The 55,447-nt window shown below is 67.4% G+C and carries 56 protein-coding genes (2 of these 56 only partly in view); 35 read left to right on the forward strand and 21 right to left on the reverse strand.

Annotation, left to right across the window (positions count from 1 at the left end):
• The 4 genes from OU994_RS14630 to bla form a co-directional block, all read left to right on the forward strand.
• On the forward strand, positions 1–171 hold the end of the coding sequence (locus OU994_RS14630; RefSeq protein ID WP_281611351.1) for an efflux transporter outer membrane subunit. Its footprint begins 1,332 nt before the window's first position; only the last 171 of its 1,503 coding nucleotides appear in the window; its start codon lies off the left edge, out of view; it ends in the stop codon at positions 169–171.
• A gap of 341 nt (positions 172–512) precedes the next feature.
• Positions 513–1,169: a polyphenol oxidase family protein gene (locus OU994_RS14635; RefSeq protein ID WP_281611352.1), complete on the forward strand. Its 657-nt coding sequence runs from the start codon at positions 513–515 to the stop codon at positions 1,167–1,169.
• 293 nt (positions 1,170–1,462) lie between these two features.
• Positions 1,463–1,672, forward strand: coding sequence for a hypothetical protein (locus tag OU994_RS14640; protein ID WP_281611353.1), 210 nt, complete (start codon positions 1,463–1,465; stop codon positions 1,670–1,672).
• Between the two features lie 138 nt (positions 1,673–1,810).
• Entirely contained in the window at positions 1,811–2,662 is an 852-nt protein-coding gene (gene bla, locus OU994_RS14645) for a subclass B3 metallo-beta-lactamase (RefSeq protein ID WP_281611354.1), read from the forward strand.
• 260 nt (positions 2,663–2,922) lie between these two features.
• Here bla and OU994_RS14650 read toward each other — a convergent pair whose 3' ends face one another.
• Complete coding sequence (locus OU994_RS14650) at positions 2,923–3,294, reverse strand: hypothetical protein (protein ID WP_281611355.1); 372 nt, start codon at positions 3,292–3,294, stop codon at positions 2,923–2,925.
• 191 nt (positions 3,295–3,485) lie between these two features.
• Between OU994_RS14650 and ligD the strand changes: the two genes are divergently transcribed.
• Positions 3,486–6,176 carry a DNA ligase D gene (gene ligD / locus OU994_RS14655; protein ID WP_281611356.1) on the forward strand — a complete coding sequence of 897 codons (2,691 nt, stop codon included), beginning with the start codon at positions 3,486–3,488 and terminating at the stop codon, positions 6,174–6,176.
• Here ligD and OU994_RS14660 read toward each other — a convergent pair.
• Positions 6,161–7,033 (reverse strand): isocitrate lyase/phosphoenolpyruvate mutase family protein, encoded by an 873-nt coding sequence (locus tag OU994_RS14660; RefSeq protein WP_281611357.1) that lies wholly within the window; start codon positions 7,031–7,033, stop codon positions 6,161–6,163. The genes ligD and OU994_RS14660 overlap by 16 nt on opposite strands.
• Before the next feature lie 91 nt (positions 7,034–7,124).
• On the opposite strand from OU994_RS14660, the gene OU994_RS14665 reads away from it, so the two are divergent.
• Positions 7,125–8,027 (forward strand): LysR family transcriptional regulator, encoded by a 903-nt coding sequence (locus OU994_RS14665; protein ID WP_281611358.1) that lies wholly within the window; start codon positions 7,125–7,127, stop codon positions 8,025–8,027.
• On the opposite strand, the gene OU994_RS14670 is transcribed toward OU994_RS14665, so the two are convergent.
• Both OU994_RS14670 and OU994_RS14675 read right to left on the reverse strand, forming a co-directional pair.
• Positions 8,024–9,433, reverse strand: coding sequence for an HD domain-containing phosphohydrolase (locus OU994_RS14670; RefSeq protein WP_281611359.1), 1,410 nt, complete (start codon positions 9,431–9,433; stop codon positions 8,024–8,026). The genes OU994_RS14665 and OU994_RS14670 overlap by 4 nt on opposite strands.
• 69 nt (positions 9,434–9,502) lie before the next feature.
• Positions 9,503–9,964 (reverse strand): carboxymuconolactone decarboxylase family protein, encoded by a 462-nt coding sequence (locus tag OU994_RS14675; protein ID WP_281611360.1) that lies wholly within the window; start codon positions 9,962–9,964, stop codon positions 9,503–9,505.
• Positions 9,965–10,320: 356 nt separating this feature from the next.
• Between OU994_RS14675 and OU994_RS14680 the strand changes: the two genes are divergently transcribed.
• Entirely contained in the window at positions 10,321–10,995 is a 675-nt protein-coding gene (locus tag OU994_RS14680) for a hypothetical protein (RefSeq protein WP_281611361.1), read from the forward strand.
• Positions 10,996–11,079: 84 nt separating this feature from the next.
• Here the strand turns inward: OU994_RS14680 and OU994_RS14685 are convergent, their stop codons facing one another.
• Together OU994_RS14685 and OU994_RS14690 are read right to left on the reverse strand one after the other, a co-directional pair.
• Positions 11,080–12,141: a Ku protein gene (locus OU994_RS14685; protein ID WP_281611362.1), complete on the reverse strand. Its 1,062-nt coding sequence runs from the start codon at positions 12,139–12,141 to the stop codon at positions 11,080–11,082.
• Between the two features lie 10 nt (positions 12,142–12,151).
• Positions 12,152–13,144 carry an SDR family oxidoreductase gene (locus OU994_RS14690; protein WP_281611363.1) on the reverse strand — a complete coding sequence of 331 codons (993 nt, stop codon included), beginning with the start codon at positions 13,142–13,144 and terminating at the stop codon, positions 12,152–12,154.
• A 333-nt stretch (positions 13,145–13,477) separates the two neighbouring features.
• Here OU994_RS14690 and OU994_RS14695 point away from each other — a divergent pair, with 333 nt between their 5' ends.
• The 12 genes from OU994_RS14695 (at position 13,478) to OU994_RS14745 (ending at position 23,221) form a co-directional block, all read left to right on the forward strand.
• Positions 13,478–15,121, forward strand: a complete 1,644-nt coding sequence (locus OU994_RS14695; protein ID WP_281611364.1) for a SulP family inorganic anion transporter — start codon at positions 13,478–13,480, stop codon at positions 15,119–15,121.
• Positions 15,118–16,920, forward strand: a complete 1,803-nt coding sequence (locus OU994_RS14700) for a DUF885 family protein (protein WP_281611365.1) — start codon at positions 15,118–15,120, stop codon at positions 16,918–16,920. Before OU994_RS14695 ends, OU994_RS14700 begins: the two co-directional genes overlap by 4 nt.
• A gap of 206 nt (positions 16,921–17,126) precedes the next feature.
• Positions 17,127–17,357: a hypothetical protein gene (locus OU994_RS14705; RefSeq protein WP_131146250.1), complete on the forward strand. Its 231-nt coding sequence runs from the start codon at positions 17,127–17,129 to the stop codon at positions 17,355–17,357.
• 200 nt (positions 17,358–17,557) lie between these two features.
• Positions 17,558–18,208, forward strand: coding sequence for an urease accessory protein UreD (locus OU994_RS14710; RefSeq protein WP_373922596.1), 651 nt, complete (start codon positions 17,558–17,560; stop codon positions 18,206–18,208).
• The gene (locus OU994_RS31745; protein ID WP_373922597.1) at positions 18,205–18,342 is read left to right on the forward strand and encodes a hypothetical protein; all 138 of its coding nucleotides are present in this window, start codon (positions 18,205–18,207) and stop codon (positions 18,340–18,342) included. The genes OU994_RS14710 and OU994_RS31745 overlap by 4 nt, the downstream gene beginning before the upstream one ends.
• Before the next feature lie 23 nt (positions 18,343–18,365).
• Positions 18,366–18,668 (forward strand): urease subunit gamma, encoded by a 303-nt coding sequence (locus OU994_RS14715; protein ID WP_130190058.1) that lies wholly within the window; start codon positions 18,366–18,368, stop codon positions 18,666–18,668.
• A gap of 8 nt (positions 18,669–18,676) precedes the next feature.
• Positions 18,677–19,015, forward strand: coding sequence for an urease subunit beta (locus OU994_RS14720; RefSeq protein ID WP_131146248.1), 339 nt, complete (start codon positions 18,677–18,679; stop codon positions 19,013–19,015).
• A gap of 17 nt (positions 19,016–19,032) precedes the next feature.
• A complete protein-coding gene (gene ureC, locus OU994_RS14725) occupies positions 19,033–20,745 on the forward strand; it encodes an urease subunit alpha (protein WP_281611366.1) in 1,713 nt (570 codons plus the stop codon).
• A gap of 14 nt (positions 20,746–20,759) precedes the next feature.
• Positions 20,760–21,290, forward strand: coding sequence for an urease accessory protein UreE (gene ureE, locus OU994_RS14730; RefSeq protein WP_281611367.1), 531 nt, complete (start codon positions 20,760–20,762; stop codon positions 21,288–21,290).
• Entirely contained in the window at positions 21,290–21,970 is a 681-nt protein-coding gene (locus OU994_RS14735) for an urease accessory protein UreF (protein ID WP_281611644.1), read from the forward strand. The genes ureE and OU994_RS14735 overlap by 1 nt, the downstream gene beginning before the upstream one ends.
• Positions 21,971–22,000: 30 nt before the next feature.
• A complete protein-coding gene (ureG, locus tag OU994_RS14740; protein ID WP_281611368.1) occupies positions 22,001–22,636 on the forward strand; it encodes an urease accessory protein UreG in 636 nt (211 codons plus the stop codon).
• 15 nt (positions 22,637–22,651) lie between these two features.
• Positions 22,652–23,221, forward strand: a complete 570-nt coding sequence (locus OU994_RS14745; protein WP_281611369.1) for a HupE/UreJ family protein — start codon at positions 22,652–22,654, stop codon at positions 23,219–23,221.
• Positions 23,222–23,382: 161 nt separating this feature from the next.
• Here the strand turns inward: OU994_RS14745 and OU994_RS14750 are convergent, their stop codons facing one another.
• Entirely contained in the window at positions 23,383–24,132 is a 750-nt protein-coding gene (locus OU994_RS14750; RefSeq protein WP_281611370.1) for a 1-acyl-sn-glycerol-3-phosphate acyltransferase, read from the reverse strand.
• Positions 24,133–24,490: 358 nt separating this feature from the next.
• Here OU994_RS14750 and OU994_RS14755 point away from each other — a divergent pair, with 358 nt between their 5' ends.
• The 7 genes from OU994_RS14755 (at position 24,491) to OU994_RS14785 (ending at position 32,735) form a co-directional block, all read left to right on the forward strand.
• A complete protein-coding gene (locus OU994_RS14755; protein WP_281611371.1) occupies positions 24,491–25,837 on the forward strand; it encodes a sigma-54 dependent transcriptional regulator in 1,347 nt (448 codons plus the stop codon).
• A gap of 529 nt (positions 25,838–26,366) precedes the next feature.
• The gene (locus tag OU994_RS14760; protein ID WP_281611372.1) at positions 26,367–28,265 is read left to right on the forward strand and encodes a hypothetical protein; all 1,899 of its coding nucleotides are present in this window, start codon (positions 26,367–26,369) and stop codon (positions 28,263–28,265) included.
• 68 nt (positions 28,266–28,333) lie between these two features.
• Complete coding sequence (locus tag OU994_RS14765; RefSeq protein ID WP_281611373.1) at positions 28,334–28,825, forward strand: hypothetical protein; 492 nt, start codon at positions 28,334–28,336, stop codon at positions 28,823–28,825.
• A gap of 86 nt (positions 28,826–28,911) precedes the next feature.
• Positions 28,912–29,589: a C39 family peptidase gene (locus OU994_RS14770; RefSeq protein WP_281611374.1), complete on the forward strand. Its 678-nt coding sequence runs from the start codon at positions 28,912–28,914 to the stop codon at positions 29,587–29,589.
• Positions 29,590–29,680: 91 nt separating this feature from the next.
• Positions 29,681–30,181: a hypothetical protein gene (locus OU994_RS14775; RefSeq protein ID WP_281611375.1), complete on the forward strand. Its 501-nt coding sequence runs from the start codon at positions 29,681–29,683 to the stop codon at positions 30,179–30,181.
• Between the two features lie 49 nt (positions 30,182–30,230).
• Positions 30,231–31,709, forward strand: coding sequence for an acetate kinase (locus tag OU994_RS14780; protein ID WP_281611376.1), 1,479 nt, complete (start codon positions 30,231–30,233; stop codon positions 31,707–31,709).
• A 78-nt stretch (positions 31,710–31,787) separates the two neighbouring features.
• Positions 31,788–32,735 carry an MBL fold metallo-hydrolase gene (locus OU994_RS14785; protein ID WP_281611377.1) on the forward strand — a complete coding sequence of 316 codons (948 nt, stop codon included), beginning with the start codon at positions 31,788–31,790 and terminating at the stop codon, positions 32,733–32,735.
• Positions 32,736–33,114: 379 nt separating this feature from the next.
• On the opposite strand, the gene OU994_RS14790 is transcribed toward OU994_RS14785, so the two are convergent.
• Both OU994_RS14790 and OU994_RS14795 read right to left on the reverse strand, forming a co-directional pair.
• On the reverse strand, positions 33,115–34,170 hold the full coding sequence (locus OU994_RS14790; protein ID WP_281611378.1) for an alkene reductase: 1,056 nt from the start codon (positions 34,168–34,170) through the stop codon (positions 33,115–33,117).
• A 41-nt stretch (positions 34,171–34,211) separates the two neighbouring features.
• Entirely contained in the window at positions 34,212–34,517 is a 306-nt protein-coding gene (locus OU994_RS14795) for a helix-turn-helix transcriptional regulator (RefSeq protein ID WP_281611379.1), read from the reverse strand.
• Between the two features lie 258 nt (positions 34,518–34,775).
• On the opposite strand from OU994_RS14795, the gene sugE reads away from it, so the two are divergent.
• Positions 34,776–35,096 carry a quaternary ammonium compound efflux SMR transporter SugE gene (gene sugE, locus OU994_RS14800; RefSeq protein WP_131146236.1) on the forward strand — a complete coding sequence of 107 codons (321 nt, stop codon included), beginning with the start codon at positions 34,776–34,778 and terminating at the stop codon, positions 35,094–35,096.
• 36 nt (positions 35,097–35,132) lie between these two features.
• On the opposite strand, the gene OU994_RS14805 is transcribed toward sugE, so the two are convergent.
• Positions 35,133–36,086, reverse strand: a complete 954-nt coding sequence (locus OU994_RS14805) for a succinylglutamate desuccinylase/aspartoacylase family protein (RefSeq protein WP_281611380.1) — start codon at positions 36,084–36,086, stop codon at positions 35,133–35,135.
• A gap of 70 nt (positions 36,087–36,156) precedes the next feature.
• Here OU994_RS14805 and OU994_RS14810 point away from each other — a divergent pair, with 70 nt between their 5' ends.
• Positions 36,157–37,284 (forward strand): acyltransferase, encoded by a 1,128-nt coding sequence (locus tag OU994_RS14810; RefSeq protein ID WP_281611381.1) that lies wholly within the window; start codon positions 36,157–36,159, stop codon positions 37,282–37,284.
• A gap of 14 nt (positions 37,285–37,298) precedes the next feature.
• On the opposite strand, the gene OU994_RS14815 is transcribed toward OU994_RS14810, so the two are convergent.
• From OU994_RS14815 to OU994_RS14825, 3 genes are all read right to left on the reverse strand, one after another.
• Entirely contained in the window at positions 37,299–37,763 is a 465-nt protein-coding gene (locus OU994_RS14815) for a hypothetical protein (RefSeq protein ID WP_281611382.1), read from the reverse strand.
• Between the two features lie 159 nt (positions 37,764–37,922).
• Positions 37,923–38,807: a pirin family protein gene (locus tag OU994_RS14820; RefSeq protein ID WP_281611383.1), complete on the reverse strand. Its 885-nt coding sequence runs from the start codon at positions 38,805–38,807 to the stop codon at positions 37,923–37,925.
• A 28-nt stretch (positions 38,808–38,835) separates the two neighbouring features.
• A complete protein-coding gene (locus OU994_RS14825) occupies positions 38,836–39,432 on the reverse strand; it encodes an FMN-dependent NADH-azoreductase (protein ID WP_281611384.1) in 597 nt (198 codons plus the stop codon).
• A gap of 122 nt (positions 39,433–39,554) precedes the next feature.
• On the opposite strand from OU994_RS14825, the gene OU994_RS14830 reads away from it, so the two are divergent.
• Positions 39,555–40,451, forward strand: coding sequence for a LysR family transcriptional regulator (locus tag OU994_RS14830; RefSeq protein ID WP_281611385.1), 897 nt, complete (start codon positions 39,555–39,557; stop codon positions 40,449–40,451).
• A gap of 272 nt (positions 40,452–40,723) precedes the next feature.
• On the opposite strand, the gene asd is transcribed toward OU994_RS14830, so the two are convergent.
• Complete coding sequence (gene asd / locus OU994_RS14835; protein ID WP_131146229.1) at positions 40,724–41,572, reverse strand: archaetidylserine decarboxylase; 849 nt, start codon at positions 41,570–41,572, stop codon at positions 40,724–40,726.
• Positions 41,573–41,776: 204 nt separating this feature from the next.
• On the opposite strand from asd, the gene OU994_RS14840 reads away from it, so the two are divergent.
• Positions 41,777–43,996, forward strand: a complete 2,220-nt coding sequence (locus OU994_RS14840) for a TonB-dependent siderophore receptor (protein WP_281611386.1) — start codon at positions 41,777–41,779, stop codon at positions 43,994–43,996.
• Between the two features lie 47 nt (positions 43,997–44,043).
• Here OU994_RS14840 and OU994_RS14845 read toward each other — a convergent pair whose 3' ends face one another.
• A complete protein-coding gene (locus OU994_RS14845; protein ID WP_281611387.1) occupies positions 44,044–44,514 on the reverse strand; it encodes a cupin domain-containing protein in 471 nt (156 codons plus the stop codon).
• Positions 44,515–44,968: 454 nt separating this feature from the next.
• Between OU994_RS14845 and OU994_RS14850 the strand changes: the two genes are divergently transcribed.
• On the forward strand, positions 44,969–45,265 hold the full coding sequence (locus OU994_RS14850; RefSeq protein ID WP_131146226.1) for an H-NS family nucleoid-associated regulatory protein: 297 nt from the start codon (positions 44,969–44,971) through the stop codon (positions 45,263–45,265).
• 834 nt (positions 45,266–46,099) lie between these two features.
• Here the strand turns inward: OU994_RS14850 and OU994_RS14855 are convergent.
• Entirely contained in the window at positions 46,100–46,486 is a 387-nt protein-coding gene (locus OU994_RS14855; protein WP_281611388.1) for a VOC family protein, read from the reverse strand.
• Positions 46,487–46,681: 195 nt separating this feature from the next.
• On the opposite strand from OU994_RS14855, the gene OU994_RS14860 reads away from it, so the two are divergent.
• On the forward strand, positions 46,682–47,290 hold the full coding sequence (locus OU994_RS14860; protein WP_281611389.1) for an LON peptidase substrate-binding domain-containing protein: 609 nt from the start codon (positions 46,682–46,684) through the stop codon (positions 47,288–47,290).
• Positions 47,291–47,423: 133 nt separating this feature from the next.
• Positions 47,424–48,050 (forward strand): FMN-binding negative transcriptional regulator, encoded by a 627-nt coding sequence (locus OU994_RS14865; protein ID WP_281611390.1) that lies wholly within the window; start codon positions 47,424–47,426, stop codon positions 48,048–48,050.
• Here the strand turns inward: OU994_RS14865 and OU994_RS14870 are convergent, their stop codons facing one another.
• Entirely contained in the window at positions 48,051–49,004 is a 954-nt protein-coding gene (locus OU994_RS14870; RefSeq protein WP_281611391.1) for a DMT family transporter, read from the reverse strand.
• 89 nt (positions 49,005–49,093) lie between these two features.
• Between OU994_RS14870 and OU994_RS14875 the strand changes: the two genes are divergently transcribed.
• The gene (locus OU994_RS14875) at positions 49,094–50,446 is read left to right on the forward strand and encodes an erythromycin esterase family protein (protein ID WP_281611392.1); all 1,353 of its coding nucleotides are present in this window, start codon (positions 49,094–49,096) and stop codon (positions 50,444–50,446) included.
• 219 nt (positions 50,447–50,665) lie between these two features.
• Here the strand turns inward: OU994_RS14875 and OU994_RS14880 are convergent, their stop codons facing one another.
• The 3 genes from OU994_RS14880 to OU994_RS14890 form a co-directional block, all read right to left on the reverse strand.
• The gene (locus OU994_RS14880) at positions 50,666–50,965 is read right to left on the reverse strand and encodes a DUF1294 domain-containing protein (RefSeq protein ID WP_307731924.1); all 300 of its coding nucleotides are present in this window, start codon (positions 50,963–50,965) and stop codon (positions 50,666–50,668) included.
• Between the two features lie 10 nt (positions 50,966–50,975).
• The gene (gene trpS, locus OU994_RS14885) at positions 50,976–52,052 is read right to left on the reverse strand and encodes a tryptophan--tRNA ligase (protein WP_131146220.1); all 1,077 of its coding nucleotides are present in this window, start codon (positions 52,050–52,052) and stop codon (positions 50,976–50,978) included.
• 217 nt (positions 52,053–52,269) lie between these two features.
• The gene (locus OU994_RS14890) at positions 52,270–52,728 is read right to left on the reverse strand and encodes a YXWGXW repeat-containing protein (RefSeq protein WP_281611393.1); all 459 of its coding nucleotides are present in this window, start codon (positions 52,726–52,728) and stop codon (positions 52,270–52,272) included.
• A gap of 151 nt (positions 52,729–52,879) precedes the next feature.
• Between OU994_RS14890 and OU994_RS14895 the strand changes: the two genes are divergently transcribed.
• Positions 52,880–54,823, forward strand: a complete 1,944-nt coding sequence (locus OU994_RS14895) for a CocE/NonD family hydrolase (RefSeq protein ID WP_281611394.1) — start codon at positions 52,880–52,882, stop codon at positions 54,821–54,823.
• Here OU994_RS14895 and OU994_RS14900 read toward each other — a convergent pair.
• Positions 54,810–55,447, reverse strand: the 3' portion of a protein-coding gene (locus OU994_RS14900; protein ID WP_131146217.1) for an AraC family transcriptional regulator. Its footprint extends 307 nt past the window's final position; 638 of the gene's 945 nt are visible here — the last part of the coding sequence; the start codon falls outside the window, past its right edge; its stop codon occupies positions 54,810–54,812. The genes OU994_RS14895 and OU994_RS14900 overlap by 14 nt on opposite strands.

Raw genomic sequence — 55,447 nt, forward strand, 5'->3', positions numbered from 1 at the left:
GCCGGCCGTTCCAGCTACCTCGAACTGCTGGACGCGCAGCGCAACCTCGCCGCCGTCGAACGCACCGCGGTGCAACTGCGCGGCGACCGGGCCATCACCACCGTCGCGCTGATCCGCTCGCTCGGCGGCGGCTGGGACGCCCCTGTCAGCACCGCCCAGGCCAGCAACTGAACGTGCCATCGAGAAGCAACTGAGTAACCCCGCGTAGTCCCTTGCGGCGGCTCCCCCCGGAGCCGCCGTTTTTTTTGTACAGCCCAGCTGGTCTCAAAACCACACCAGGGACAGTCCCCCAGACGGGGGACAGTCCCCACGGGAGGGACAGTCCCCATGTTTTTTATTTTTTGTACAGCCCAGCTGGTCTCAAAACCACACCAGGGACAGACGGGGGACAGTCCCCACGGGAGGGACAGTCCCCATGTTTTTTACAACACTTTCGTAAAATCCGGTACTGCGCCTGTATTGCCGAAATATTTCTTCGCTATCATGCGGCCGTCGATATCCAGGGGAAGCTCGTGATTACCAGCGCATTGCTCAGCAGTATTCCAAATGTCATCCATGGCTTCGGGACGGAGGCCGAACTGGTGCCGCACGTGCTGCAGACCGTGTGGGAAGCGCGGCCGCAGAAGACGCAGGTGCACGGCACGCGGGCCGTGCGGATCGAGGTGGAACGCCAGCGGGTAGGGGAGGCCGATGCTTTCCACACGCAGCGGCGGGGCATCCCGGTCTCCATCATCACCGCCGATTGCGTGCCACTGCTGCTGGCGCGGCGCGATGGCGCGTACGTGGCGGCGGTGCACGCGGGGTGGCGCGGCCTGGCCGATGGCATCATCCCCGGCGTGCTGGCCGAGGTGGGAGGCGGGACGGACTGGGTCGCGGCGATCGGGCCGACGATCTGCGCGGCGTGCTATGAAGTCAGCGAAGAGCTGGCGCAGCAGTTCGCGCGGCGCTTCGTGAGCATACCCCCGGCCGAGCTGTTGCCGCGCCCGCGCCACCTGAACCTGCGTGCCGTCGCGCATGAGCAGCTGCGCCAGGCTGGCGTGGCGGCGATCGATCATGTCGGCGGCTGCACGTGCTGTGCGCGCGACGCGGCGGGCAACAGGCTGTTTCGCAGCTACCGGCGCGGCGACCGGAATTCGCAGCAGCATGCCGGCTTGTACATCGCAAGTTGAATGGCTCCGGCGGCGCCCGCGTTCGGCTTTCCGGGTCGTGCATGGCCCGGTCCGTGCCGGTGCGTTGTGTGGATGTTTCAACGGCCGTCACGCGCTTGAACAAAATCCATCGCCCATGCGAAGATCGACGCACGTGCACCGGCGCAGGCATCGGTCACCAACGTGCCGGTCTGCATGGAAGCGAGGGATGCCCGTCAGGCGAACCAGCGTCTGCCCGGCATCCCGCCCCCTGTCGCCAACCTCGCACCGGAGCCATTAACCAGTTTGCCGGCGCGCCATCGCAAGGAGAACACATGACTCAGCATATGACTTTCGCCGCTCCCGGCAGACGAGCCTGGTGGATCATCGCCGGTGTGATGGGCGGGCTCGCCGGACTGGCCCTCGACTTGTCCGCCGCGGGAGCATTTTCCGGTGAAGCCGCCAGATGGGGCGGCATCGGCGCGCTGTTCGGCGTGACCGTCGGCGTCACGTCGCTGCTGCGCAACGCGTTGCAGCGCGAGTAAGCCTCGGCCGCGGCGGCGCGGCGGCTACCCGATCTTCCATGCGGTGGGATGAAAGGTCCCTTCGATGGGGCCACCGCCGTGGCCATCGGCCCATCCGGTCCCTAGAATGGCATGGTCCATTCAACCCGACCGGAAAACATGAAACACACACTGATCGCCATCGCCTGCCTCGGCATGACAACCCTCGCCCATGGCGGCGACTGGGACGAGCCGCAAGCCCCGTTCACCCTTTACGGCAATACCCACTACGTCGGCCCGAAAGGCGTCGGCGCCGTGCTGGTGACGTCGCCCGCCGGCCATATCCTGATCGATGCGGGCACGACGAAGTCCCCGGACGCCATCGCCGCCAGCATTCGCCAGCTGGGCTTCAAGGTGGAAGACGTCAAGTACATCCTGACGTCGCACGAGCACGGCGACCACGTGGGCGGCGCGGCCCGCTTGCAGGAAATGACGGGGGCCACCGTCATCGGCAGCGCCGTCAGCACGGCGGTCATGAAGACGGGCAAGCCCAACCCTGCCGACCCGCAGTTCGGCAGCCTGTCCGGCATGTCACCCGTCGCGAACACCCGCGCAGTGCGGGATGGCGATACCGTCACCGTCGGTCCGCTGTCGATCACCGCACACTACACGCCGGGTCACACGCCGGGCGGCGTGTCGTGGACGTGGCAATCGACAGAGAACGGCCGCACCGCGAACATGGTCTACGCGGACAGCCTGAACGCCTTCGGCTCGAATGGCTTCCGCTACGGCGGCGATGCGCGCTGGCCGGATGCGCGCCGGCAGCTGGAAGCGTCGATCGCGACGATCGCGGGCTTGAAGTGCGACGTGCTGGTCTCCGCCCACCCGGAATTCGCCGGGCTATGGGAGCGCAAGGCACAGGTGGCGCAGCGCGGCAACGCGGCGTTCATCGATACCGGCGCCTGCCGGCAGTATGCGGAACGGGCCCGCCAGCGCCTGGACAAGCAACTGGCGGAAGAACAGAAACGGTAACGGACTGCGGCAGCGTCCGTCTTCCAGAGAACATTGCAGCAGAATCGGAGCCTGTCACCGGTTTTTCCGGAATCGGAGCCTGTCACCGGTTCTTCCGATGGCGCGCCAGCGAGCAGGGCAAGCGGACACCGCATGCGCCCAGCGAGCGGAACGCACAACGAAAAAAGCCCGTGCGCGAGGCACGGGCAAGGGAGCCGTTGTAGTTTGTGTGGTCCGCTCGTGTTGCCGTTATATGCTCTGAGAGTAGCTACGGTTTACTGTTATTTCGTCTGCGGCGCGTGCGTCAGGTTGGCGTGGGCATCTTCCTTGGCTTCGGCCTTCTCCTTGGCGGTCTTTTCCTGTGCCTTGGCCTTCTTCACCTTGGCATCGGCCTTGGCTTCGGCGACATCCTTGTTCGCCTCGGCCTTTTCCTTGGCGACCTTGGCATCGGCCTTGGCGACTTCCTTGGACTCCTTGGCCTCGGCCTTGGCGACATCCTTCTGCTCTTTCGCCACTTCCTTCGCGTGTGCTGCTTCGGCATGCGCCGCGGCGGCCGGCGCCGTGGCAGGGGCCGTGGACTGGGCGAACGCCGCGCCGGCGAACAGGGTGGCGATCAGGGTGGCGGCTGCTTTGGATACGAGTACTTTTTTCATGGTGAAGTCCTTGTCTGCTGGGTTGTCCTGCTCATCGGTGCAACACGCGTCATCGGTGTCACTGGGCAGAAAACGCCACCCGATTGCACCACGTTGACGGGCTTTACATCTGTTACAAATCCGTACTCTCTACGCCTTTTCTGTTACCTGACGTACCGATTGAGCGGTGCGCGCGGGCCTACAGTATCGCCATGACCGACGCCCTCAAACTCTACAAGGCCAAGCGCAACTTCTCGATCACGCCGGAACCCGCGGAAGGCGGCGAGGAAGGACAGGAAGCGCTGACGTTCGTGATCCAGAAGCACTGGGCCACGCGGCTGCACTACGATTTCCGCCTCGAACTCGACGGCACGATGAAGAGCTGGGCCGTGCCGAAGGGCCCCAGCTACGACAGCCACGACAAGCGCATGGCCGTGCACGTGGAAGACCATCCGATCTCGTACAACGATTTCGAAGGGGTGATCCCCGAAAAGCAGTACGGCGCGGGCAAGGTGATCATCTGGGACAAGGGCACCTGGCATCCCATCGGCGATCCCCGCAAGGGCTACCGCGACGGCAACCTGAAGTTCGAACTGCGCGGCCACAAGATGCATGGCCGCTGGGTGCTGGTGCGCATGCGGCGCTCCGGCGAAAAGCAGGAACCGTGGCTGCTCATCAAGGAAAACGACGAGTACGTGCGGCCCGCCGCCGAGTTCTCCGTCATCGATGAAATGCCCGACAGCGTGAAGGCGCTCGGCATGCCCACCGCGGAACGCCTGACGCCGGAAGCGGAAGAAGCCGAGAGTACCGCCGAGGAGCACCAGGGCAAGCCTGGGCGCAAGCGCGCGGCCGGCAAGACTGCTGCGAAGAAGGCGGTGGCGAAGAAGGCCGAGGCGAAGGCCGCGCCGGCCAAGACCAAGGCAAAGGGCAAGGCCGCCGATCCGCTGGGGACTGTGCAACTGCCGGCCACCCTGTCGCCCGAGCTGGCGACGCTGGTCGATGCGCCGCCAGCCGACCCGGAAAACTGGATCTTCGAACTGAAGTTCGACGGCTACCGGCTGCTGGCCCGCGTCGAGGGGACGTCGATCGAGCTGTGGACCCGCAACGGCAACAACTGGACGCACAAGCTGGAACCGCTGCGCGCCACGCTGGAAAAAATGCGGCTGCCCGATGGCTGGTACGACGGCGAGATCGTGGTGCACGATACCAATGGCCGGCCCAATTTCGGCCTGCTGCAGCAGGCCTTCGATGGCGAGAAGACCAGGAACATCGTGTACTTCATCTTCGATGCACCCTACCTGGATGGCCACGACCTGCGCGACGTGCCGCTGGCCCAGCGCCGCGAGCTGCTGCAGACGGTGCTCGGCGATGCCCAGGGCCAGGTGCGCTTCTCCGCCGAACTGGCCGCGCCGCCCGAGGAAATCGTCGCCGCGGCATGCCGGATGGGCCTGGAGGGCATCATCGGCAAGCGGCGCGACGCACTGTACACGTCGCGCCGCTCGGGCGACTGGATCAAGCTGAAGTGCGCCCAGCGGCAGGAATTCGTGATCGGCGGCTATACCGATCCGAAGGGCTCGCGGGTGGGCATCGGCTCGCTGCTGCTGGGCTACTACGACGACGCCGGCAAGCTGCACTATGCCGGCAATGTCGGCGCCGGCTTCAACGACACCTCGCTGCGCGACATCATCGCCAAACTGAAGAAGGTGGCCAGCGATACCAATCCCTTCGCGCCCACCAAGGCCATCGAAAAGCGGGCGCACTGGGTGAAGCCCACCCTGGTGGCCGAAGTGACGTTCGGCGAATGGACCGGCAGCGGCTCGATTCGCCATTCCGTATTCCACGGCCTGCGCACGGACAAGAAGGCGGCGAGCATTCGCCGCGAGCAGGCCGTCCACGTGGAGGATGTGATGCAAACCCAAGCAGAAAGCAAGACTGGCGCGGGAAGGAAGACCAATGCAAAGCCCGGTGCCAGGGCCAAGCCGGACCCGGTGAGCGAATCGGACGTGGACAGCAAGCTTCCCGCCACGCTGAAGGTGACCAACGCCGACCGCCTGATCGATCCGGTCAGCGGCATGACCAAGATCGGCCTGGTGCGCTACTACGCGCTGGTGTCGGAACTGATGCTGGAGCATCTGAAGGGCCGGCCGCTGGCGCTGGTGCGCGCCCCGGCCGGCGTCGGCGGCGAGCTGTTCTTCCAGAAGCATTCCGAGGTAGGCAAGCTTCCCGGCGTGAAGCAGCTGCCGCAGGAGCTGGACCCGGATCATCCGACGATGCTCGAGGTGCCCAGCGTGCAGGGCCTGCTGTCGTGCGCGCAGTGGAACGTCGTCGAGTTCCACACCCAGAACGCGTTCGCGAAGACCTATGAAAAGCCGAACCGGATGGTGTTCGACCTCGACCCCGGCCAGGGCGTGTCGTGGCAGCAGATCCAGGAAGCGGCGCAGCTGATGCGCGCCTTCCTCGAGCAACTGGGCTTGCCGGCCTTCCTGAAGACCAGCGGCGGCAAGGGCCTGCACGTGGTCGTGCCGCTGAAGCCCCAGCACGGGTGGGATGCGGTGAAGGGCTTTTCCAGCTTCATCGTCGAACACATGTCGCGCACGCTGCCGGACCGTTTCGCCTTCAAGAGCGGGCCGAAGAACCGGGTCGGCAAGATCTTCATCGATTACCTGCGCAACGGCCGCGGCGCCACCACGGCCGCCGCATGGTCGGCCCGCGCGCGGCCCGGCATGGGCATCTCGGTGCCCGTCGCCTGGAGCGAGCTGGAACACCTGAAGAGCGGCGACCAGTGGACCGTGGCCACCGTCCATACCCGCCTGGACCACGGCAACGAGCCGTGGGCCGACTACGCGAAGAGTGCCGTCACGCTGACCAAGGCGATGAAGCAGATGGGCTACAAGCCCGCCTGATCCGGTGCCGGCAGCAGGGCGTTGACGGTGCCGTAGGCCTCTGCTTTGTCCACCAGTGCCTGCGAGCCGCCGTGCGTAGCGAACTCCCGCGCCAGGCGCGCGGCGTGCGCCCACATCGCCTGCGGCAGCCACGAGCCGGTGCTGACGCGCCGCACCCCCAGCGCCGCCAGTTGCGCCACCGGCGGCAGGCCGGGCCAGGCGATCACGTTCAACAGCAGATCGGTGCCCGCGGCCAGCGCCGCGATCTCGGCCGGGTCGGCCACGGCCAGCGGGAACAGCCCGTCCGCGCCGGCTTCGCGGTACAGGCGGGCCCGCTGCAGCGTCTCGCCGACCCGCGCGGCGGCCGGGGCCAGCTGCCGCGCGAACACGTCGCAGCGGATATTGATGTACAGGTCCACGCCGGCGCCCAGCGCGGCGGCGCGCGCCGCGGCGATCTTCCGGCACAGCAGGGCCGGCGGCGCCGAACCATCCTGCAGGTTGATGCCCACCGCGCCCGCATCGACGAAGCGCGCCACCGCGGCGCCCACGGCCGCCGGGTCCTCCGAATAGCCGCTCTCGATGTCGACGCTGAGTGGCACGTCGATCACGCGGCGGATGCGGCGCACGCAGGCCACGTGCTCGTCGAGCGGCAGCAGGTCGCCATCCCGGTAGCCCAGCGACCACGCCACGCCGGCGCTGGTGGTGGCGATGGCCGCCGCGCCCTGGCTGGCGACCAGCCGCGCACTGCCCGCATCCCAGGCGTTGGTGAGCACCAGCGGCCGGGGCTGGCGGTGCAGCGCCCGGAAGCGGGCATCCATCGGCAGCGCGGCGATCTCCGGATCTCCCATCGGCGGCGCATCCATCTTCAGCGTATCCATCGGCTCTCCTTGGCAAAACGCCTATTTTATGGATGGCGCCGCGCAGCGATAATAGCGGGAAATCACATAGATTCATTCCTGGGGAGACGTAATGCAACGGGTGCCCTTCAACCTGGTGGAAGCCTTCAGCGCGGTGGTGGAACAGGGTGGCTTCGCGCGCGCGGCCACGGTATTGGACATGACGCCATCGTCCGTCAGCCGGCTGGTCAAGGCACTGGAAGGGGAGCTTGGGGTGCGCCTGCTGAACCGCACCACCCGCGCCATGTCGCTGACGGAGGCGGGGCAGCGCTTCCATGCCGACAGCGCCGCCGCCCTGGCGCAACTGCACGGCGCCTGCGAACGCGCGGCCCAGCAGGCGGCCGAGCCACAAGGCACGCTGCGCGTGAGTGCACCGGTGGCCTTCGGGCGCAGCCACGTGGTGCCGCACCTGGCGGCGTTCCTGGGCCGCTTTCCGCAGGTGCGCCTGGACCTGCTGATCACCGACCGGCTGGTCGATATCGTGGCCGAGCGCGTCCACGTGGCGATCCGCATCGGCCGGCTGGACGATTCCACGCTGGTGGCCCGCAAGCTGCTGCCGAACCGGCGCATCCTGGCCGCGTCGCCGGACTACCTGGCGCGGCGCGGCACGCCGGCCGGCGTGGCGGAACTGGAAGCGCACGAATGCCTCGTGTCGACCGTCAACCACGACGGCGAAGTGTGGAAGCTGCAGGGCGCCGGCGGCGAACGGGCGGTGCGTCCGCGCGGGCGCGTGCGCTCGGACAACGGCGATGCTGTGCACCGGCTGGCCGTCGATGGCATGGGCATCTGCTTCCGCTCCGCCGTCAGCCTGGAGGAAGACCTGCGCGCCGGCCGCCTCGTGCAGGTGCTGCCCGGATGGACCGGCAAGGAAAGCGGCGTGTACGCGATGGCGCCGTCGCGGCCGATGGGGCCCGCCGCGCGGGCGCTGACGGATTTCCTGGTCGAGCGATGGGTGGCACGCGGGGGCGCGGGCTAGACAAGGCCCAGCGCCAGCGCTTTCAGCATCGCGGCCGGGCGCGATGCACAGCCCAGCGTGCCGTAGATAGTGTCGAGATGCGTGCGCACGGCGCCGGTGCTGATGCGCAGCGCGCGCGCGACGTTCGCGAGGCTGTCACCGGTGCCGAAGCGCCGCAGCACATCCGCTTCGCGTTCGGACAGGGGGCCGGCGCGCCGCGTGGCGGGCAGCCTGGCCGCGGCGGCGATCACCGCTTCGACGGCGCGCCTGTCGAAGCGTCCGGCCTGTGCCGCCAGCAGCGCGGTGGCGGCGGCCGGTTCGTACGGCGCGCGCCAGGGCCGCGGCGCGCGCAGGGCCGTCCACGCGGCCGCGGCGGCCAGCAACCGGTGGGCGGGCGTCAGCGCCTGCGCCGTCAGGCCGCGGAAATAGCCGCTGCCGTCCAGGCGTTCATAGGCATGGGCGGCGAGGTGCGCTTCGTCGGCCAAGGCCGGCACCCGGTCCGCCAAGCGCACGGTCCAGTAGGGCACGCGGCGCACCTGTTCCCGTTCGGCCTTGCGCAGCAGGCCGGGGCGGTTCCACACCATGCAGGGAATGGCCGCGCGGCCGGCGCCGTGGAGCAGTGCGGCGCGCTCCAGGGAACGCTGCTCCGCCGCGGGCAGGCCGGATAGCGCCGCGGCGTCGCGCGCGATGGCGGCCACGCGGCGCGCATGGCCCGCCAGCCACGGCAGCTTCAGTTCCAGCACGTCCGCCACCAGCGCAAGCGATACGTTGCCGTCGACCGGGAACAGTGGTGCGGGGGCATCGACCGAATCGAGCCAGTCGCGCGCATGCGGCGTCATGATTTGTACCAGGTGCGCCGGATATTTGCGGCCGGCCAGCCGGCCGGTCACACGCAAGGCCGCGGGAAGCCCATGCGCGCGGGTCAGGACATCGAGGTCGCCGGCCAGCGCCACGTGGAAGACGGTGGCGGGCACCGCGTCGCCGTGCAGCCGTGCCGGCAGGCCGTTGCCGCTGGCGTGTTCGAACAGGTGCCGCAGCGCTCCCTCGGCGGCGAAGGACAAGCCCAGCGTACGGGCGATGTCGCCTGCCACCTCGCAGTGCACGCGTGCCAGCGGCAGCGCATTGAGGAACGTCAGCCGGTGGCCGGCCGGCAGCATGCGGGCCAGCATCGCGCCGCGGCCGCCCACGTCGTCGCCCAGCAGCGCGGCGAAGCCGGGGGCGGTGGCGGTGCTGCCCGACCAGCGCAGCAGCGCCACCAGCCGTGCCGTCGCGATGGCGTCCGGCGCCGCGCCATCCGCTTCGGCCACGCGTCCGGCCAGCTGCGCCACGCGCACCGAATGACCGGGCGGCTGGCCCATCGCCAGGTCGCCGATCGTGGCCAGCGCCGCCACCGCATCGGCCGCGGTCACCATGTCATGTTGCATCATGGCCGGTACTGTAGCGGCGCCGGGCAAGGCCGGCAAGGGCGGCTGGAACGGCTGGAACGGCCGCCTTGCTTACATGCCCGGCGGCGGGTTGACGGGGATCGGGCTGCGCAGCGACAGGTTGATCACGTTCCAGCCGCGGATCACGGCGATCGCGTAACCCAGTTCGGCGACCTGCGTTTCATTGAAATGCTCGCGCAGCTCGCCGTAGGCGGCATCGGTGTCGTCGCGGTGGGGCAGGGCGTTCAGCGCGTCCGCCCAGCGCAGCGCGGCCCGTTCGCGGGCATCGAAGAACGGCGATTCGCGCCACGCGGCCACGGTGTTCAGGTGGCGCGGATCGGCGCCCTGGCGCACCAGGTCGCGCCAGTGCATGTCGACGCAGACGCCGCAGCCGTTGACCTGCGAGACGCGCAGGTTGACCAGTTCGACGATGCGCTCGCCCAGCGAGCTGGCCTTGGCGGCCTGGGACAGCGCGATCATCGCCTGCAAGCCTTGCGGGGCGAGTGAATAGAAGGGAATACGTGCCTTGGACATGATGGTGATCTCCTGGTTGGCGGCACACGGTGCGCCGCTTTCAGTCATAAGACGGCGCTGCGCCGAGGGTTGTGACAGGCTGGCCGATTTTTTCGCACGCAGGTGACAAGGACATTGACACGCCTTGCGACGCCCGCCCGGACGGCGCCCGATTTCAGGAAGGCAATGCTTCGCCGGCTGCTGGTCGACCAGGGGCCGCCGTGGTAGCATTGCCACAGAGAAAGCCCAAGGCGTGCAATCCTCCGGCAATCCTGTTATATTGCCGAAAAGCACTATCATGGTGCAATCCTTCGGCCCCCACCCCTGCCCGAATCGCGCGACCGCCGGTCGCTGTCCACGTTTTCATTGCTCATTCAATGTCCAACCGATTCGCGCGGCTGTGCGCCGCCATGTCCCTTTTGTTGTTGCCGCCGGCCGTGCAGGCCGGGCGCCCGCTCGTGACCGACGATGCCGCCGTGCTGGCGCCGGGCGATTGTCAGATCGAGGCATCGGCCAGCCGCGGGCCTGGCCAGCGCTGGCTTGCACCGACCTGCAACGTGGCCGAGAACTGGGAGGCCGGCGTCGGTGTCGGCAATGTGCGCAGCGGCGACGCGTACCACCGTGCCATCGTCATCGGTGCGAAGACCGTATTCCGGCCGCTGTCGGACGACGGCGTCGGCGTCGGCGCTTCGCTGTCGGAACAGCGCATCGCCGGGCCGGAAACGTCCAGGGACCAGACCGTCAACCTCATAGTCAGCGTGCCGCTGGCAGCGTGGGCACATGCGCATGTGAATGCCGGCGTCATCCGGCATGGCATGTCGCACCAGCGTGCGGGCACCTGGGCCGCGGCAATCGAAGCCTCGCATGGGCGCGGCGGCTTGTCGGTTGAGACCTTCGGCGAACGGGGAGCGAGCCGCGGCTGGCAGGCGGGCACGCGCTGGACGCTGGTGGACGACGTGCTCGATCTCGATGCCGGCTACGGGGAGCTGCACGATAGCGCCGGCCGCCGCCGGTTCGCGACGGTCGGCCTGACGTACGTGTTCCAGCGCTAGTACGCATTTCAACGTTGGTACGTATTCCAGCGCTGGAACGTGCAGCAGCGCCAGGCCGGCAGGGAACCGGTCACGCCTGGCGGGTCATGCCGCCTTGCGGCGCGGCGCGGCGCCGGACTTCGCCGCCGTTTTCTTCGGTGCCGCCGGCTTCGACGCGGCAGCCTTGGCGGCGCCGGACTTCACCGCCGCCGGTTTCGCCGCCGCGGACTTCGCTGCCGCGCCCGAACGGGCGCTGGACGAACGCGGCGCGGATTTCTTGGCCGGTTTGGCCGGAGCCGCTTCCTCGTCGTCCTGCTCCTCGACAGTGTCGTCCTCGTCGTCGTCGGCCGCCGCGGCCTTGCCCTTGCCGGGCCGGTTGCCCAGCGATTGCTTGAGCAGGGCCACCAGGTCGATGACGTTGGTGGACGGTTTCACTTCGGTTTCCTTCGACGGCATCGTGATCGACTTGGTCTGGCCGGCCTTGACCTTCTTCTCGACCAGCGCCAGCACGTCTTCCTTGTACGTGTCGTGGTACAGGCTGGGGTCCCATTCCTCGCTCATGCCTTCCACCAGCGACAGGGCCATCTTGAGTTCCTTGTCCGAGATGCCCACCCCCTTCAGGCCCTTGGCGGGCAGGTCGAGGCCCTCGGTATCGCGGATCTCGTCGGCATAGCGCAGCGTGTTCATGATGATGCCGTCCTCGCTGGCCACCAGCGCGCACAGGTGCTGCTTGGTGCGGATCACCACCGTGGCGATGCCGATGCGGCCGGCGCGGCGCAAGGTTTCGCGCAGCAGCGCATACACCTTGGCGCCGCCGCGGCCCGGCGCCAGGTAGTAGGGCGTTTCGTAGTACGTCAGCGGTACGTCCTCGGCGTTGACGAAGGCGAGGATGTCGATCGTCTGCGTGGCCTTCACGTTGGCGCGCTTCAGGTCTTCGTCGGACAGCACCACGTATTCGCCGGACGTGTATTCATAGCCCTTGATGATGTTGTCCCACGCGACTTCCTTGTTGTTGCCCTTGTTGTAGCGCTTGAAGCCGATGGGCGAGAAGTCGCGCTTGTCGAGCATGGTCAGGTCCAGCTCGTTCTGCTTCACGGCCGAATACAAGTCGACCGGGATGTGGACCAGGCCGAAGCTGATGGCGCCTTTCCAGAGCGAGCGGGCCATGGCGGTGCTCCTAGCCGACGCTGCCGGTGACCGGCAGCACGATGCCGCTGATGTAGCTGGCGGTGGCTGGCGACGCCAGGAACACGTAGGCGGGCGACAGTTCCTCGGGTTGGGCGGGGCGTTTCATGTCGGTACTGGCGCCGAATTCCTTGATCTTGTCCGGCGTCTGGTCGGCCGGGTTCAGCGGCGTCCACACCGGGCCCGGCGCCACCGCGTTGACGCGGATGCCTTTCTCGATCAGGTTCGACGCCAGCGACATCGTGAAGGCGTGGATCGCACCCTTGGTCGATGAATAGTCGAGCAGCTTGGAGGAACCGCGCAGGCCCACCACGGAGCCGGTGTTGATGATCGACGCGCCTTGCTTCAGGTGCGGCAGCGCCGCCTTGGCCATGTGGAAGTAGCCGTAGATATTGGTCTTCATCGTCAGGTCGAAGCGCTCTTCGGTGATGTCTTCGAGCGAGTCGGCATGTTCCTGGAAGGCGGCATTGTTGACGAGGATATCGAGCTTGCCGAATGCCTTCACGGTCTCTTCCACCGCGCGGCGGCAGAAATCGAATTCGCGCACATCGCCGGGGATCAGCAGCGCGCGCTTGCCTTCGGCCTCGATGTGGCGCTGCGTTTCCTCGGCATCCTGCTGCTCGTCGGGCAGGTAGACCAGCGCCACGTCGGCGCCTTCGCGTGCATACAGCACGGCCACCGCGCGGCCGATGCCCGAATCGCCGCCCGTCACGATCGCGCTCATGCCTTCCAGCTTGCCGCTGCCCTTGTAGCCTGGGGCCAGGAATTGCGGCTTCAGTTCCATCTCGGCTTCGATGCCCGGCTTGTCGAGGTGCTGGTCGGGCAGCGGGGTTTCCGGGAACTCGTGGGTTCCCGCCTGCACCGCCTGTTCTTCCTTCTGTTCGCTGCCGCCCTGCGACTTCGCCGCATCCTTGCTGTCCTGCTGCTGCTGGATCTCGCGCTGCAGGTTGCCGACGTCCTGCGCCTTGTTTTCCGAATTGCTCATTTGACTGTTCTCCCGAAGTTCGAGCGAACAGTATTGGCGCCTCCGGTGCCGCCCTCAGTGCGCTTGCGCACAGATGCGGGCACCGGCATCCTGCGGCGCACCGGAAAAGGCCCCGGAAAAACGGCGACAGTCACCATTTATCCAGCAATGTTTCCGCAAAAACGGTGACTGGCACCGTTTGTTTTGCAATGTTTCCCGAAAAACGGTGACAGGCTCCGATAATTCCGAGATGTTTCCCGAGAGCGCGAGGGGCGCCGGCCGCCTGCCCATGGTGGACACCAGCTCTGCCATGATAGGCTTGCGCCTTTACACGATATGACAGGTTTCCTCGCCATGCTGGACTGGCTCAGACATTACCGCCGTGCGGCGCTGCCCGGGGATATCGGCGCGGGGATCGTCGTGGCCATGATGCTGGTGCCGCAGGGGATGGCGTATGCGCTGGTGGCGGGCCTGCCGCCGGTGGCGGGGCTGTATGCGAGCATCTTGCCGCCGGTGGTCTATGCGCTGTTCGGCAGCAGCATGACGCAATCGGTGGGACCGACGGCGATCGTGTCGCTGATGACGGGCGCCGCGATCGCACCGCTGGCGGGCGGCGCGCCCGGCCTGCATGCGGTGCTGGCGGCGCAGCTGGCGCTGGTGGCCGGCGCGGTCCTGCTGCTGTGCGGCCTGCTGCGGCTGGGCTTTCTCGCCAATTTCTTTTCGCGGCCCGTGATGAGCGGCTTCACGGTCGGCTCGTCGCTGGTGATCGCGTGGGGCCAGGTCAAGCCGCTGCTGGGCGGCCCCATGCAGCACCCGCACGTGCCGAGCGCCATCCTCGGCGTGGCATCGCTGGTGCTCCTGTTACTGGCGCGCAGCCACCTGGCCAGGCTGCTCAAGCGCATCGGCGTGCCGTCCGGCGCGGCGGACGTGCTGTCGAAACTGGCGCCGATGGTGGTGGTGCTGGCCGCCACCGCCGCCGTGGCGGGCTACGGCGCCCATGGCATCCGCCTGACCGGGCCGGTGCCATCGGGCCTGCCGCAGCTCAACCTGGCCGTGTCGCCATCGCACTGGCGCGAGCTGCTGCAGCCGGGACTGCTGATCGGCTTCGTGGTTTTCCTGATGAGCATGAGCGCGGCGCAGACGCTGGCGTTGAAGCGCGGCGAAAAGCTTGTGTCGAACCGCGAGCTGGTGGGCCTCGGCGCCGCCAATGTGGCCGGCATGGTGTCCGGCGCGTTTCCCGTCACGGGCAGCCTGTCGCGCTCCGCCGTCAATTTCGCCGCCGGCGCCAACACACCGCTGGCCAGCGTCATCTCGGCGATCCTGCTGGCCACCGCGCTGATGCTGCCGACCGGGTGGCTGGCGCTGCTGCCGTTGCCCACCCTGGCGGCCACCATCATCGTGGCCGTGCTCGGCCTGCTCGAACTCGATACCCTGAAGACCGCCTGGCATTACGACCGCGGCGATGCGCTGGCCTGGCTGGTCACGTGCGTGGGCGTGCTGGCACTCGGCGTGGAGGCGGGCGTCATCGTCGGCGTGGTGCTGTCGATGGGCACGCTGATATGGCGCGCCAGCCGGCCCCACATCGCCGTGCTGGGGCGCATTCCCGGCACCGAGCATTTCCGCAATGTCGACCGCTACGCCGCGACCCGTTCCGAATCGGTGCTGATCCTGCGCATCGATGCCAACCTGTTTTTCGGCAACGTGGAAGCCGTCAACGAACGGATCGAGGACGAACTGCGCGCCCATCCCGCCACCCGCCACCTGGTGCTGACGATGCTGGCGGTCAGCTCGATCGATACCACGGCGCTGTTCGCGCTGGCCGAACTCAATGCCAGCCTGAAGGCGCGCGGCATCGGCCTGCACCTGGCCGAGGTGAAGGGCCCCGTGATGGACCGGCTGCGCGCCAGCACGCTGCTCGACAACCTGAACGGCAAGCTGTTCCTCAGCACGGCCATGGCCAGCGACCACCTGAATGCAACCGACAAGGACCACCCATGATGAAGCCCGGCGCGGCGCTTGCCGCCTGCCTGTTCGCCACCACGCCCGTGACTTTCGCACAAGCGATCGCCGCAGCATCGACTGCCGCTCCGACTGCTGCACCGACTGCCGCACCATCGACCGCCCCCGCAACGGCCGATGCCCGCCTGCGCGCCATCTATACCGATGAATGGCAATGGCGCCTGCAGCAGCGGCTGGAAAACGAGGAAGACGACACGAGCGGGATCCGTGCCGACCTGCCGAAGGTGGACGCGGCCACGCAGCAGATGCGCCGGGCGCACTGGGAGGGCGTGCTGAAACGGCTCGATGGCGTGGCCGAAGCCAGCCTGTCCGAGGCCGAGCGCGTGAACCATGCCGTGTACCGCGCGCAGGTCGCGGCGCTGGTGGCGAACGTGCGCTTCCGCGAATATGAAAAGCCGCTGAACGCGGATTCCTCTTTCTGGTTCAACATGACGTACGAGGCGCGCAAGCCCTTCCGCACGAAGCAGGACTACGTCAACTACGTGGCCCAGCTGGACGACGTGCCGCGCTACTTCCGCGAACAGGTCGCCAACATGCGTGCCGGCCTGGCGCGCGGCTTCACGCCGCCGAAGGTCACGCTGGCCGGGCGCGACGCCACCATCGCGGCCATCGCCCAGGCGCAGCCGGCCGACACGCCGTTCTACCTGCCGTTCAAGGACATGCCGGCCACCATCCCGGCGGCCGAGCAGGCCAGCCTGCGTGCCGCGGCGATGAAAGCTATCACGGAGCGGGTGATCCCGGCCCATGCCGAGCTGCTGGCCTTCATGCGCACCGAGTACCTGCCGCGCGCCACGGAAACGCTGGCGGCCGAGCGCCTGCCGGACGGCAAGGCGTACTACCAGTCGAAGATCGTCGAGTACACCACCACGCAGCTGTCCGCCGACGAGATCCACCGCATCGGCCTGGCCGAGATGGCGAAGATCCGCGCCGAGATGGCCGAGGTGATGAAACAGGTGAATTTCACCGGCGACCTGCCGGCCTTCCTGCAATTCCTGCGCACCGATCCGCGCTTCTATGCGAAGACACCGGAAGAACTGCTGATGCGCGCCGCCTGGATCGCCAAGAAATTCGACGGCAAGGCCGAGCGCTACTTCGGCCGCCTGCCGCGCAGCCGCTTCGCCATCATTCCCGTGCCGCCGGACCAGGCACCGTATTACACGTCCGGCCGCGGCGGTCCGGGCGTGTACCTCGTCAACACGTACGACCTGCCGTCGCGCGCGCTGTACAGCCTGCCGGCGCTGACCCTGCACGAATCGGCACCCGGCCATGCGTTCCAGATGCCGGTGGCGATGGAGCAGGCGGGCCGGCCGCCGTTCCGCAACGCGTACATCTCGGCCTACGGCGAGGGCTGGGCGCTGTACTCGGAGCGGCTCGGCACGGAAATGGGCATCTATGAAACGCCGTACGAAGTGTTCGGCATGCTGAGCTACCAGGCCTGGCGCGCCTCGCGGCTGGTCGTCGATACCGGCATCCATGCGAAAGGCTGGAGCCGCGACCAGGCGCTGAGCTACCTGATGGACAATACCGCGCTGTCCCGGCACGAGGTCGCCACCGAAGTGGACCGCTATATTTCCTGGCCGGGGCAGGCGCTGTCGTATTACCTGGGCCAGATGGCGATCATCGGGGCGCGGCGCAAGGCCGAGGCGGCGCTGGGCGAAAAATTCGACATCCGCGCCTTCCACGACACCGTGCTGGAACTGGGCTCGGTGCCGCTGCCCGTGCTGAAGGACAGGATCGACCGGTTCATCCGGGAGGGTGGCAAGGGGCCGTACGGGTGAGGGCGGCGCAGCGGGCGCCGGGTATGGTCAGCACATACCCGGGGCGCCTTGCCAGGATGCGCCGGGCCATGGAAAGTGGACGGCTGCACCAACACGTTGCATGAATGCTTCGTTAATGAATCTTCGTGCGCAACATTGCCGGATTATCGTCATAATGGTGCAGAATTCTCAACAGCATCTTTCTCAACTTCACTGGAATCCCCGCCATGCCGCTCTACCAGATCTGGTACAACGACGCCGACCAACCGCTGGTCGTGAACACGCCTTACCGCCTGCGCGATATTGAAATCGCCGGCGAAATCATCCGCAACGAACACCGGCAGAACCGCCAGAGCGCCGACCCGGCCGGCCTGACCGTGCGCGAACTGCTGCGCGTGAATGGCTTGCGCAACGTGCGCTACACGCTCGATGAAAGCGAACCGGTCGAGCTTCGGTGACAATTGCCGTGTAAATTGCACCACGGCGGTGCGCTTGCTCTGCCGTGGTGCATCACGGGGCCGCCAGGCCCTGGAAATGCTGGCACGCAACTTGCTGTTAGTGCAGGGTCATCGTTGAACAACGCCTCATGCCCGACTGTACGGAACGCCTGCCTCTCCCGCCTCACCACGCCCACCCTGCGGCGTGGCAGGCCCGGCTCATGCTGGGCTTTACCCGAGATAGCGATACCACCCGCCTGACCCGCCGCGAACACAGCGGCCCGCTGCGGGTGCAGAAACCCCTTTATCCGGAACATCCGTCGGTCTGCCATGCCATCGTCGTGCACCCGCCCGGCGGCGTGGTCGGCGGCGACGAGCTGTCGGTCACCGCCCACCTGAGGCAGGATACCCATGCCTTGCTCACGTCGCCCGGTGCCGCCAAGTGGTACCGCGCCAATGGCCGCGTCTCGCGCCAGCGCATCGAACTGGCGGTGGATGGCGGCGCTTCGCTGGAATGGCTGCCGCAGGAAACCATCTTCTTCAACGATGCCCATGTCGAGCTCGACCACCATGTGGCGCTGGCCGCGGACGCCAGTTATATCGGCTGCGAGATCCTGTGCCTGGGCCGCCGCGCTTCCGGCGAGTCGTTCAGCCAGGGCCGTGTGGCCCAGCGGACGTCGGTGCGCCGCGGCGGACGGCTGCTGTGGTGGGAACAAGGCGCGCTGACGCCCGGCACGCTGGCCAGCCCGCTGGGCCTGCGGGCCACACCGTATCGGCCATGCTGCTGGCGGTGGGCAAGCCGGTCACGGCCGATACCGTGGCCGCGCTGCGCGCGCTGGCCGATCACCCATGCTGGGGCGTCACCCAAATGAAACATGTGCTGTGCGTGCGCTGGCTGGGCCACGACAGCGAAGCCGCGCGGGAACTGATGCTGACCGCCTGGCGCATCGTGCGCCCCGCGGTCCTCGGCCGCGCCGCCATCGACCTGCGCAGCTGGCGCACCTGACCGGCGCACTGACAAGGATACCCATGGACCTGACACCCCGCGAAAAAGACAAGCTGCTCATTTTTACCGCCGGCCTGCTGGCCGAACGCCGCCTGGCACGCGGCCTGAAACTCAATTACCCCGAAGCGGTGGCGCTGATCACGGCAGCCATCATGGAAGGCGCGCGCGACGGCAAAACCGTCGCGCAGCTGATGTCCGAGGGCACACAGATACTGACCCGCGACCAGGTGATGGAAGGCATCCCCGAGATGATCCCCGATATCCAGGTCGAAGCGACTTTCCCGGACGGCAGCAAGCTGGTGACCGTCCACAACCCGATACCGTGAGGTGAAACATGATCCCGGGCGAATACCAATTGCAGGACGGCGAACTGCCGATCAACGATGGCCGCGAGACGGTGACCATCGTCGTGTCCAACGTGGGCGACCGCCCGATCCAGGTCGGCTCCCATTTCCACTTCTTCGAAGCGAACAATGCGCTGTCGTTCGAGCGCTGGAAGGCGTATGGCAAGCGGCTCAACATCGCGGCCGGCACGGCGGTGCGCTTCGAGCCGGGCCAGCAGCGCACCGTGGAACTCGTGGCGGTGGAGGGCAACCGCGAGATCTACGGCTTCGCCGGGCAGGTGATGGGCAAGCTGAAGGACAAGCCGGATGGCGAGCCTGACCCGACATAACAATTAAAGGAGATCCGATGGCGACTCGCACTGCAACCATTTCCCGCCGCGCCTACGCGGAGATGTACGGGCCCACCACGGGCGACCGCATCCGCCTCGCGGACACGGAGCTGTTCATCGAGATCGAGAAGGATTACGCCATCTATGGCGAAGAAGTGAAGTTCGGCGGCGGCAAGGTGATCCGCGACGGCATGGGCCAGTCGCAGCGCGTGCACGCCGACGTGATGGATACCGTGATCACGAACGCCGTGATCGTCGACCACTGGGGCATCGTAAAAGCCGATATCGGCCTGAAGGATGGCCGCATCGCCGGCATCGGCAAGGCCGGCAATCCGGATATCCAGCCGGGCGTGACGCTGGCCATCGGCGGCGCCACCGAGATCATCGCCGGCGAAGGCATGATCGTCACGGCGGGCGGCATCGACAGCCACATCCACTTCATCTGCCCGCAGCAGATCGAGGAAGCGCTGATGAGCGGCGTGACGACCATGCTGGGCGGCGGCACCGGCCCGGCCGTCGGTACCGCCGCCACCACGTGCACGCCGGGGCCCTGGCACATCCACTCGATGCTGCAGGCGGCCGATGCATTCCCGATGAACCTGGGCTTCCTCGGCAAGGGCAACGTGTCGCTGCCGCGCCCCCTGGAAGAGCAGGTGGAAGCGGGCGCCATCGGCATGAAACTGCACGAGGACTGGGGCAGCACGCCGGCGGCGATCGACAATTGCCTGTCGGTGGCGGAGCGCATGGACGTGCAGGTGGCGCTGCACAGCGACACGCTGAACGAGGGCGGCTTCCTGGAACACACGCTGGCCGCGTTCAAGGACCGCACCATCCACACCTTCCACACGGAAGGCGCGGGCGGCGGCCATGCGCCGGACATCATCGCCGCCGTCGGCGAATCGAACGTGCTGCCGTCGTCGACCAATCCGACCCGGCCGTTCACCGTCAACACGCTGGACGAACACCTGGACATGCTGATGGTGTGCCACCACCTCGACCCTGCCATCGCCGAAGACGTGGCGTTCGCCGAATCGCGCATCCGCCGCGAGACCATCGCCGCCGAGGATATCCTGCACGACATCGGTGCGATCTCGATGATGTCGTCCGATTCGCAGGCCATGGGGCGGGTCGGCGAAGTGGTGCTGCGCACCTGGCAGACGGCGCACAAGATGAAGGTGCAGCGCGGTTCGCTGCCGGAGGATTCGTCCCGCAACGACAACTTCCGGGTCAAGCGCTACATCGCCAAGTACACGATCAACCCGGCCATCACGCATGGCGTGTCGCACGTGGTGGGTTCGCTGGAAGTGGGCAAGATCGCCGACATCGTGCTGTGGAAGCCGGCGTTCTTCGGCGTGAAGCCGTCGATGATCCTGAAGGGCGGCATGATCGCGGCGGCCCAGATGGGCGATCCGAACGCCTCGATCCCCACGCCGCAGCCGGTGCACTACCGGATGATGTTCGGCGCCTTCGGCGGCGGCCTGAAGAAGTCGTTCACCTTTGTTTCGCAGGCGGCCTTCGATGCCGGCATCGGCGCGCGGCTGCAGTTGAACAAGCCGCTCATCGCCGTGAAGAACACGCGGAACATCCGCAAGCGCGACATGATCCACAACGGCGCCACGCCGGTGATGGAAGTCGATCCCGAAACCTATGAAGTGCGCGCCGACGGGCGGCTGCTGGTGTGCGAACCGGCGGACATCCTGCCGATGGCGCAGCGTTATTTCCTTTTTTAACCGAAGCCGATCCCATGCTGACACTGCATACGAAACTGAGCCACGCCGGGCGCGTCGACGCAACGCTCGTGCTGCCATACGAACTGCGTGAAAAATGCCGGCTGCGCGCCGCGCTGGACAGCGGCGAGGAAGTCGCCATCTTCACCGTGCGCGGCACCGTGCTGCGCGACGGCGACCTGCTGACGGGCGAGGACGGCCGCGTGGTACGCGTGGTCGCGGCACCGGAAGCGACCTACCGCGTCACGGCGCCCGACGCGCTGGCGCTGCTGCGCTGCGCTTTCCACCTGGGCAACCGGCACACGCAGGCGCAAGTCGCCGACGGCTTCCTGCGCATCCGCGCGGATGCGGTGCTGAAGGACATGCTGCATGGCCTGGGCGCGACGGTGATCGAGGAGCAGGCGCCGTTCGAGCCGGAGTCTGGGGCGTATTCGGCTGGATTCGGTGGCGGCCATCATCACCACGACCACGGCCAGGGCCCGCTGGCGCCGATTCCGCTGCGCCAGAAGATCCATCGGCCGGGCGATCCGAAGGAGGCCGCGTCATGATCGCCGCCGCCCAGCTGCTGCACCTGCTGCAGTTCGCCAGCCCGCAATTGCCGATCGGCGCCTACAGCTATTCGCAAGGCCTGGAAGCGGCGCTGGAGCAGGGCCTCGTCAAGGATGCCGCCGGCGCGCACGGCTGGATCGCGCGCCAGCTGCACGAAGTGGTGGCGCGCTGGGAAGCGCCGATGTGCTGGCGCCTCATGCAGGCGTTCACCCAGCGCGACTCGCAGCGCGTGGCCGAGCTGACGGAACGGGCCATCGCGTCGCGCGATACGGCGGAATTCCGTGCCGAGACCGTGCAGATGGGGTATTCGCTGGCGCGGCTGATCGAGGAGCTGGGCATCGCCGACGAGGGCGCGCTGGCCATGCTGAAGGAGGGCGGCGAAGTGCCGCTGGTCTCGGCCTATGCCTGCGCCGTGGCGGCGCTGGGCATTCCCCATGAAGAGGCGCTGCTGGCGCTGTTGTTCTCGTGGGTCGAGAACCAGGTGCTGGTGTGCGTGAAATCGGTGCCGCTGGGGCAGGTGGCGGGACAGCGGCTGCTGCTGTCGCTGCGCCCGGAAATCGAGGCGGCGGCGCTGTGCGCGCAATCGCTGGCCGAGCATGAACTGTGCAACTGGACACCGGGGCTGTCGCTGCTGTCGATGCGGCACGAGGTGCAGTACAGCCGAGTTTATCGTTCCTGATAGCCGGTCATGAATACATTAGGAGAAGAAATGGTGGTTCAATCCAACCCGCTGCGCGTGGGCATCGGCGGGCCGGTCGGCTCGGGCAAGACCGCGCTGTGCGAGATGCTGTGCAAGGGCATGCGCGACTCGGTCGACATGGCCGTCATCACGAACGATATCTATACCCGTGAAGACATGGAAATCCTGCTGCGCGCCGAGGCCTTGCCGGCGGAGCGCCTGATGGGCGTGGAAACGGGCGGCTGCCCGCATACCGCGATCCGCGAGGATGCGTCGATCAACCTGGAAGCGATCGCGCGGATGCAGGCCGACTTCCCGGACCTCGAACTGATCCTGGTCGAATCGGGCGGCGACAACCTGGCCGCCACGTTCAGCCCGGAGCTGTCCGACCTGACGATCTACGTGATCGACGTGGCCGGCGGCGAAAAGATCCCGCGCAAGGGCGGCCCGGGCATCACGCGCTCGGACCTGCTGATCATCAACAAGACCGACCTGGCGCCGCACGTGGGCGCCAACCTGGACGTGATGGCGGCCGACGCGAAACGCATGCGCGGCAGCCGCCCGTTCGTGTTCACCAACCTGCGCAGCGGGGACGGGGTGGGAAAAGTCATCGCATTCATCCGCGAGCAGGGCCTGCTGGGACAGGCACCGACGCCAGCCCGCTAACCTACAGGAGACTCCATGAAAAAATTGTTCAGCGCCGCCATCCTTCTGGCCGCCAGCGTGCCTGCGCTGGCCCACCCGGGCCATGCCGAGATGGGTATCGTCGACGGCTTGCTGCACCCGCTGACCGGCATCGACCACCTGCTGGCATTGCTGGCGGCCGGCATCTGGAGTGTGCGCCAGGGGCGCAGGGAAGGGCTGAACCTGCGCTCCGGCGGCACGCACCCGCTTATATTGCCGGCCGTGTTCGTGGCGGCGATGGGCGCCGGCGCGGCCGCCGGCATGGCCGGGCTGCACATCCCGGGCCTGGAAAGCGGCATCGCGCTGACGGTCATGCTGACCGGCGTGCTGGTCGCCGCCGCCGTCCGGCTGCCGGCCTGGGCCGGTGCCATGCTGCTGGGCAGCTTCGCCATCCTGCACGGGAATGCGCACGGCCTGGAGTTGCCGCACGCGGCCAGCGCCGCCGGCTATCTCGGCATGAGCGCGCTGCTGCTGGGCGCCGGACGCCTGGCGGGCAGGCTGCCGCTGGCCCGCATCGCCGGCGGCGCCATCGCCGCCGCCGGGCTGGGCATGCTGGCTCTCAACTAGTTGCCAAAAAAATGGGGACAGACCCTGTTTTTCAGGAAATATCGTAGCAGCCGACGTTTTCGTCAACCGGCCCGGATCCCGCCACTGTGCGGAATTGCGCTGAAAACAGGGCCCGTCCCTGATTTCAGAAGTTGCCTATAAAACAGGGTCCGTCCCTGTTTTTATGGTTCCTGGCGGGGTTCCTTGCGCCGTTCGCCGAGTTCGATCGGCGCGGCGTTTTCCGGGTGCTTGCCCATGCAGCCGGCGTAGGCGGCGCGGATCGCCGCCAGGTCCTGCTCCCGGTCGCCCGTCAGCCACAGGTGCTGCGTGAAGTCGAGCACCTTGTTCGGGTAATCGAGGCTGACCAGCACGAGCGGTACCCTGGCTTCCAGCGCCAGGTGGTAGAAGCCGCTCTTCCAGTTCGGGCGATAGCCCCGCGTGCCCTCGGGCGTGATGACCAGCCAGTACCAGCTGGCCGCATGCATCCGTTCGGCCTGCGCGCGGATCATGCCCTGCGGCGCGCTGCGGTCCACCGGCTGGCCGCCAAGCCAGCGGAACCAGCTTCCCAGCACCGGCATCCGGAACATCGAGTCCTTGGCCAGCCAGCGGTAGGGCAGGTTCATGGCCCACTTGGCCACCAGGCCGATCACGAAATCCCAGTTTGACGTGTGCGGATACACGACGACGATGCCGCGCGGACCGGGCAACGGCCGGAAGTGCATTTGCCAGCCGAAGAAATGCAGAACTCGCAAGGCCAGGCGCTGTCCAACCGTTGGCAGCCGGGCGGGGTCGAGCCGGTAGTCGGGTGCCGCGCTGGTATTGGCGGTGCCGGCGGCGCCGGTGGCGCTGGTGGTGGAGTCGGTGGTGCTTGAGGACGAGCCACCGCCGTCCGCGTCGCCGCGGTTCGTATCGCCACGGTTAGCGTCGCGCATGTTCGCGTCCCCACGGTTCGTATCGCCATGGCTCGCGTCCCCACGATTCGTATCGCCGCGGTTGGTGTCGTTTCGATTCGTATCGCCGCGGTTCGTGTCGCCACGGTTCGCGTCGCCACGGTTCGTGTCCCTGCTGTTCGTGTCCATGCAATGAATACCTTGTCCTGACATTGGCGGTGGCCCGACATCCGCCGGAGCTGGCGATTTTTCACTTCATGAAACCGCGGACGGCATTCTATCCGCGCCCACCCGGCGCGGCAAGGCGGCCGTGGGGCGGTAGCCACGCCAGCCGAAACGCAGGATGCATGCGCCTCGCGCCGGGGCAGCCGCTTGTCCTCATGAAAATGACGATATAACAATGCTAACAAAACAATTGCTGTGCGTTCCCGCCCCCGACCCGGACACGGCGGCCATCCTGGTTGCCGCCGCCCCCGGATTCGCGATTCGCCATGCACACGACGCGGCCGGGGCACATGCGCTGCTGCGTGCGCACCCGCTGCCGGTCGGTCTTGCCATGCTCGCCATGCCATCCGCCGCCGGGCCGCTCGAGCAACTGCTGCGCGAACATTGCCGCACGCGGTGGATCGCGCTGTGCACCGACGCCGCGCTGGACGATGCCGCGTGCCGCAGGCTGGTCGCCGGCCACTGCCTCGATTTTCACACGCTCCCGGTGGACGTGGCGCGGCTGAGGCAAACCCTCGGCCACGCCTTCGGCATGGCGAAACTGGATGTGGCGCCGGGCCAGGCGCCGCACGCCGCGGAATCGCCTGCTTCGCGCCTGACCGGCAGCAGCGAGGCGATCGCACGCCTGCGCCGGCAACTGCGCAAGGTGGCGGCGGCCGATGCGCCGGTCCTGATCTGGGGCGAGAGCGGCACCGGCAAGGAACTGGCGGCGCGCGCCGTCCATGAAGGGTCGGCGCGCGCCGCCGGGCCATTCGTGCCGATCAATTGCGGCGCGATCCCGGCCAGCCTGGTGCAGTCCGAGCTGTTCGGCCACGAGCGGGGCGCCTTCACCGGCGCGGGCCGGGCGCGTGCCGGCCTGATCGAATCGGCCGCCGGCGGCTCGGTGTTCCTCGACGAGATCGGCGACCTGCCGCTCGACATGCAGGTCAACCTGCTGCGCTTCCTCCAGGAAAAGACCATCTACCGGCTGGGCGCCACGCGGTCGCAGCCGGTGGACGTGCGCGTGATCGCGGCGTCGCACGTCCGGCTGGACGACGCGGTGGCCCGCGGCACATTCCGCGAAGACCTCTACTACCGCCTCAACGTGCTGACGCTGGACATGCCGCCCCTGCGCGAGCGCCGCGAGGATGTGCCCGCGCTGGCGGAAACCTTCTTCCGCGACCATGCGCGTGAGCGCCCTGCGCACGTGCGCGGCTTTTCCCACGGTGCGCTGGAGGCGATGCACGCGCACCACTGGCCTGGCAACGTGCGCGAACTGCATAACCGCGTGCGCCGCGCGGCCGTGATGGCGGAAGGCCGGCTCATCATGCCGCATGACCTGGGCCTCGATACCACCGGGATGCCCGCGCTGGCGCTGCACGGCGCCCGGGTGCAGGCCGAACGGCGCGCCATCGAAGCCGGCCTGGGTGCCGGCAAGAGCATCACGCTCGTGGCGCGGGAACTGGGCGTATCGCGCATGACGGTCTACCGGCTGATGGCCAAGCACAGTATCGCGCCCCCGGCACGCAAGCGCGAACCGTGAGATGGGCGGGCTGCGCCGGCGCCCAGGCAGCCCCGAGGCTTGCAGGCTTGCAGCCGCGTTCGCCGCACCGTCCGCTGTCACACACATGTGACAGCGCCTGCCTCGCGGTACTGCAGGGTGACCCCAGCAGGAATGGCCGCCGGAGAGCCCGGTCCGCTTGTTACGCCCGAGTGACACCGGTCGCCCCGGACCGCCTTGCCGCGGTGTGTAATTCCAGCGATTTCAATCACTTGGCGTCTTCGCGACGGCATGGCACCAAGCTTGCGACAAGTCGTTGGCGCGGGAGCCGTCCATGCGGCCGGCGCCTGCCCGGCGAGCGCCATAAGCAAAAGCCGGAGCAAAAGCCGGAGCAAAAACCGGAGCAAAAACCGGAGCAGAAGCCGGCGCAGAAGCCGGCTTGAAACCCGGCGCAAACCCGGGGCAACCCCTGGCGCACTACCCAGCGAAGTACCCAGCGATGTACCCAGCGATGTACCCAGCGAAATACCAGCGAACTTTATCGCGGCCAACCACCCAGTGAGGAAATCAAATGAAGAGAACATTGCTTGCCACGGCAATCGCACTAGCCTGCAGCGGGGCATACGCCCAGACCACCGAGCCACCGGCGGTCACGCAAAGCGGTGCGGGTGCCCATTCCAACGGCGGTTCCACGGCAACGGTCGACCACAGCGTCAGCGATGCCAGCAATAACAGCGACAACAGCGACAGCAGCGACAACCGCCAGGCGAACAACAACAACAACAGCACGGGCTACGCCGACGCGGCGGCGGTCGGCGCGGCCGCCGCCAACAACGGCGCCACGGCAACGTCGAACCTCGACAATGCATTCAATACCTCGACCGCCACCGCGACCAGCGCGCTGACGGGCACCGTCACCGGCAACTCCGTGAATCACATCGGCAACGTCGCCACCAGTGGCGGCGGGGCCAACGGCGGGACGGGCACCGGCGGCGTGGGCGGCGCCGCCACGGGTGGTGGCTCGGCAGCCACGGCGGGCACCGGCGGCAGTGGCACTGGCGCGGCGGGTGCGGCCGGTGGCATCGGCGGTGTCGCCACCGTCGGCAATGCGAGCGGGGGCGCGGGAGCCGGCGGAACGGGAACCGGTGGGGCGGCTACCAACGGTCCGGTTACGGGCGGCGCCGGCGGCTCTGGCGGTTACGCGTCCGGAGCAACGACGGGTGCCGGCGGTGCCGGCGGCAGCGGGGGCAACGGCGGCGCGGGTGGCGGCAGCTCGGATGGCTATGGCGGCGCCGGCGGCAGCGGCGCGGCGGCCGGCGCAGGCACGGGCGGTGCGGGCGGCCTTGCCGGCCCGGCCACCGGCGGTGCGGGCGGTACCAGCGGCAACACCGGTGGTGCGGCCGGCGGCGGTGGTGGCACGACGGGCGCGGCAACAGGCGGTGCCGGCGGTAGCGGCGCGCTGGGTGGCCTGGGCGGCGCCGGTGGCGCTGGCGGCGGCGGTGCGGCGGGCGGCTATGCCAACTCCGGCGGGGCGGACGTAGGCACCACGGCCACTTCCGGTGCCGGCACCGGTGGCGCGGGCGCTGGCGGCGATGGTACGGCCAGCGCGGGTGCCGGCGGCGCGGGCACCACCGGGGGCGCCACGGCCAGCACCACGAGTGGCACGCCATCCGGCGAGCCGCCGCCCAGCACGGGTGACCAGACGGCCAGCGCCACGAGCGGCGGGGCGGGTGGCGGCGCCGGCGGCGGCGCGGGCGGCACGGGCGGTGCCGGCACGGGTGCCACCGGCAGCGGCGGTGCGGCAACCACTGGCAACAGCAGCGCCAGCGCGGGCACGCAGACCGGCGGCGCGGGCGGCGCCGGTGCCGCGGGTGGCGCAGGTGCCGCTGGCGGCGCTGGCGGTGCCGGCGGTGCCGGTGCGGCGGGCACCAACACGGCGGGCGCCGGCGCGGCTGGCGGGACCAGCACCTCCGGCGGTGGCGGTGCGGGTGCCACGGCCAGCGCGGCCGGCGGCGCCGGCGCGGCAGGCACCGGTGGCGCGGGTGGTGCCGGTGCGTCCGGTGGCAACGGCAGCAGCAATGCCGGCGCCGGGGCAGCCGGTGCGGCTGGCGGCGCCGGTGCGGCCAGCGGTGGCGCATCGAACACGGCGGGTGCGGGCGCGGCCGGCGGTTCGGGTACGGGCGGCACGGCGACGGCGGGTGCCGGCACCGGTGGCGCGGGCACTGGCGGCAGTGCGACCAATGGCAACGCTTCGGCCGGTAGCGGCGGCGCGGGCGGGGCCGGCGCGGGCGGCACGGGTGGCGCCGGCGGGACCAACTCGGTCAATGCCGGCACCTTCAACATGTCCAACACCATGAGCGGCGTGGCGCAGTCGGCGGCGGGCATTTCCGTGATCAGCCAGAACAGCGGCATCAGCTCGCTCGTGCAACAGAGCGTCAACGTGCAGGCCAACCTGAGCCTGGGCAGGTAAGCCATGCGTGCGCGGGCGGCCGGCATGCGCTGGCCGCCCGCGTCTTGATGCGGAACCGTGGAGGCAACATGCGCGATCGAATCACCCGGACGAAGAAAGGGAAGGTGCGCTGGCGTTGCTGCGCACCGGTGGTGGCAGCAACGTTGTTCATGGCCGACGTGCCGGCGGCCGCGCCACCGGGCGCGGAAGCGCTCGCATTGCCGGCATTCGCCGTGGCGGCGGTGCCGGTGCCGCTGCCCGCCGCCGTGCGCGGCTTGCCGGCCGATTGGCCGTTGGCCCCGCAAGACACGGCGCGACCAGCCTCGCCATCGGGCAGCGCGGCAGGTGCGCTCGGGGATGCCAGCCTGGCGGAGCTGCGTGGCGGCACCGAAACGCCGTGGAGCGACATGCGCCTGGGCGGCACCGTCGGCGGCAACAGCGCCAGCCATGTCGTGACCGGGGCGAACCACATCACCGATGGCGCGTTCAGCAATGCATCGGGTTTGCCGATGGTGATCCAGAACTCGGGCGCCAACGTGCTGATCCAGAACGCCACCATCGTCAACGTGCAATTCCGATGAGCCCGGCGAATCGGAGGCCGGCCCGCCCTGGGCTGGCCGCACGGGCGCGGGGTTGGCCACCCATATCCCTGCCGGAGCGCCGTGCCGTGCCGGCATTGCTGCTGGCCTTGCTGTCGTGCCTGGCTTTCGCCGCGCCGGCATCGGCCGTCGACCTGCCATTCGCCGGCGGCGGTCCCGTTTCCGTGCAGGTCACGAGCCTGAAGGAAGCGCGCTACCGGTCCACCGTGCGCCAGCAATTCGATTTCAGTTGCGGCTCGGCGGCGCTGGCCACGCTGCTGACGCACCACTATGGCTATCCCGTCAGCGAACAGCAGGCGTTTGCGGACATGTTCAGCGGCGGCGACCAGCAGCGTATCCGCCGGGAAGGTTTTTCGCTGCTGGACATGAAGCGCTTCCTCGCGGCGCATGGCTTCACCGCGGACGGCTTCCAGCAACCGCTGGACAGCCTCGCCAGGGCGGGCTTTCCCGCCATCGTGCTGGTGGCCGAGCACGGCTACCGGCATTTCGTCGTCGTCAAGGGCGTGCGCGACGGGCGGGTGCTGTTCGGCGATCCGTCCGGCGGCACGCGCGCGATGTCGCGCGCCGCGTTCGAGGCCATCTGGCTGAACCAACTCTTGTTCGTGATCCATGACCAGGCCGCCAAACCGCGCTTCAATGAAAGATCCGATTGGGCCGTGGTGCCGCGCATGTCCCCCGGCGATGCGCTGGGCCGCGACGGCCTGGGCCGTGTGACGCTGCCGAAGCTCGACGCCGGCGATTTCTGACAGGAGGATCACGATGAAAACGCCATGCTTGCCACTGTGCCGTGGGGTCACCATGAAAAGCCCACGCTTGCCACTGCGCCGTGGGATAAAAATGAAAAGCCGTGCACTGCTCGCTACCGTGAGCCTCGCTATGCTGGTCTCGGCTGGCGGGACCGCAGGCACCGCGGCCGCAGACACAGGCGCCGCGGATGCGACCAGCGGCTGGGTGCCGGTTCCCAGCCACGTGCTGGCCGATGCCCGCGGCGGCTTCGAGACCGGCGGCGGCTTGCTGGTGTCGCTGTCCGTCGACCGGGTGCTGAGCCTGAACGGCAACGTCATCGCCAGCGGCCAGCTGTCGCTCGATGCGCCCGCGCTGGCTGCGGGCATCTCCCCGCTGTCGACGTTCCAGATTGCCCGCGTCGGTGAGGGCAGCGCGCTGGTGGGCGCCGCGCAGCCGCTGGCCGGGCTGGTGCTGCAAAACAGCGCCAACGACCAGCTGATCCGCAGCCAGACCACGATCGACGCCACCGTCAACAGCCTGACGATGCTGAAGCAGGCGCACTTCGGCGACAGCCTGCGCGAGTCGCTGTCCACCGCCATCCTGCCGCGCTGAGCGGCATTCCCGTCCGTTCACGGACTTCCACTCGACCAAGGAGTCACGCATGCGGTTCGCCCAGACCCTGCGCGCCGGTTCGGCCGGCCTGTCCCTGTTCATGCTGAGCGCGCTGGCGCAGGGCGAACCGCCACCCTCGGTCCCCGTCGCGGGGCCGACGAACGCCGAGCTTTCCGCCGAGCTGCAGCGCTTGCGCCAGGAAGTGGCCGCGCAGCGCGCGCTGCTGCAGGAATTGCGCGAGGCGTTGGCGGTGCGGCACGGCCCTGCCGCCGGCACGGCGCCGCCGGATCCCGACATCGACGGATGGGAGCAGGCATCGGCGGCAGCGGGCGCCATGCCGGCGCCGCATCCGCTGCATCCCGCCGTGCTGGGCGCGATGCGCGGGGCAGGGCCGGCTGCGCAGTCGCAGCCGCAGCCGGCGCTGCCGCCACCGGGCGCAACCGGAGCGGCAGCGCCCCGGCCCGACATGTCGATGTCGCCGGCACCGGCACAGGCGGCGGCCAGCGCCCCACCAGGACCGGCGGGGGCGCCGGCACGCACGGTAGGCCAGGCGCCCGCACGGGATACCCGCCCGCCCGAGGTGGCACCGCTGTTCGAGGCGCCCGGCGTGCTGACGGCGCGCGGCCGCACCGTGCTGGAGCCGTCGTTCCAGTTCGGCTATTCGTCCAGCAACCGCGTGGCACTGGTCGGCTACACGATCATTCCGGCGCTGCTGATCGGCTTGATCGATGTGCGCGAAGTGAAGCGCAACACTTTCACGGCGGCGCTGGCGGCGCGGCGCGGCTTGACCAATCGCACCGAGCTCGAAGTGCGGGTGCCGTACGTGTACCGCTCGGATTCCACCGTCAGCCGCGAGCTGTTTACCGGCAGCGCCGTCGAACGCGTGTTCGAGACGAGCGGCCGCGCCATCGGCGACATCGAAGTGTCGATGCGCCACCAGTTGAACGACGGCGGCATCGACCGGCCGTACTACGTTGCCGGCCTGCGGGTCAAGACGCGTATCGGCCGCGACCCGTTCGAGGTCGTCACCGATTGCACCAGGCGCTGCCTGGGCGAGAATGCCACCGGCACCGGGCTGCCGCTGGACTTGCCCACGGGGTCCGGCTTCTACGGCGTCCAGCCGAGCATCACGTGGCTGTTCCCCAGCGATCCGGCGATTTTCTTCGGCAACATCAGCTACCTGCACACGCTCAAGCGCGGCAACGTATCGCGCCGCGTGCTCAACGGCGAAACCGAAGTGCTGGGCGAAGTGGCGCCCGGCGCGGTGATCGGCTTCAACTTCGGCATCGGCCTGGCGCTGAACGACAAGGCGTCGCTCAGCCTGGGCTACGACCACAGCTCGATGGGGCGCACGAAGCAGAACGGGCAAAACGTGCCGGGATCGGTGCGCACGCAGCTGGGGACGCTGCTGACGGGTTTTTCCTACCGCCTGAACAGCCGGCGTACCGTGAACGTGACGGTGGGCGCCGGGCTGACGCGGGATACGCCGGATGTGTCGCTGTCGGTGCGCGTGCCGTTCAATTTGTGACGCGGCCAGCGGCGGTTCCCGGCAGACTGGTCGTGTTTCGGTTAATCTGGCAATCCCGCAACATTCGACAAGATAGCCATGACTATTTTCACCCGCACCCTGGCCGCCACGGCGCTGCTTGGCATTGCCAGTTCCGCTTTCGCCGCCGCACCGATGGCCAAGAGCCAGGCGCCCGGTTTCTACCGCATGACCGTCGGCGACTTCGAAGTGACTGCGCTGTCCGACGGTACCGCCGACCTGCCGATGGACAAGCTGCTGCATGAAAAGCCGGCCAGGCTGCAGGGCGCGCTGTCGAAGCACTTCCTGAAGGCGCCGGTGGAGACGTCGTTCAATGCGTTCCTGGTCAATACCGGCAGCAAGCTGGTACTGGTGGACACGGGCGCCGGCAGCCTGTTCGGCCCAACGCTGGGCCGGCTGGTGGCTAGCCTGCAGGCCGCCGGCTACCAGCCCGAGCAGGTCGATGAAATCTACATCACGCACCTGCATCCGGACCACGTGGGCGGGCTGGGCAGCGCCGAGAAAGCCGCATTCCCGCAAGCCGTAGTGCGCGCGGACAAGCACGATGCGGACTTCTGGCTGAGCAAGGAAAAACAGGCCGCGGCGCCGGAACAGGCCAAGGGCTTCTTCGACGGCGCGCGCGCATCGCTGGCGCCGTATTCGGGCAGCAACCGGTTCAAGCCCTTCGATGGCGATACGGAACTGGTGCCGGGCATTCGCGCCACGTCCAGCTATGGCCATACGCCGGGCCACACCAGCTATGTCATCGAAAGCCGCGGCGAGAAGCTGGTGCTGATCGGCGACCTGATGCACGCGCACTTCATCCAGTTCGATGACCCGTCGGTCACGATCGATTTCGACAGCGACAAGAAAGCGGCGCTGGCGGCGCGCAAGGCGGCGTTCGCGAATGCCGCGAAAGGCGGCTACCTGATCGGTGCCGCCCACCTGCCGTTCCCGGGCGTGGGGCACCTGCGCAGCAATGGCAAGGGTTACCAGTTCGTGCCGGTCACCTATAGCGTGCCGCGGTAAGGGAAGGAAGGGGGCCGGCGCCGGCCTCGACGGGAGGTGGCGCCGGGCATGAAGTTTCAGTACCGGTATGGCGCGGCGTCCGATTAGGGCTGCGGTGCCGGGGAGGACCGGTGTCCGACAGTAATGCCGCATAGATAAGCCCACCCCAAGTGCAGATTCCGGGGTCAGACCCGGCGGGTCTGACCCCAGCCCTTCGCTGTTGGGGTGAATGTATGCGCCTCCAATGCGCCGGGTAACGCTTAACTAAGCGGCATTAGTGCCAGACAGCCATTTCCGGCGGAATGGCGTCCGAGCCAGGCCGCGGTGGATACAAGAACCGGCGCCCGTCACCGGGCAAAAGTACCAGGCAGCGGTATCAGGCACCGCTGCCAGGCCAGCCTCAGGCCATGGCCGGGTAATCGATATAACCCTCGGCGCCCGGCGCGTAGAACAGCTCCGGCCGTTGCGGGTTCAGCGGTGCGCCGGCGCGCAGGCGGTCGGGCAAGTCGGGGTTGGCGATGAAGTCCTTGCCCCAGGCGATCGCGTCGGCCGTGCCATTGTTCAGCGCTTCCTGCGCCAACTCCAGGCTGAATTGCTCGTTGGCGATGTACACGCCGCCGAATTCCTTCTTCAGCAGCGGGCCCAGGCTGTCTTCGCCGACGGCTTCGCGGGCGCAGATGAAGGCGATCTTGCGCTTGCCCAGTTCGCGCGCCACGTAGCCGAAGGTGCCGGCCGGGTCGGAGTCGCCCATGTCGTGCGAATCGCGGCGCGGCGCCAGGTGCATGCCCACGCGATCGGCGCCCCACACCTCGATGGCCGCATCGGTCACTTCCAGCAGCAGGCGGGCGCGGTTTTCGATCGGACCGCCGTAGGCATCGGTGCGCTGGTTGGTGCTGTCCTGCAAGAACTGGTCGAGCAGGTAGCCGTTGGCGCCGTGGATTTCCACGCCGTCGAAACCGGCCCGTTTGGCGTTCTCGGCGCCCAGGCGGTAAGCCGCGATCACACCCGGGATTTCCCCGGTGTCCAGGGCGCGCGGCACGGCATACGGGCGCATCGGGCGCAGCAGGCTCACGTGGCCCTTCGCGGCGATCGGGCTCGGTGCCACCGGCGCCGCGCCGTCCAGCAGGCTCGGGTCCGAAATGCGGCCCACGTGCCACAGCTGCAGGAAGATCTTGCCGCCTTTCGCATGCACCGCTTCGGTGACCAGTTTCCAGCCTTCCACCTGCTCGTCCGACCAGATGCCCGGCGTGTTGTCATAACCGACACCCTGCGGGGTGACCGAGGTCGCTTCCGACAGGATCAGTCCGGCACCGGCGCGCTGCGCATAGTACTCGGCCATCAGCGCGTTCGGTACGCGGCCAGGGCCGACGGCACGGGCGCGGGTGAGGGGAGCCATGACGACGCGGTTTTTCAGCGTCAGGTTGCCGATGGAGATGGGATCGAACAGAGTAGTCATCTTGTTTCCTGTAGAGAGTGCGGCCTGCCGGGTGAATGCGCTTACAGGCCGGCGTTGATGTGATCGAGGAAAGCCGCGACGACCTCTTCATTCCGCTTGAACATATTCCACTGTCCAAGGCGCGTCACCGTGACGAGGCCAGCTTTTTGCAGGATCGCCAGGTGGCCCGAGACAGTCGACTGCGACAGGCCGCAGCGCTCGTCGATCTTGCCCGCGCACACGCCCAGGCTGAGCGGGTGCAGCTGATCGGCGAAATAGGCTTCCGGTTCCTTCAGCCAGGCGAGGACGTCGCGCCGGACCGGGTTGGCCAGTGCCTTGTGGATGGCGTCGATGTCGAGTTCGGTCATGAATGAGTGGTCATGAATGATTAGGTCAATCGGTTTTCTTCGATATTAGTATCGCTTGAATCCGATACGCATATCGGGATCATACGATATAAGTTCAACCCCTGCAGGAAGCGCGCCGTTCAGGGTGCTCTACAAATGAAATATTGCAATGATATACTGCGCCCTGCCTGAGGGGACGACCCCTTTCCGCCCGGCGCACCGGCGGCGGCAGGTTTCATTACTGGCGGGGACGACCTTGCCAAGTTCCGGAGAAATTCCATGTCGTGGATCGTCCTGTTCGTGGCCGGCCTGCTCGAAGTGGGCTGGGCCGTCGGCCTCAAATACACCGCCGGCTTCACCCGGCTGGTGCCCAGCGTGCTGACCCTGACGGCGATGGCCGGCAGCGTCGGCCTGCTCGGGCTGGCACTGCGCGACTTGCCGCTCGGTACCGCCTACGCGGTCTGGACCGGCATCGGCACCGTCGGCACCGCCATCTACGGGATCGTCGTGCTGGGCGAGCCGTCCGAAGCGGCGCGCCTGGTCTGTATCGCGCTGATCGTGGCCGGCATCCTGGGGCTCAAGATCCTGTCGCCGCAGTAAGAGAGGGGCGCCGGCCGGTCCGGCGGAACAGCGCCATCAAAAATCGCTGTTTTCCCGCGCCAGGTAATACCATTCGCTGCCGGCCCTGGCGGCGCTGTCCGGGAACAGCATCACCGCATCGGCTGCGGCCAGCACCGGCGTCCCATCGGCCCGGCGGCCGATTTCCTCGCCCTGGCGCACGCGGTCGAAGCTGGTCCATGGCCGGCTGAACGTATCGCCGTCGTTGCGCTTGTCGTGCACCTCGCTCATCGACAGCACTTCCATTTGTTCGCGCGGGATGGGTTCGGGCCGCGGCGCATCGACCAGGCCCAGGTGCGCCAGCGAGTTCAGGATGGCGCGGTGTGCCACGTCCGGCGCCTGCGGGTCGTCGTGCTGGCCGCATTCGAGCGTCAGCGCATAGCCGCCCGTGGTGCGCATGTACTCGGTCGTGCCGACGCCGTAGCGCAGCACCGTCTCCAGCTGGCTATCGTCGCGCAGGCGCCGCTGCACGCCCGCGCCGTAGGTGCGCAGCCAGCCATCGACGAAGCGCCGCACGCCCAGCACCCGCGCCAGCGCCCGTTCTTCCAGTTCGCGGCGGAACGGTTCCAGCGGGCCATCGTTGTCGCGCGGGCCCACCATCACGAACGGTTCGCCCGGCGACAGGAAGGAATGCAGGTCCAGCAGCACGTCGTGCGCCGCCAGCAGCGGGCACAGCCAGTTGGCCACGCGGTCTTCGAAATCCCGCGGGTCGGCCTTGGGGAACAGGTTGCGGTTCAGGTTGCGATCGCCGGCCCGCTGGCCCCGCCCATAGGCGAGGGGATTGACGACCGGCACGAAGGTGACGCTGCCGTTGACGATGGCCAGCTCGCCACTGTCGAGCTGCGCCAACACCCGCTCGATGCCGCGCGTGCCGGCCGTTTCATTGCCGTGCACCGCACCGGTGACGATCAGCCGGGGGCCGGGACCCTGGCCCGCGTAATGAAGCGATCGGAAATGCAGTGTGCGGTCCATGCCGGTCCCTGGAAAATGATGGTGGCCGCCATTTTAGCGCTGGCACGGGCACGGCAGTACAATGCCGGCCATGCAATCCTCCACCCGCCAGCCCGGCCTGGACACGCTGCGCGCCCTCGCGATCGTGCTCGTGTTCGCCAATCACTACATGAGCTTCGTGACGGACGAGCCCACGTTCGGCGTCGCCAGCAAGATCGGCTGGACAGGCGTGGACCTGTTCTTCGCACTGTCCGGCTACCTGATCGGCAACCAGATCCTTGCCGGACTGCGCGCCGGCCACTTCTCGATGGCCCGCTTCGCCGCGCGCCGCCTGCTGCGCACGCTGCCGAACTACTACGTGGTGCTGGCGCTGTATGCGTTCTGGCCACCCTTTATCGATGGCACCCGCCACGCGCCGTGGTGGGAATACCTGACGTTCACGCTCAATCTCGGCCTGGTGCCGGGCACCCGGTTCTCGCATTCCTGGTCGCTGTGCGTGGAAGAACAGTTTTATTTCGTGCTGCCGGCAGTGGCCCTGTTGATCGCGCGCTGCCGCGGCGCGGTGGCGCTGGGCTGGTTCGCGCTGGCGTGCGGGGTGGCGGCGGGCATGCTGTTCCGCGAGATGGGCTGGCAGGCGGCTCGGCCGCCGCAGTGGGGCAATAGCGCGTTCTATACAGAGGTGTACTACGCCACGCTGTGCCGCTTCGACGAGTTGCTGGCCGGCGTGGCGCTGGCGATGATCCGGCAATGCCACGCGCCGCTGTGGGCACGCATCACGTCGTTCGGAAACTGGACGCTGGCGGCCGGCCTCCTGGTCACGGCGCTGGCCATGAAACTGTTCCTCGACGATCACTTCGGCCACGCGGTCACCGTGTTCGGCTATCCGCTGCTGGCGCTGGGCTTTGCCTTGCTGGTGCTGGCGGCGCTGAGCCCCGCCTCGCTGCTGGCGCGGGTATCCGTGCCGGGCGCCGGCAGCGTGGCCGTGTGGTCGTATGCGATCTACCTGACGCACAAGCAGCTGTGCGTGGTGCTGGCCAAGGCCTTGCGCCCGGCGGGCATCGACCCGGGCGGACCGGCCGGCATCGCGATCCTGGCGGTGGCCAGCCTGGCTGCCGGCTGGCTGCTGTACAAGGTGGTGGAAACCCCATTCATGCTGCTGCGCGAGAAGTACGTGCCGGCGGCGACCCGGCAACCGCTGCCGGCCGGCGCATCGGTATGAAGGCAGCGCAATCGTCAGTGCATGTCGATCACGTCGAACGGTGCGTCACGCTGCGCCATGAACTCCAGCACGGCGCGGATGCGCGCCGGTGCCTCATCGTGCACCGTGGCGGCGATCGCGGCCTTCAGCCCCGGCATCGCTTCCACGATATGGGGGCTGCGGTAGGCCTGGATCAGCAGGGCGGCCAGTTGCGCCGCCTCGCGTTCGTGGCGCAGCCGCAGCCGCTGTTCCAGCACGCCGAACAGCGCGCGCTGCATGCGCGGCGTGGGATTGGTGATGTGGGCGAACACCAGCGGCGTGTTGGCAATGGCCTCGCAGATGCGGCGCTCCATGTCGTCGGGCTTGACGTCGGAGGCAATGTCGAAATAGGCCGCGTTCCAGCGCGTGCGCGCGTGGACGTGGCCGGGCGGGAAGGAATCGGCCGTGTCGAGCCCGAGGGCCCGGCTCAGCCGTTTGAACAGGTCGATCAGCGTGGTCATGCCGGCATTCTAGCGCGACGGCGGTGCCATGGGGCAGCGACCGGCGGCTCGGCGACTCGGTGAGCCGCCGAGCCGCCGGCCGCCGAGCGGTCGAGCCAGTATTGCGCCGAGCCGCCGGGTTGCCGGGCCGCTGAGTTGCCGCGCCAGCGAGTCAGTACCTCAGCGGGCGCCGTGCGCTTCCTCGCCCAGCAGGCCGGCGCGGAAGTCCTGCACCGCCTGGTGGATTTCCTGCTGCGTGTTCATCACGAACGGTCCGTACTGGGCGATGGGCTCGTTCAGCGGCCGGCCGGCGATCAGGATGAAGCGCGCCGCCGCGGTCGCCGTGACTGTCACGCCGTCGGCCTCCGCGTCGTTCGCCAGGATCGCCATGCTGCGTTCCGCCACCGCCTTGCCGGCCACCGTCACGCTGCCGCGGTACGGGTACAGGAAGGCATTGTGGCCTGCCGGCAGCCGCTGGCTGAACGTGGTGCCCGCCGGCAGTTCGACATCCAGGTAGAGCGGTTCCGTCACGTCGCGCGTCACGGCGCCGGTCACGCCGTGGCTGGTCCCGGCGATCACGCGCACCGTGGCGCCTTCCGGCGTCGTGAACGCGGGGATCTCGGCCGCCTTGAAGTCCCGGTACCAGGGCTGCATCAGCTTGTCCTTCGCGGGCAGGTTCAGCCACAGCTGGAAGCCTTCCATCAAGCCTGCTTCCTGCTCCGGCATTTCGGAGTGGATCACGCCGCGGCCGGCCGTCATCCACTGCACGCCGCCATTCTCCAGCAAGCCTTCGTTGCCGGCGCTGTCGCGGTGGCGCATGCGGCCTTCCAGCATGTACGTCACCGTCTCGAAGCCGCGGTGCGGGTGGTCGGGGAAGCCGGCCAGGTAGTCGCTGGCTTCTTCCGAGCCGAAATTGTCCAGCATCAGGAACGGGTCCAGGCGGCGCTGCAGCGGCTGCGTCAGCACGCGGTTGATCTTCACGCCGGCGCCATCCATGACGGCCTGGCCCTGGATCACGCGTTCGACGCTGCGTGGACGGCTGACGGTGTCTGCGATCTTGCTCATGGTGTTCTCCTGGTGTCAGTCGGCCGCATTACGCGAGCACGGCGTTGATCTGGTCTTCCGCGTCGGCGCGGGCCCGCGCCACGGCGTCGGCACCGAGGCCATGGCCTTCCGAAAACACGAACTGAACATCGGTCAATCCCACGAAGGCCAGGAAGGTCCTCAGGTGCGGCAGCTGGGTATCCGACGGCGCATCCTTGTGCAGGCCGCCGCGCGTCACCGCCACGTACACCTTCTTGCCCGTCAACAGGCCGACCGGGCCGGTAGGGCCATACTTGAACGTCACGCCGGCGCGGGCGATGGCGTCGAACCAGCTTTTCAGTTGCACGGTGATGCCGAAGTTGTACATCGGCGCGCCGATCACGATCACGTCGGCCGCCTGTGCCTGGGCGATCAGCGCGTCATCCAGCGCCACGCGGGCCGCTTGTGCCGGCGTACGCTGGTCGGCCGGCGTGAACAGCGCCTGCAGCGCGGCTTCGTCCAGTACCGGGTGCGGGTCGGCGGCCAGGTCGCGGCGCACGATGTCGGCGTTGCCTTCGGCCGCCAGCCGGGCGACGATCGCGTCGGCCAGGCGGGTGGATTCGGAACCGTTGCTGCGGGCGCTGGAATTGATTTGCAGGATGTTCATCGTGTGCTCCTTTATTGGGTTGATTGCTGCGATGGGTGAACTTTACGCGTTCCATCCGTGGCGATAAAGCCGGTAAAATGGATAACATTCATCCACCAGTGGAACAATCATGATCGACCTCCATGGACATTGATCCGGGCGACCTGCTGCTGTTCGCGCGCATCGTCGAAACGGGCAGCTTCAGCCAGGCGGCCGAGCGGACCGGCATGCCGAAATCGACCGTGTCGCGCCGGCTGTCGCTGCTGGAAGCGCGCCTGGGCGAACGCCTGCTCCAGCGCACCACGCGCCGGCTCGTGCTGACCGAATTCGGCACGAGCCTGCTCGAGCATGCGCGCAAGGTGGCGGAAGAAACGGCGGCGGCGGGTGCGCTGGCGCAGCACCGGCAGGGTGCGCCGAACGGCTTGCTGAAAGTGTCGATGCCGGCCGACTTCGCCAATGAAGCGATGGGCAGCCTGCTGCCGGCGTTCATGGCGAAGTACCCGGCGATTTCGCTGCAGTTCGATCTGTCGCCCCGGCGCGTCGACCTGGTGGCCGAAGGCTTCGATCTCGCCGTGCGCATGGGCGAGCTGCCGGACGACGCCACCCTGGCCGCCCGGCCCGTGGTGCTCAGCACCTGGTCGCTATACGCGTCGCCGTCGTACACGGTGCTGCGCGGCTTGCCCTCGCATCCGGACGAGCTGTTCCGGCACGACCTGCTGGGGCTGTCGCGCACCGCTTCCGGCATGGCGCTGTGGCGGCTGTTGCGGGGCAAGGCGCAGTGGGAGCGGGAAGTGCCGGTGCGCATGACCGGCAACTCGCCGGAATTGCTGGCCCGGCTGGCCGCGGCCGGCGCCGGCATCGCCAGCTGTACCGACCGCTATGCCGCGCCGCTGGTGGCCGCCGGCGCGCTGGTGAAGGTATTGCCCGAGTGGGCTTTCCCGGCCGTGACGGGCTACGCCGTGTTTCCCGGCCGCCGGCTGATGCCCGCCAAGACCCGTGCCTTCCTCGACATGCTGGAAGCGCACTACGAAAAACGGTGACAGGCACCATTTTCCAGGAAACGTTTCTAAAAAAACGGTGACAGGCACCATTTTTCAGCAAACGCTGCAGGACCGGCCGTTCTGCCACTGCTGCGGCCCGTGACCGCTCTTCCGGAAGAATCGGAGCCTGTCCCCGTTATTGCGGAAACATTTCCAAGAAAATGGTGACTGTCACCGTTTTTGCAGAAACATTTCCGGATAAATGGTGACTGTCACCGTTTTTCGGGGAACGTTGCAGAGGGGGCGGGCCGCCGGAGTGGCGGCCGCGAAAGTCAGGTGGGCAGGGTGGCCATCGGTTCGCCCAGCCGCACGGCGCCGGCCGGTTGCCAGGCGGGGTTGAAGGCCAGGGTGTCCTTGGGGAACAGCATGACGACGGTAGAGCCGAGCAGGAAGCGGCCCAGTTCCGCGCCTTTCCGCAGCAGGATGTGCTGGTCCAGGTAAGTCCATTCGCGGATCTCCGCCTGGCGCGGCGGATTGACGACGCCATGCCACACGGTGGCCATGCTGCCGACGATCGTCGCGCCCACCAGCGTCATCACGAACGGGCCGTGCGCCGTGTCGAACACGCAGACCACGCGCTCGTTGCGGGCGAACAGGCCGGGGATGCCGCGCGCGGTGGTGGGGTTCACGGAGAACAGGCTGCCCGGGATGTAGATCATGCGCGTCAGCTTGCCGTCGCACGGCATGTGGATGCGGTGGTAATCGCGCGGCGACAGGTACAGGTTGGCAAAGCTGCCGTGCTGGAACAGGTCGGCCAGCGCGCGGTCGCCGCCGACCAGCGCCGTGGTGGTGAAACTGTGGCCCTTGGCCTGGAAGATCTGGTCGTCCTCGATCGCGCCGAACTGGCTGATGCGGCCATCGACGGGGCACACGAATGGCGCGTCCGCGATCGGCCGCACACCCGGCTTCAATGCGCGCGTAAAGAATTCATTGAAGCTGTGATAGCTGGCGATATCGGAGTTTTCCGCCTCGGCCATATTCACATCGTATTTACCGACGAACCACCGAATCAGCCGCGTCGTCATCGCGCCGCCTTTCGCACCGGCCACGCGGCCGGCGAAATTGGTCAATGCCCCTTTCGGGAGCAGGTATTGCGGGAGGACGGCGAGGCGGTCGGACACGATATCGATTTCCTGGAATGCGGATGGGATCAGCGCGCATTATAGCCGCGCATGCCCGGGCAATGGCGCGGGAATGATCCGGAAATATTTCTTCCAGGGTAACCCATACGATGGAAACTCCGGCAAAATAGCGCTACCAAAGCGCGATTATGCTCATTCTTTCGTTCATTCGCCCGTTCATTCACCCTACTAAAACGTTTTCCCATGCGTTCGTCCCATTCCCTTCTCCCATTCAGGCTCGCTGCGCTGACGGCGGCCATCCTGGCTTCATTGCCCGCCTTTGCCGATCGTCTGCAGACCTTGCCGGAAGCCGCAGAACAGCGCACGCAAGGCGAAGCGGCCAAGCCGGAAGAGCCCATGCAGAAAGTGGAAATCAAGGGATCCGCGGCGGCTTACGATCCGCGCCGCGACGATACCGCCAGCAAGGTCGTGGTATCCGATGAAGAAATCAAACGCTATGGCGATACGGCCATTACCGATGTCTTCAAGCGCATTCCCGGCGTGACGGTCGGCGGTTCCGGCCGGGGCGGCGGCGATATCCGCATGCGCGGCCTGGGCAGCGGCTATACGCAGATCCTGCTCAACGGCGAACGGGCGCCGGCCGGGTTTTCGATCGACACGCTGTCGCCGGACGTGATCGAGCGGATCGAGATCGTGCGCGCCGCCAGCGCCGAGTTTTCCACCCAGTCGATCGCCGGCACCATCAATATCGTGCTGAAGCGCGCGGTAAAGACGGCCCAGCGCGAGCTCAAGCTCAGCGCGGCGAAAAGCGCGGACCAGAACAGCCCGAGCGGCAGCCTGCAAGTGTCCGACAGGGATGGCGCGCTGTCCTATTCGCTGAGCGGCAACTTCTGGCGCGGCACCTATGACCGCGTGTCGCCGGTGGAGGAGACGCAGGTCGATCCGGCCGGCCAGTTGCGCATGGTGCGCCATACCCGCCAGCAGGATGGCGGCCGCTGGGAAGGCCTGAACCTGGCCCCGCGCCTCAACTGGGCCCTGGGCGGCGGCGACACGCTGACCTCGCAAACCTTCGTCAACTTCAACCGCAACCGCTACCACGGCTACCAGGAAATTGAGACCGAGCTGGGCACGCCACCCCGTTTCGACGTGCGCGACATGTACAACTTCAACCGCAGCCTGTTCGCCCGCACCGACCTGAACTGGGTGAAAAGGCTGGGCGAGGGCGGCAAGCTCGATGCCAAGGCCGGCATCAGCGGCATGCGCTCGGAAGGGGAGTGGCACGAGCTCGACTATCGCGCCGCCGCGCTGGGGCGCGATGCGACCGTGCTCAGCGAGACGACCGAACGGGGCTTTTCCACGCAGGGCAAGTATTCGGCGCCATGGCTGGAAGATCACGCGCTGTCGATGGGCTGGGATGCCGGCGTGACGCTGCGCGACGATACCCGCAACGAGGACGAGGCCGACCTGCCGGGCTATGTCCCGGTCGATTCGGACGAGGGCTACGAGGCGAAAGTCACGCGGCTCGCGCTGTACGCGCAGGATGAATGGAACCTCACGCCGCGCTGGTCGGTCTATGCCGGCCTGCGCTGGGAAGGCATCGAGACCACCAGCGACGGCGACAGTTTCGACACGGTCAGCCAGACCAACAGCGTGTGGAGTCCGCTCGCGCAAACACTGTACAAGCTGCCGGACAGCCGCGACCAGGTGCGCCTGGCGCTGACCCGCACCTACAAGGCGCCGAGCCCGAACAACCTGGTGCCGCGCCGGTTTACGTCCACCAACAATAGCCAGACCGAGCCGGACCGCCGGGGCAATCCGGACCTGCAGCCGGAGCTGGCATCCGGCATCGACGCATCGTACGAGCACTACTGGGGCGACAACGCGCTGCTGTCGGCGGCCGCATCGATGCGGCGCATCAGCGGCTACACGCGGCAGGGCCTGTTCCTGGAAAACGGCCGGTGGATCGCCACGCCCGTCAACGACGGCAACGCCGTCACGCGCAGCATCGAGCTGGAGGCCAAGTTCCCGCTGGCCGCCGTGCTCGACGACGCGCCCGGCGTGGACCTGCGTGCCAGCGTGGCGCGCAACTGGTCGCGGGTGGACGTCGTGCCGGGGCCGGACAACCGCCTCGACCAGCAGACGCCGCTGTCGGCCACGTTCGGCGCCGACTACCGCTCGCGCGACGGCAAGCTGACCACGGGCGCCAGCTTCGCCTTCCGCGATGGCGGGCCGGTGCGCATCGACGTCAACCAGACCGGCTACCAGAGCGTGCGGCGCGACCTCGACGTCTATGCACTGTGGAAGTTCAACCCGCAATACCAGCTGCGCGTGGCCGTTTCAAACGTGCTCGGCCAGGATTCGGTGGGCGATTCGGCTTACCTCGACGACAACGGCACGCTGCGCCGCACCAGTATCTATCCCGGCTATGCGCAGGGCCGGGCAACGCTGGAAATGCGCTTCTGAATCCCGCGGCGGAGTCCGTGGACCGGGCTCCGCTGACGATCGCCGTTTCAATACGGCGAACCATCCTTGTGCGTGAAGCGCCAGTTGCCATGCTCGAATACGGCAGCCACGTCGTCGCGCGGATAAATCGCCGTATCGCCCGCTGAACGGTCGCCGATCTCCAGGAATACCGCCTCGGCCGTTGAACGGTTTTCCAGCCGGTGCGCGCGGCCGCCCGCCTTGAACCCGGCGCACATGCCCGGCGTCAGTACCATTTCCCCTTCATCGGTAACCAGTACCGCTTCGCCGGCGAGCAGATAAATGAATTCATCCTGCGTGGTATGCCGGTGCAGCAGTGCGGAGATACTCCCCGGCGCCAGCGTGCAACGGTTCACGCCGAAATTCCCGAGTCCGAATATATCGCCGAGCGGCTGCTTGACGCGGCCGGCAGTCATTTCAGCGAACGGCGATGGCAGCAATGATGGCCTGGTGCGCGGCGCCGCGTCCGGCGCATTGATAGCCAGTGGAATGGTATTCATGGCAGTGAGTTAAAGTATGTGGTTTTTATTCTCGCGTAAGTTTACACGACATTTAGTGTGCATCAGTGTGAATATATGTGGAAAGCGGCTGCGGTCTTATGGTAAATTGACGGAACATTGAATTCTCACAGATTGTCACGCGCACTTTTGCACGTACTTATGTGCGATCTTATGTGCAGTCTTCGTGTGCACTTGCGTGCGTAGTTGTGTGCGTAGTTGTGTGCGCCCTTATGAACGTGCTTATGTGTGTCCATATCTGCGTCCATATGTGCGTTCATATGTACGGACATAGGTACGGACTTATGTGCGCAGGTTTCACAGGCAATCTCCATGGGGCAATCCCCGTGGGCACTCTTGATGGGCACCCTTGATGTGCACTCTGGATGTGTACTCTGGATGTGTACTCTTACATGCGCGCTCATTCACGCGCATTTTCACTTACAAAGGATTTGAGATGACGACTTACCAGGAATACCAGGCCAAGATCGCTGAATTGCAGAAGCAGGCTGAATTGGCCCGTCGGAACGAGATCTCCGAAGCGAAGGAGCGCATTGCCACGATCATGCGTGAACATAACCTGACGCTGGCCGACCTGGGCCCTGCCGTCAAGACGGCAAAGCCCGTCAAGCCGCGCGCACCGGTGCCGATGAAATACCGTGACGATGCAACCGGCCAGACCTGGACCGGCCGCGGCCGTGCACCGAAATGGCTGGATGGCCGCAAGAAGGAAGATTTCCTGATCAAGCAATAATACCGATGGCGGGGCCGGTCATTCGGTAGTGCCTGCGCGGCTGATGCCGCGGACCGGTGCGCCGATATTCTCCGAGCCCGTAAGCCAGCCCATAAGCGAGCCCGGCGGCAATCAGTGCCCCCGCGGCGCTGTTGCAATGCCCGGTACCGCGCCGGTCCGGGCGGATCGGCTGGCGAGAACCGTTCGGGAATTCGTTGAAGCGCTGATTCGACACTGGTTCAAGAACCGGTTCGGCAACTTGTCGAGTTTGTTGAGGGCAGTCGAACAACCGGTTGCTGAATCGGGCTGGCGAAACGGCCTGGTGAATCGGCCGGGCGAATCAGATTGTCGAATCAGCCTGGCGAACCAGCCCGGCAATGTTTCGTCCACATGCTGATGGCGAGCCCGCAGTTGCCGCGTGCGATGCCGCGCGGCGATAGCCGGAAATAATCCAGCCGGCGTGGCGTATTGTCCTGTCCGCGCCCGTGCGGTACGTTGGCTGGTCTGTACAGGCTGACACGCGCATTCGCCCGCCCGTATCGGCAGCGTTTTCCCCGCCATTTTCGGCGCATTTCGACAAGCTTTTAGTGGCGCAATGCCGACGAAATGCCAACGCAATGCCAACGCAATGCCAACACAATCGCTGCGCAATGCCGGCGCAACCCCTTCATTATTCGAAGCAATGCCTGTTATTGGGCGAGCGCCGCGCGCTCATCATGCGCGCATTGTGTGGCGGACGCCGCCGATCATCGCACGCCGCCAGGGCGCACAAGCGGACCAGGCGCTAAAGCAGGCGGGCGCCGAGATAAAGTGTGGTGAAGCGCGATAAAGCGCGTGGCGGCATGTCGCCCTGATTCAGGTGCCGGCGATACTCAGGATATTACCGTCGGGGTCTTTCAACCACGCGACCTTCATCTGTTCGCCGACATGGATATCCCCCTCCAGTCGCAAGCCGGGCATCTCGTAATGCACGAATGCCACGCCTTTCGCCTTCAGTGCCGCGACGATTTCCTCGATCTCGTCCCCAACTGTCCAGGTCGCCGCGGTGGCCTGGTTGGTGCCGGCAAATTCCGAGCGGTACACCATGAGCCGCGAACTGCCGCTCAGATAAGACAGCACCTCGCCGTCCGCTGCGTCGCCGACAGGGTTTTCCTGCAATCCCAGCACGTCGCCGTAGAATGCGCGCGCCGCCGCGAGATCGCGCACCGCGATCGTGGCCATCATTTCGGTATTTGCCAGCATGGTGCCTCCTTGGTCGATCCCGGCAGGGTAGCGCGCCCGCGGCCGTGGCAGCGCGCCGTTGACCGGGCGGCGGCGCCGGGGCTTGCCCGGGTAAGGCTGCGCGCGTAATCCTGCGCGTAATCCTGCATGTAACAGGCGTTGACCCATGGATGCCAGGTGAGCGCCGTACCGGCCCGATGTATGCAAAGATGCCGCATGATTCCATTATTTCCCCTTAATACGGTATTGTTTCCGGATGGCCGCCTTGCCCTGCAGGTGTTCGAGGTGCGCTATCTCGACATGATCAAGCGCTGTATCGCCGGATCGGAGGAGTTCGGCGTGGTGGCGCTGGCCGAAGGGGAAGAGGTGCGCAAGCCGGGCCAGCATGAGACGCTGGCGCCGATCGGCACGCTGGCGCGCGTCGTCGACTGGACGGCGCCATTGCCCGCGCTGATGCACATCACCTGCCTCGGCACGCAGCGCTTCCGCGTGCTGGCCACCGAACAGCTCAAGCACGGCTTGTGGATGGCCGACATCGAACGCCTGCCGGACGACATGGCCGTGCCCGTGCCGGCCGAGCAGCAGGACGTGGCAAACGCGCTGGGGTCGCTGATCCGTTCGCTGCAACAGCGCGGCGTGACGCCGGCGCAGATGCCGATGGGGCCACCGTACCGGCTCGACGAGAGCGGCTGGGTGGCCAACCGCTGGTGCGAACTGCTCGATCTCGAGCTGCCGCAAAAACAGCTGCTGCTGGCCCAGGACAATCCCGTGCTGCGGATCGAGCTGGTGCAGGATGCGCTGGCCGACAGCGGCTACATGGACTGACCGCTCCGGTCCCCACCCGGCGCCGGTTCGCCGCCAGGCAACGCCGTGGCCCCACCGTGGCGCCGCCGCGTGGCCCTGTGAGGGAGCCAGGCGCGCCGCTACACTGGCGGGACACCTCTAGGAGTCCGCCACCGTGTACAACCCCGCCTCGTTCGCCGAAGACCGCCTTGCCGTCCAGCATGCGCTGATCCGCGCCCATCCGCTGGCCACGCTGATCGTGGCCGGCAGCATGGAGCTGACCGCCGACTTCGTGCCGTTCATCCTGTATCCCGACGAAGGCGCCCGCGGCGTGCTGCGCGCCCACGTGGCGCGCGCCAATCCGCTGTGGCGCGAACTGGAGCAGGGCGCCGAATGCCTGCTGCTGTTCCAGGGCCCGCAGGCGTACGTGAGCCCGGGCTGGTATGCCAGCAAGGCCGAGACGCACAAGGTGGTGCCCACCTGGAACTACACGATGGTGCAGGTGCGCGGCACCGCGCGCGTGACGGATGACGGGGCGTGGCTGCAGCGCCAGATGCGCGACCTGACCGCCGGGCAGGAAGGCGCGATGGCGCGGCCATGGAGCCTCGACGATGCGCCGGCCGATTTCGTGGCCGCGCTGACGCGCGCCGTGGTCGGCATCGAAATCCCGATCGCGCACATCGCGGCGAAGTGGAAGATCAGCCAGAACCGCAGCGCCGCCGACCGGGCCGGCGTGGCGGACGGACTGGCCGAACGCGCCCCCGCCATGGCGGATCTGGTGCGTGGCCTCGGCGGGCAGTAGCTACGGCGGCGTGATGGTTTCCTCGGCCGCGTGCAGGCGCACCGACCACATCACGCCGACCGCCAGCAGCACGATGGCGGTCATCTCCAGCGGCCGCGGCCAGGCCTGCCGATAGAGGAATCCATACAGCAGCGCGAACAGCGTCTCGAACAGGATCAGCTGGCCGGACAGCGTGACAGGCACGCGCCGGCTGGCGATGTTCCACAGCTGGTTGCCGATCACCGAGGCGCCCAGCGCCAGCAAGGCATTACAGGTCCAGAACAATCCCCAATCGCGCCCGCTGGCGGCGCCGGCCGCGCCGGTCACGTCGCCCTCATGCAGCAGGAACGCCGGGAGGGCAATGGCAAGCGCGATGATGCCGGTCGACAGGCCGTACAGCGCCGACCATTCGGCACTGCTGAAATGCGCGTTGGCCTTCAGGTAGCGCGCATTGTCGACGGTATACCAGCTCCAGCACAGCAGGGCGCCGGCCGCGCAGGCCAGTCCGGCGGCCGTTTGCCACGGCGGGCGCCCGGCAGCGTGCGCATGGGTGAAGACATCGACATTGATGCAGGCGATGCCGGCCGCCACCACGGCCAGCGGCAGGGCCAGCCGGGCCAGCGGCACGGCGCCATGATCGTGCCGCCCCAGCAGCGTGACGGTGATCGGCAGCAGGCCGATGATCAGCGAGGTGGGCGCCACGCCGGCCAGCTTCACGCCGGTGGCCAGCAGCATGTAGTAGACGATGTTCCCGGCCAGCGCATGCCGCAGCAGCGCCGCGCAATCGTTGCGGTCGAGCCGGTGCGCGAGCCCGGAAAGCTTGGGCAGCAGCAGCGCGAACGCCATCGCGCCATATGCCATGTAGCGGCCCAGGGCCAGTTCCAGCGGCGAGAACGCCGCCAGCAGCGCCGGCGCGATGAACACCATGCCCCACATCGCGCCCGCCAGCAGGGCGCACAGCACACCGATCCACATCCATTGTTTCCTGTTTTTTACGCTGCGACAGTGTCGCACAGAGTGCGATAAGGTGGCCAGGTCAGCTTCCAGTACCGCAGGAGACCATCATGACCGACAAGAAAATCATCCAAGCCTTGCAAGGCGAAGCGCGGCCCCTCTCGGCCGCGGAGGATTTCGACTACCTGCTCGAATCGATCGGCGACGCATCGATCGTGCTGCTCGGCGAGGCCACCCATGGCACGCGCGAGTTCTACCGCCTGCGCGCGGAAATCAGCAAGCGGCTGATCGTGGAAAAGGGCTTCGACGCCATCGCCGTCGAGGCGGACTGGCCGGACGCGCTGCGCGTGTCGCGCTATGTGCAGCACGGCGGCGACGACATGACCGCCGAGGGTGCGCTGGCCGGCTTCCAGCGCTTTCCGCAATGGATGTGGCGCAACCATGAAATCGTCGACCTCGTGAACTGGCTGCGCCTGCATAACGCGCACGTGGCGAGCAGCGTGCGGCGCGTGGGTTTCTACGGGCTCGATCTGTACAGCCTGCGCCAGTCGATGCACGCCGTGATCGCCTACCTGGACGAGGAAGACCCGGAAGCGGCCGAGCGCGCCCGCCAGCGCTATGGCTGCATCGACCACATGGCCGAAGACCCGCAGCAGTACGGCTATGCCACCACGTTTGGCATGAAGCCGCACTGCGAGCAGGAAGTGATGCGCCAGCTGGTCGAACTGACGCGCCAGGCCAGCCTGCACGTGCGGGAGACGGGCGGGCAGGTGCCGGACGAACTGTTTTACGCGCAGCAGAATGCGCGCGTGGCGCGCAACGCGGAAACCTATTACCGCTCGATGTTCCAGAGCCGCGACGAGTCGTGGAACGTGCGCGATTCGCACATGGCCGAAACGCTGGAAGCGCTGCGCGAGCATATCAGCCAGCGCACCGGGCGGCCGGGCAAGATCGTCGTGTGGGCACATAACTCGCACCTGGGCGATGCCCGCGCCACCGAGATGGGCGAGCACGGCCAGCTGAACCTGGGCCAGCTGGTGCGCGAACGCTACCGCCCCGACGACATCTTCCTGCTCGGCTTCACGACCCACACCGGTACGGTGACGGCGGCCACCGACTGGGATGGCCCGGCGGAACTGAAGCCGGTGGTGCCATCGCGCCCGGACAGCGTGGAGCGCCTGATGCATGAAACGGCGATCGCCACCGGCCTGCCGCAATTCCTGCTGCCGATCCGCGGCCACGACAGCATGCTGGCGCGCCTGCCGTCGCGCTACCTGGAACGGGCAATCGGCGTGATCTATCGCCCCGATACGGAGCGCTACAGCCATTACTTCCATGCCGACGCGGCCAGGCAATTCGACGCGCTGGTGCACGTCGACCGCAGCACCGCGCTGCGGCCGCTGGAGCGGTCGGCATTGTGGAAACAGGACGAGGTGCCGGAGACGTATCCGAGCGGGTTGTAGGTCAAGTAGGTGGGGAGATACATCGGCGGAAAACCGTCCGATACATCAAGGCCAACCCAGATGCAAATTCCGGGGTCAGACCCGCTGGGTCTGACCCCAGCCCTTCGCTGTTGGGGTGAATGAATGCGCATCCAATGTGTCGGATAACGCTTGCCGAAGCGGCATGAAGGTCAGATATCGGTTTTCCAACCGAAACGCCGCCTGGAAGAAGGAGTCGTTCTAACTCCCCGCCGCGCCGCTGTTCAGCAGCGAAAGCGCCACGACAATAGCGACGTTGAGCGCGACGGTCCACCAGTGCTTCGCCAGGAACGCCGCCTTCGACGACTTGTGCCGCACCAGCCGCTGCGCCAGCAGGGCGCCGGGCCAGCCGCCGGCCAGCCCGAGCAGCAGCAGCGTGCGCTCGGGCGTGCGGCGCCGGCCCAGGCGGGCGGCGCGCTTGTCGATGGCGTAGGCGATGAAGGTGGCCAGGCTGGCCAGCGCATACCAGCCGGCCAGCGCGATGGCGGGGGCCGTGTTCAGGAGCGCGCGATCAGAAGTAGTTCAGGCCCAGCGCGGCCTTCACTTCGTCGGCGGTCTTCGCCGCCACTTCGCGGGCGCGCGCGGTGCCTTCCTTGAGCATCTGCATGACCTGGCCCTTGTCCTTCGCGAACTCTTCGCGGCGGGCGCGGATCGGCGCCAGCATTTCCTGCAGCACGGCTTCCAGGCGTTTCTTGACGATCGAATCGCCCAGGCCGCCGCGCACATAGTGCGCCTTCATTTCTTCCAGCGCCGCCTTGTCGGTGTCGAACGCGTCCAGGTAGATGAAGGCTACGTTGCCTTCCAGGTGGCCCGGGTCCTGCACGCGCAGGTGCAGCGGATCGGTGTAGACCTTCTTGACGGCGGCGGTGATCTCGTCGGCCGAGGCGCCCAGGTTGATCGTGTTGCCCAGCGACTTGCTCATCTTCGCCTTGCCGTCGATGCCCGGCAGGCGGCCGATTTCCGGCACCAGCGCCTTGCACTCGACGAGGATGTCGCGGTTGGCGATCCGGTTGAAGCGGCGCACGATCTCGTTGGTCTGCTCGATCATCGGGATCTGGTCTTCGCCGACCGGCACGATCGACGCCTTGAACGCCGAGATGTCGGCGGCCTGCGAGGCAGGATAGGTGAGGAAGCCGGCCGGAATGTCGCGCTCGAAGCCGCGCAGCACGATTTCCGCCTTCACCGTGGGGTTGCGCTCCAGGCGCGCCACGGTGACCATGTTCAGGTAATAGAACGTCAGCTCGGCCAGTTCCGGGATCTGCGACTGGATCAGGATCGTCGACTTGGCCGGGTCGATGCCGACCGCCAGGTAGTCCAGCGCCACTTCGACGACGTTGCGGCGCACCTTGTCGATGTCATCCATGTTGTCCGTCAGCGCCTGCGAGTCGGCCAGCATGATGAACTGCTGGTAGTCGTGCTGATAGCCGACGCGGCTGCGCAGGCTGCCCACATAGTGGCCCAGGTGCAGCGGGCCGGTCGGGCGGTCGCCGGTGAGGATCACGGCAGGCGTGGCCGAAGCGGGAGACGGCGTGGTCGAAGTCTCGGCGGAAGATGCGGTGGACGTTGCAGAGGTTTCAGGCTGGCTCATTGGCTTCTTTCGGGGTTGGCCCCTGCCACGATGCGCCATGAAAAACGCCACCCTGGCAGAGGCGGCGTCATATTGAAATCACATCACTTCAAACGGGGGCCGCACGGCATCGAGCGGCGCCACCAGCAAGTATCGGACAGATGCGATTGGAAAAAAATCATCCCGCTATGGTTGCAGGTTCAACCCGGCCTGTCAAGACAGGCCGGGCGGTCCCGCCTCAGTAGCGGCGCGGATTGTCGGGGCGGTCGTCGTGGCGGTTCGGCACGCCGTCGTTGTCGCGGTCGCGGTCGCGGCGGTTGGCGACGCCATCGTTGTCGCGGTCACGGTCGTACCGGTTCGGCAAGCCATCGCGATCGTTGTCCCGGCCGCGGTCGCCGCGCTGCCACTCGCCGCGCGCGAACTGCCAGCGGCCATCGCGTTCCTGCCAGCTCGGTGCCGACCAGTGGTAGCCGGCGCGCGCCTTCACGTACTTGCCGCGCACCCACGCGTAGCGGTGGCCGGTCCAGTTCCAGTAACCAGGCGTCCACACATAGCCGTGCCGGGCAGCGGGCATCGCTTCATGGCGGGGCGGCGGTGGCGCCTTGCGCACGACGATGATTTCCGTGGCGGCCATGGCGGGTGCGGCGACCGAACCCAGCGAGGCGGCGAACATGGCGGCAATCAGCAGTTTCTTCATGATGTACTCCTTGTGGTGAACGTATGGCTTCATTCTGGCGGCAAGGTGTTACAGCAGTGTGCCCGCTGCCAATTTCTCTGTAAGCAAACGTTTCGTTGCCTGCAAGGAAATCACACGCTACCATCGGGGTCCTGTCTTCCTGGAGAACCCGATGCAGCGCCGCCTTGTCCCTGGCTTGTTCCCGCTTTTGTCCCTGATCACGTTCGGCGCGCTGGCGCAGACACCGCCGATGACGCCCGACATCGGCAAGGCCTTCGTGGCGACCGTGCCGGAGGCCGACTACACCAAGCGCACGGTGATGATCCCGATGCGCGACGGTGTGAAACTGTTCACTGTGATCGTCGTGCCGAAGGGGGCACGCCAGGCGCCGGTGCTGCTGACCCGCACGCCGTACAACGCCTTCGGCCGCGCGCAGCGCAACAAGAGCCCGCGCATGCTGGCCACGCTGCCGCACGGCGACGACACGCTGGTCCAGGCGGGCTACATCCGCGTGTTCCAGGACGTGCGCGGCAAGCATGGCTCGGAAGGCGACTACGTGATGACACGTCCGCTGCGCGGCCCGCTGAACGGCACGAAGACCGATCACGCCACCGACGCGTGGGACACCATCGACTGGCTGGTGAAGAACCTGCCGGAATCGAATGGCAAGGTGGGCATGCTGGGGTCGTCGTACGAGGGCTTCACGGTGCTGATGGCGCTGGCCGATCCGCACCCGGCGCTGAAGGCGGCCGTGCCGATGAGCCCCATGGTCGACGGCTGGCGCGGCGACGACTGGTTCCACAATGGCGCCTTCCGCATGCCGTCGCTGGCCTTCATCAATGCGCAGACCACCGTGCGCGGCCGCGCCGAAGCGCTGGCCACCGGCATCCACGACGAGTACGAAGGCCACCTGCGCGCCGGTTCGGCCGCCGGCTACGCGCGCCAGTTCGGCCTCGACAAGCTGCCGTACACGAAAAAACTGTTCGAACACCCGGCCTACGACAGCTACTGGCAGCACCAGGCGGTGGACCGGCTGCTCGGCGCGCGCCCGCTGAAGGTGCCGACCATGACGGTCACGGGCCAGTGGGACCAGGAAGACAGCTACGGCGCCTTTGCCGTCTACGCCGCGCTGGAGCCGAAGGACAAGGCCAACGACCTGAATTACCTGGTGGTCGGGCCGTGGCGGCACAGCGGCGTCAATTACGACGGCTCGTCGCTGGGCGCGCTGGCATTCAACGGCGACACCGCGCTGGAATTCCGGCGCGACGTGATGCAGCCGTTCCTCGACCAGCACCTGAAGGATGGCGCGCCGAAGGCGGACACGCCGCCGGTGCTGTCGTACCAGACGGGCACCAACCGCTGGCAGCGGCTGCAGGGCTGGCCGCTGGCCTGCGCCACCGGCTGTCCCGCCGCCACGCAGGCGGTCTACCTGCAGGATGGTTTCCGGCTGTCGTTTACAGTGCCGGTGAATGGCGCGTCCGAGGCCGCCGGCTTCGACGAATACGTGGCCGATCCCGCGAAACCCGTACCGTTCGTGCCGCGGCCGGTGCGCATGGGCGATCCGGACGTATGGCGGCCCTGGCTGGTCAGCGACCAGCGCTTCGTGGCCGACCGGCCGGACGTGCTGGCCTATGTTTCGGAACCGCTGGCGGCGCCGCTGCAACTGTCCGGCGCGCCTGTGGTGAACCTGTTCGCGTCGACATCCGGCACGGATGCCGACTGGGTCGTGAAGGTGATCGACGTCTATCCGGACGAAGTGCCGTCGCAGCCCGGCCTGGGTGGCTACCAGCTGCCGGTGGCGATGGAGATCTTCCGCGGCCGCTACCGCGACAGCCTGGAAAATCCTGCCGCCATCGTGCCCGGCAAGCCGGAACGCTACCGGTTCGCGCTGCCGAACGTGAACCACGTGATCCGGCCCGGCCACCGGCTGATGGTGCAGATCCAGTCCAGCTGGTTCCCGCTGTACGACCGCAATCCGCAGCGCTTCGTGCCGAACATCTTCCATGCCCAGCCGGGCGACTACATGAAGGCCACGCAGCGCATCTGGCACACGCCGGCGCTGCCCAGCGCCATCGAGCTGCCGGTCGTGCCCGCGGCAGGCGCTACGGCGCGCTGACGTAGGGGGAAGGGCGGCTGCCCGGCGCCTGGGCCAGCAGGCTGCGCATCTCGCGCGCTTCCTCGACCGGCGTGCGGCCGAAGAAGCGCTTGAACTCGCGCGAGAATTGCGAGGTGCTTTCATAGCCGACCCGCCCGCAAGCGGTGGCCGCGGTCACGCCATCCTGCACCATCAGCAGGCGCGCCTTGTGCAGCCGCGTGGTCTTCAGGTACTGGATCGGCGACGTCATCGTCACCGCCTTGAAGCCGGCGTGGAATGCGGCCTGGCTCATGCCCGCCTCGCGCGCCAGCGTCGCCACGTCGATCTGCCGGTGGTAGTCGGCGTGGATCCGCCGCAGCGCCTTGCCGATCTTGGCGAACTGCGTCTGGTGGGCCAGGCCGGCGCGCAGCGCGCCACCCTGTTCGCCGGTCAGCACGCGGAACAGGATCTCGCGCAGGATGCCGGGACCGAGGAGGCGCGTTTCCACCGGGGACACCAGCGCGTGCAGCAGGCGCAGCACGGCGTCGCCCAGCGCGTCGTCCAGTTTCGAGGCCATCATGCCGCGCGGGGCGGCGGGCGGGGCGACGCCCGTTTGTGCGTCGTCGACGGCGAGTGCCAGTTCGGCCGCCAGCTGCAGGTCGATCG

Source organism: Pseudoduganella sp. SL102 (assembly GCF_027856995.1).
Classification (GTDB): Bacteria; Pseudomonadota; Gammaproteobacteria; order Burkholderiales; family Burkholderiaceae_D; genus Rugamonas; species Rugamonas albidiflava.

Excerpts from the sequence above, each read along its gene's own strand:
- OU994_RS14765 (WP_281611373.1), top strand. The coding sequence starts at position 28,334 with ATGCGCGATCGAATCACCCGGACGAAGAAAGGGAAGGTGCGCTGGCGT.
- OU994_RS14830 (WP_281611385.1), top strand. The coding sequence starts at position 39,555 with ATGGACATTGATCCGGGCGACCTGCTGCTGTTCGCGCGCATCGTCGAA.
- OU994_RS14845 (WP_281611387.1), bottom strand. The coding sequence starts at position 44,514 with ATGAATACCATTCCACTGGCTATCAATGCGCCGGACGCGGCGCCGCGC.
- OU994_RS14805 (WP_281611380.1), bottom strand. The coding sequence starts at position 36,086 with ATGGACCGCACACTGCATTTCCGATCGCTTCATTACGCGGGCCAGGGT.
- OU994_RS14705 (WP_131146250.1), top strand. The coding sequence starts at position 17,127 with ATGCCGCTCTACCAGATCTGGTACAACGACGCCGACCAACCGCTGGTC.
- OU994_RS31745 (WP_373922597.1), top strand. The coding sequence starts at position 18,205 with ATGAAACATGTGCTGTGCGTGCGCTGGCTGGGCCACGACAGCGAAGCC.
- OU994_RS14640 (WP_281611353.1), top strand. The coding sequence starts at position 1,463 with ATGACTCAGCATATGACTTTCGCCGCTCCCGGCAGACGAGCCTGGTGG.
- OU994_RS14650 (WP_281611355.1), bottom strand. The coding sequence starts at position 3,294 with ATGAAAAAAGTACTCGTATCCAAAGCAGCCGCCACCCTGATCGCCACC.
- OU994_RS14660 (WP_281611357.1), bottom strand. The coding sequence starts at position 7,033 with ATGGATACGCTGAAGATGGATGCGCCGCCGATGGGAGATCCGGAGATC.
- OU994_RS14890 (WP_281611393.1), bottom strand. The coding sequence starts at position 52,728 with ATGAAGAAACTGCTGATTGCCGCCATGTTCGCCGCCTCGCTGGGTTCG.
- OU994_RS14810 (WP_281611381.1), top strand. The coding sequence starts at position 36,157 with ATGCAATCCTCCACCCGCCAGCCCGGCCTGGACACGCTGCGCGCCCTC.
- OU994_RS14820 (WP_281611383.1), bottom strand. The coding sequence starts at position 38,807 with ATGAGCAAGATCGCAGACACCGTCAGCCGTCCACGCAGCGTCGAACGC.
- OU994_RS14840 (WP_281611386.1), top strand. The coding sequence starts at position 41,777 with ATGCGTTCGTCCCATTCCCTTCTCCCATTCAGGCTCGCTGCGCTGACG.
- OU994_RS14695 (WP_281611364.1), top strand. The coding sequence starts at position 13,478 with ATGCTGGACTGGCTCAGACATTACCGCCGTGCGGCGCTGCCCGGGGAT.
- OU994_RS14790 (WP_281611378.1), bottom strand. The coding sequence starts at position 34,170 with ATGACTACTCTGTTCGATCCCATCTCCATCGGCAACCTGACGCTGAAA.
- OU994_RS14760 (WP_281611372.1), top strand. The coding sequence starts at position 26,367 with ATGAAGAGAACATTGCTTGCCACGGCAATCGCACTAGCCTGCAGCGGG.
- OU994_RS14875 (WP_281611392.1), top strand. The coding sequence starts at position 49,094 with ATGACCGACAAGAAAATCATCCAAGCCTTGCAAGGCGAAGCGCGGCCC.
- sugE (WP_131146236.1), top strand. The coding sequence starts at position 34,776 with ATGTCGTGGATCGTCCTGTTCGTGGCCGGCCTGCTCGAAGTGGGCTGG.
- OU994_RS14785 (WP_281611377.1), top strand. The coding sequence starts at position 31,788 with ATGACTATTTTCACCCGCACCCTGGCCGCCACGGCGCTGCTTGGCATT.
- OU994_RS14750 (WP_281611370.1), bottom strand. The coding sequence starts at position 24,132 with ATGCGCGACGCTAACCGTGGCGATACGAACCGCGGCGACGCGGACGGC.
- OU994_RS14795 (WP_281611379.1), bottom strand. The coding sequence starts at position 34,517 with ATGACCGAACTCGACATCGACGCCATCCACAAGGCACTGGCCAACCCG.
- OU994_RS14665 (WP_281611358.1), top strand. The coding sequence starts at position 7,125 with ATGCAACGGGTGCCCTTCAACCTGGTGGAAGCCTTCAGCGCGGTGGTG.
- OU994_RS14815 (WP_281611382.1), bottom strand. The coding sequence starts at position 37,763 with ATGACCACGCTGATCGACCTGTTCAAACGGCTGAGCCGGGCCCTCGGG.
- ligD (WP_281611356.1), top strand. The coding sequence starts at position 3,486 with ATGACCGACGCCCTCAAACTCTACAAGGCCAAGCGCAACTTCTCGATC.
- OU994_RS14670 (WP_281611359.1), bottom strand. The coding sequence starts at position 9,433 with ATGATGCAACATGACATGGTGACCGCGGCCGATGCGGTGGCGGCGCTG.
- OU994_RS14690 (WP_281611363.1), bottom strand. The coding sequence starts at position 13,144 with ATGAGCAATTCGGAAAACAAGGCGCAGGACGTCGGCAACCTGCAGCGC.
- OU994_RS14715 (WP_130190058.1), top strand. The coding sequence starts at position 18,366 with ATGGACCTGACACCCCGCGAAAAAGACAAGCTGCTCATTTTTACCGCC.
- OU994_RS14870 (WP_281611391.1), bottom strand. The coding sequence starts at position 49,004 with ATGTGGATCGGTGTGCTGTGCGCCCTGCTGGCGGGCGCGATGTGGGGC.
- OU994_RS14675 (WP_281611360.1), bottom strand. The coding sequence starts at position 9,964 with ATGTCCAAGGCACGTATTCCCTTCTATTCACTCGCCCCGCAAGGCTTG.
- OU994_RS14850 (WP_131146226.1), top strand. The coding sequence starts at position 44,969 with ATGACGACTTACCAGGAATACCAGGCCAAGATCGCTGAATTGCAGAAG.
- OU994_RS14855 (WP_281611388.1), bottom strand. The coding sequence starts at position 46,486 with ATGCTGGCAAATACCGAAATGATGGCCACGATCGCGGTGCGCGATCTC.
- OU994_RS14775 (WP_281611375.1), top strand. The coding sequence starts at position 29,681 with ATGAAAAGCCGTGCACTGCTCGCTACCGTGAGCCTCGCTATGCTGGTC.
- bla (WP_281611354.1), top strand. The coding sequence starts at position 1,811 with ATGAAACACACACTGATCGCCATCGCCTGCCTCGGCATGACAACCCTC.
- OU994_RS14780 (WP_281611376.1), top strand. The coding sequence starts at position 30,231 with ATGCGGTTCGCCCAGACCCTGCGCGCCGGTTCGGCCGGCCTGTCCCTG.
- OU994_RS14895 (WP_281611394.1), top strand. The coding sequence starts at position 52,880 with ATGCAGCGCCGCCTTGTCCCTGGCTTGTTCCCGCTTTTGTCCCTGATC.
- ureG (WP_281611368.1), top strand. The coding sequence starts at position 22,001 with ATGGTGGTTCAATCCAACCCGCTGCGCGTGGGCATCGGCGGGCCGGTC.
- OU994_RS14720 (WP_131146248.1), top strand. The coding sequence starts at position 18,677 with ATGATCCCGGGCGAATACCAATTGCAGGACGGCGAACTGCCGATCAAC.
- OU994_RS14825 (WP_281611384.1), bottom strand. The coding sequence starts at position 39,432 with ATGAACATCCTGCAAATCAATTCCAGCGCCCGCAGCAACGGTTCCGAA.
- OU994_RS14700 (WP_281611365.1), top strand. The coding sequence starts at position 15,118 with ATGATGAAGCCCGGCGCGGCGCTTGCCGCCTGCCTGTTCGCCACCACG.
- OU994_RS14710 (WP_373922596.1), top strand. The coding sequence starts at position 17,558 with ATGCTGGGCTTTACCCGAGATAGCGATACCACCCGCCTGACCCGCCGC.
- OU994_RS14680 (WP_281611361.1), top strand. The coding sequence starts at position 10,321 with ATGTCCAACCGATTCGCGCGGCTGTGCGCCGCCATGTCCCTTTTGTTG.
- OU994_RS14685 (WP_281611362.1), bottom strand. The coding sequence starts at position 12,141 with ATGGCCCGCTCGCTCTGGAAAGGCGCCATCAGCTTCGGCCTGGTCCAC.
- ureC (WP_281611366.1), top strand. The coding sequence starts at position 19,033 with ATGGCGACTCGCACTGCAACCATTTCCCGCCGCGCCTACGCGGAGATG.
- OU994_RS14755 (WP_281611371.1), top strand. The coding sequence starts at position 24,491 with ATGCTAACAAAACAATTGCTGTGCGTTCCCGCCCCCGACCCGGACACG.
- ureE (WP_281611367.1), top strand. The coding sequence starts at position 20,760 with ATGCTGACACTGCATACGAAACTGAGCCACGCCGGGCGCGTCGACGCA.
- OU994_RS14745 (WP_281611369.1), top strand. The coding sequence starts at position 22,652 with ATGAAAAAATTGTTCAGCGCCGCCATCCTTCTGGCCGCCAGCGTGCCT.
- trpS (WP_131146220.1), bottom strand. The coding sequence starts at position 52,052 with ATGAGCCAGCCTGAAACCTCTGCAACGTCCACCGCATCTTCCGCCGAG.
- OU994_RS14860 (WP_281611389.1), top strand. The coding sequence starts at position 46,682 with ATGATTCCATTATTTCCCCTTAATACGGTATTGTTTCCGGATGGCCGC.